Consider the following 57671-nt stretch of genomic DNA (forward strand, 5'->3'; position numbering starts at 1 on the left):
GAAGCCTAATCAGGTCAACACACGAAGCCTAATCAGGTCAACACACGAAGCCTAATCAGGTCAACACACGAAGCCTAATCAGGTCAACACACGAAGCCTAAGGGGAGTGACACTCCTTGCCTAAGGGAAGTGTCATTCACTGCCTAATGGGAGTAACACCAAACAACAAAAAAGATAAAATATTCGTATTGTGTAGAAAATTGTTAGTTTGTTGTATTGAGTATATAGTTCTCCATTAAAAAGTCTAAAGAAAACCCTAGTTTTAAATACATTTCTTTTGCCATTTCAGAGGCTTGTAACGTAGCTAAGGATAAGTTGTTGTCAATAGCTTTATTCAATGTGTGACGCATAATTTCGGTAGCAAAACCTTGTTTTCTCTTTTCAGGAATAATACCTAAACTGTGCAAGCCAGCAACAGTATTAGTAGTGTATAAAATTACGGTGCCTACAAGTTCTTGTTCAAAATAAACAAGATAGTAGGGAATGGTTTCTTTGGTTTTTAAAATGGTTGCTGTATTTATTTCGTAATTAAAGGCTTTAAAAAAAGCGTTGCTCCAAATGTTAGCTTCTTCTGTGTTTTCTACTCTTTTAAAATCGATCTGTCTTTGCGTTTCGAACTTTTCGTTTAGTTCTAAACTCATTCCATATTGTGTAGACTTTAACTGAATTTTAGCGTCAAGTTCCATATTATTTTCTTGATTTGGTAGTGTAAATAAAGAAAATGTAAAATGCTTACCATCTCCTAACATTTGTAGCTGTACTTCTTTTAGTTGATTTTCAGAAGGAGAGAGGTTGGTCCAAATTCTATTAGGCCATTGGGCATTTTCAATATAAGCGCTTTCAAAAGATGTTTCTTTATGATATCCTTGATATGGAGTCGCAGCAGTTTTCCACAAAGAAGTTAAATTATTAATATTTGATACTATTTTTTTCATTTTGAGTTGATTAAAAGAATACTAATTGCCATGAAAACAATTCCAATACATTTTTTGGTAGTTATAGGCTCAACAGGCAGGTTTAACCAACCAAATTTTCCTGCGAATAACGAAAAAATCAATTGACCGCATAAGCCAAAAGCAATCATTTTTGAAATTCCTAGTTTTGGTATGGTGTAAAAATAAAGAGAAATACCAATCATGCTAAAAAGTCCGCCAATAAACCATAAATACCAAGGTACTTGTTGTGCTATAGTTAATTGAATACTTTCTTCTTTGAATAGAAAGATGAATAAGCATCCAAAAACAGCACTCGCTATAGAGGTGGCTATAACAGCAATAACAGGTTGCTTTACAATAGCACCTAATTGTGTGTTAAATCCTGCTTGAACAGCTAGTGAAACCCCACCAATAAAGGCCAAAAAGTATAAAAAGAATATTTTCATACTGCAAAGATGGAAAGGAAACAACACCTTTTTCTTTACATATGTTGATTGCTATACAGTTTTTTTTATGCTCTTACGTATTCGGCTTAATTGAGTAGGAGTGATACCTAAGTGAGAGGCAATATAGTGTAACGGTATTCTATTTTCTATGTTTGGATTAGCGTTTACAAAATCAAGATACCGTTCTTTAGCTTCTTTTAAAACAATATCAATTTCTCGTTTCTCTTTATCAATCACCCAATTCTTTTCAAGATAAGCGATGTAAAAGTTTTGTAAATCTTGGTTTTCTCTAATAAGTTGTCTGTAGGTGTCATACGGAAAACTAATAATGGTTGAGTCTTCTATAACCTCTAAAGAAAACTGAGAAGGTGTATTAGTAAGTGACGATACTACAGAACCTACAAAACTCTCTGGTAAAAAAATGTTTTTGTGGTATACTGTACCATCTTTATGTAAAAAACACGAAACCACGGCTCCTTTATAAAGAACATGAACGTGTTTTGATATTTTACCAAAAGGTAATAGGGTAGTTCCTTTTTTTAAATCATGAATTTTTGCAGTTGAAAACAAAGAAGAAATGGAGTCGTCGCCCACAGTAGCATAACGATTAAAAACTCTTGTTAAAAAGGTTTTATATTCATTAGGTTGATTCATTGTTTCGTTTCGGTGTTTTTAATTTGAATAATTTGTGCCGCAATACTTACCGCTATTTCCTCAGGGGTTTCACTTTTTATAGAAAGCCCTATAGGTGCGTGAACTTTGTTTAATTCTTCTTGAGTAAATCCTTCATTTTGTAAAACTTCCCACATAGTTTGCAACTTTGCTTTGCTACCTAAAACTCCTAAAAATTGATAGTTATTTTTAAGGAGTTTACTCAATACCAATTTGTCATCAGTATATTTATTGGTCATAATAGCTACATAGCTTGAAGAAGATTCTTCTATATAGTTTTCAATATTGTTATAATCTATAACCTGTTTTTTATGAGCGGTTTGGTTGTTTTCTAAAGTGTTAAGGTTTTCTCGATTGTCAAAAATCACCACATAAAAATCAAGTTTTACAAAAAGTTCAGAAACAGCAACACCTACATGACCACCACCTACAATGTATAAGGTTTCTTTAAAACCAATATGTTCTTTAAAGTACCAATCTTCTTTCGAGTTAATGTTATACTCAAATTGATTTTCTAGAGTATGAGAAGTAAAATCAAATAGGGTAGGAGATAAATGTAATGTTCCTTTTTTACCCTGTTGTAAAGAAGAAATAATAGTTGAAATTATTGAAATATGCTTAACATCTAAGCAATGAAAGGCCACAGTTTGTTCACCAGAGCAAATCATACCCGAACCATCTTTGATATTTCCTTTATGGATTTGTTTTTTGATGAATGTTGGAGGATTCTCTTGTTGTAGTAATTGTTTGGCATCTTCAACGAGCGCAAATTCCATCACACCACCACCTACAGAACCGAAAATAAAACCATCTTCAGCAATTAGCATTTTAAAGCCTTTTCGGCCTGGAGAACTACCAAGGTTTTCAATTACCGTTAGGAGGTATACCTTCTGTTTGTTTTGAAGTTTTGTATATAACTGTTGCCAGAATTTCATAAAAGCTTAGTTAAAAATGGTTTCGCTTAGGGCATAATAAATAGCCATTAGTGCAGAAAAAATAGCACTGGCTAAAAAACGCCAATCGAGTTTTACTTTATTTTGAATGATAAAGTTAGCGATAAACGAAATAGGAACGTTCACTAAAAACGACCAACAAGCAACAATGAATAAGTTACTGGTTATTTGGTCAAAATTTCCAGAAAATAATTTGATAAACAGCAAATGTCTAAAAATCCAAAGAGGATTAAAGTAGGCAATCGCTAATATTGTTTTTGTTATAGTTCTTTTGAGTCCGCTATTGTTTGCTGTCTTTTTTTCTATCCAATTAAAATAATTAGGGATTTCAAAAGCATAAATAGTAGCACCAATAAGTACCATTCCGAGGAGTCTGTATATAGAAAACTCGTTTAGTAAAAGGGATGCAATGGTGTCTCCAATACTATAAATTAACGCCCCCCTAAATATATTCTGTTTGGTGTATTGTAGTTTGATATTGTCTATTTTTAATTAAACGAAATCTGATTTTAATAACGAGTAAATTTCGCTGTCTAAAAACTTCCCATTATAAAAGTAGTTCTCTCTAAAATAAGCTTCTTTTTGAAAACCTAATTTTAAAAGAATACTTCTTGAGTTTTGGTTTTTAGGGTTTATGTTAGCTTCTAAACTATGAAGGTTGAATGTGTGAAAAGCAAAGTGAATTAAGGTATTCATAGCTTCTTTCATATAGCCTTTTCCCCAATAATCAGGACTCAATACATAGCCTATTTCACCTCTAAAGTTTTGTTTGTCTAATCTCCATATTCCAAAATCACCAATAAGAGTATTGTTTTCTTTGAGCGTAATAGCCCAAGTAATTCCGTTTTTATCTTTAAAAGCTTGCTGAATGAGTACTATTCTTTTTTCAATGTCTTTGGGAGATTGCGGAACTTCAGAGTCTAAGTATTTAGAAACTTGAGGATGAGTTCTAACGTTAAACAGTTCAGAGGCATCAGCCATTGTGTATTCTCTAAATAAAAGTCTGTCACTCTCTAATTTAGGAAACATATCAAAAATACTTTCGTTTATTGCGTATGTCATTCTATTTTTCATACAATCCCATCAATACTTTTTCGGGTGTAAAAGGAGCGTGGAATTTTAATTTATAATTAGGGTTAAAGGTTTTTACCGCTTGCTGAATGGCAAAATAAGCCCCAATTCCATACATTAATGGAGGTTCACCAACCGCTTTCGATTTTTTAATAGCCATTTTATTTCCTTCCGTTTTTAACGGAATGGTTTCGACTGTTTTGGGAGCTGAAAAAATATCAGGAACCTTGTAGGTAGACAAAGCATTCGATAATAATCTTCCTTCATTGTTATAGGAGATTTCTTCTAGAGTCATCCAACCAATCCCTTGTGCTAAAGCACCTTCAACTTGTCCTAAATCAATACCCATATTCATGCTTTTACCAAAGTCATGTACAATTTTTACACTGTCAATTTCATAATTACCACGGATACAATCTACAGTAACTGTTGTTATTGCAGTACCGTATACATGGTAGGCAAACGGATGTCCTTTTTCTTTGGTTTTATCAAAATGAATAACTGGTGTAGCATAATGTGCATTTTCAGATAGCGCCACACGACGTAGCATCGCTTCAGCAATTAAAGCTTCCCATATTAGATCTGATTTTTTATCGCTTACAAAAACAGCATCTTCTTGAAAAGAGATGTTTTCTTTTTTGGTAGAGAGCATGTCAGCGGCAACTTCTGTTAGTCGTTCAACTAACGAATTACACGCCATTTCTGTTGCTTTTCCGTTAAGGTCGGCAGTTGAACTTGCTGCAGAAGGTGAGGTATTGGCAACACGTGTAGTGTTCGTGGTTTCTAGTTTTACTTTATCTGGCGAAATTCCTAAAACACTTTGTGCTACTTGTAATATTTTGGTGTTTACACTTTGTCCCATTTCTACAGCACCTGTGGAAACACCAACACTTCCATCTTGATAAATATGTACCAAAGCACGTGCATGGTTCATTGGGGTATTGGTAAACGAAATACCAAAAGCAATAGGCATTAATGAAATTCCTTTTTTGTAGCGGTCGTTTTTATTGTTGAAGTCAGCGATTTCTTGTTCTAGCTGTTCAAGTTGATATCGCTCTTTTGCACTAAACCACGAATTTTGTGCTTGTACTTCGGTTGCAATTTGCCCGTAAGAAAACTCATCGTTTTCAGCTAATAGATTTGCTTCTTGTATTTTTCTTTTGTTGATTCCGATTTTATCAGCGGCATCTGCAATAGCACTTTCAATAACAAACATACCTTGCGGACCACCAAAACCACGGAAAGCGGTATTAGGAGGTAGGTTGGTTTTACAGCTATACACGGTAGTATGTACATTTGGAACAAAATAGCTATTGGTAGCATGAAACAAAGTTCTCTCAGCAATAGCAGGAGATAAATCAGCTGCAGCACCTGAATTTTGTAAGAACTCTGCTTCAAAAGCTTTAATTTTTAGGTCTTTGGTGAGTCCTATTTTATAAAATGAGGAATAGGGATGGCGTTTTCCTGTCATACGTAAATCGTCATGTCTATTTAGCATATATTTTACCGGACGATTCAAATGTTGTACTGCCACAGCAGCCATCACTGCCCAAGGAGTTGCTTGATCTTCTTTACCACCAAAACCACCTCCTAAACGGATGACATCTACTTCAATTTTATGCATTGGGATACCCAACACTTTCGCCGCTGTTTTTTGTACAGCAGTAGGACCTTGCGTAGAGGAAGTAATTTTTATATTCCCGTTTTCTTGAGGAACCGCATAACAACCTTGTGTTTCGAGGTACAAATGCTCTTGTCCGTTCGAAAAAGTTTCGCCTTCAAATACATATTCACATTCGGTAAAAGCATTTTGGGTGTCTCCTAAGTTAAATGAACGAGGAGCATTGATAAAGCTTCCTTTTTCTTTGGCTTCTTTAGCTGTTGTGATTACAGGAAGTTCTTCAATATCTATAGTAATTAAGGCTCTAGCTTTTTTAGCGATGGCTTCACTTTTAGCAACAATAAAAGCAATGGGTTGTCCCCAAAAATGGACTTCATCTTCTGCCCATAAAGGTTCATCAGGAATGATGCCTCCAATTTGATTTTCTCCTAAGACATCTTTATAGGTGAATATTTTTATTACACCTTCTAGCGCTTCTGCTTTTGAATAATCTACCGATTTGATTTTTCCATGCGCTTTTGGCGAGTCAAAAACCAAGCCAAATAAGGTATCTTGACGTAGCATTAAATCGTCAACAAATAACGATTCTCCTCTAACATGAGTAAAACTGTCTATGTTTTTCATCGTTTTCATTAGGCAATCAATTTTTTAAGTTCTACTTGATTTGGGAATAGTTCTAAAAAGTGAGCAAAAAATAACTGTCTTGCTAACAAACGCTTATAGTCAGCAGTTCCACGAACATCACTAATGGGAGAGATTTCTGATTGTAAAACTGTTTCGGCTTCTTTTATAGTTTCAGAATTGATTGTTTTTCCTATTAAAAAGGAGTTGGTATTTGATAAATATTTTGGAATAGCGGCTACACCTCCTAAAGAAAAATGTGCATCTGTAATTGTATTATTTTTTAGTGTAATTCTTCCAGCGGAATTTACACTAGCAATGTCTAAATGTGTTCGTTTACTTACTTTCTCAAAATTAAAAAAGTCTTCTGCCTGCGGAACTTTAAATGTTATGGATTGTAAGATTTCATCTTCGTGTAAATCGTATGTTTTGTAGCTTTGATGAAACTCTTGAAACGGAATTTGTCGCGTATTTCCATCTTCTTTTTGAATGTTTACCATTGAATTTAACGCTAAAAAGAAAATAGACATGTCACCAATAGGAGAGGCGTTTACAAAGTTACCACCGATGGTTCCCATGTTTCTAATTTGTTCAGAAGAAACAAGTTTCAAAAATTGTTTTAGTTTAGGAAAGAGGGTTTGTAATTGTTTGCTTTCTGCTATTTCGGTCACTGTTGTATTAGCACCTAGTGTACAAAATCCTTCGGTAAAAGAAATTTCTTTTAAAGCGTTTTTATCGGTTAATAAATGTACATCTTCTTCCGCCATTTTATCAGCATGCTGTACATAAATATCGGTTCCGTTAGCTACTTTTATTCCCGTTTTTTCAAAGGTTTTTGGTTGTATTTGTGCTAATTTTTCAGGGATAGTTTCAAAATAATTAGGAATAAAACCTTCATTGATTAGCCAATCAATTTGATGGTTTTTGTCTTTTTGTTGCAGTTTTTGTTCTATTTCAAAACCAGCTTTTTCAATCGATTTATACCCTGTGCAACGACAAATGTTTCCGCTGACAGCATCGTTACAAGAAGTTGTTTGGTTGTTGTCAAGAGCATAACCAGTCATAGAAACCACAAATCCTGGAGTACAGAAACCACATTGTGTCGCATAATTATCGGCCATTGCTTTTTGAACGGTATTCAGTTCTTTTGGTAAATTGATACCTTCTACCGTAACAATATGCTTTCCGTTAGCATTTCCCAAAGGAGAAATACACGAAGTTATACTTTGATAGTTAAGGTTACCGTTTTTTTGTTCACCGATTAGAACGGTACAAGCGCCACAATCACCTTCACGACATCCTATTTTTGTACCTTTTAACTGTTGGTGTTCTCGAATAAAATCGAGTAGGGTAATACCAGCGTTTGCTGTAGTTTTTATTACCTGATTATTTAATATAAATTGTATCATAAGCAGAATGCAAGATACGAAATTGTAACGTTAGGTGAAAAGTGAGGAGCTTTGATTTTTAATTGTCACTAATTTTATCATCAAAATTGATAGCAATAAAAAAGCCTCCAAATTTTTGGAGACTTTTGTATATACTTTAAGAAAAATATTAAGCAAATAAGCTGTCTATTTTTTCTTTTTCTTCTTGTGCTAAAGCAGGATCTACTAAAATACGACCACTGTGCTCGTCAATTGTAATTTTCTTACGGTTAGCAATCTCTAATTGTACCTGTGGTGGAATAGTGAAGAAAGAACCTCCTGCAGCTCCACGCTCAATAGCAACAACAGCTAAACCGTTTCTTACTTTAGTTCTAATTCTTTTGTATGCCGTTAATAAGTGCTTGTCAATAGATTGAGAAAACTCTTCAGACTTTTCTTTTAATAATTGCTCTTCTTTCTCAGTTTCTTTTAAGATAGCATCTAATTCACCTTTTTTGTGAGCTAAATGTGCTTCTTGCTTAGCTAATTTTTCTTTGGTGTTATCAATAACCTCTTTCTTTTGAGCAATTTTAGCCTTGTATTCTTTAATTCTCTTTTCAGATAATTGAATTTCTAGCTCTTGGTACTCAATTTCTTTAGATAAAGAGTCGAATTCACGGTTATTACGAACATTTTTTTGTTGTTCTTCGTATTTAGTAATTAAGTTTTTAGATTCTTCAATCGCTAACTTTTTGTTACTAATGTCAGTTTCTAAATTTTTAACATCCTCAGCTAAATTAGAAAGTCTCTTGTTTAATCCGGCAACTTCATCTTCTAAATCTTCAACTTCTAAAGGTAATTCACCGCGAACGTTTCTAATCTCGTCAATTCTAGAATCGATTAACTGTAAATCGTATAACGCTCTTAATTTTTCTTCTACCGTTACTTCTTTTTTTGCCATCTGTTAAATATAGTGTATTGGATTTGTACTCTTTTCGCTTAAAATAATTGCAAAAGTACTAAATTTTTTGCTAAGATAATCAACTAAAAGGTTTTTTGTAAACTGCTCGCTTTCATAATGTCCTACATCTGCAAGTAAGATTCTTTTTTCAGCTTTAAAAAATTCATGGTATTTAAAATCAGCACTTATATAGGCATCTGCACCTGCTCGTATAGCATTTTTAATAGCAAAACTTCCTGAACCTCCTAGTACTGCAACTTTTTTAATAGGTTTGTCAAGTAATTCTGAATGTCGTACACAACCAGTTTTAAAGGTCTCTTTTACAAATAATAAAAAGCCTTTCTCATTCATCGCCGAAGGAAGTTCTCCAATCATTCCCATACCTACGTTTTGGTTTTGGTTATCCAGCGTAATAACTTCGTAGGCAACTTCTTCATAAGGATGGTTTTTAAAGAGAGCGGAAAGTATTTTTCCTTCTAAATAAGAATCGAATGTTACTGTAATGCAGGTTTCTTCTTCAAACATCAATTTACCCTTTTCACCAACAGTAGGGTTTGAGTTTTCATTGCCTTTATAACTTCCTTTTCCTTCTACATTAAAAGAACAGTTATCATAATTACCAATATTACCTGCACCAGCTTCAAATAATTTTTCACGAAGATTATTAGCTTCTGCAAAAGGAACATAAGTAGTTAGTTTTTTTATGATTCCTTTTTTAGGAATCAAAGTTTTCATGTTTTCTAAGCCTAAAACTTCTCCCATCTTAGCTGAAACACCATTGTTTACATTATCTAAGGCGGTATGTGTAGCATAAATAGCAATATTATTCTGAATAGCTTTCAGCACAACACGTTCTACATAATTGTTACCGTTAATCTTTTTTAATCCGCTAAACACAATTGGATGAAAACTTACAATAAGATTACAGTTATTAGCAATTGCTTCATCTACAGTTTCTTCAAGGGTATCTAGGGTAACTAAAATTCCTGTAACTTTAGTACTGTAATTACCTATTAATAAACCAACATTGTCAAAATCTTCAGCATACGAAAGCGGAGCTAATTGTTCAATGTAGTTGGTGACGTCTTTTATTTGCATTTGGGTAAGTTTCAAAGTATTAATATAGCAAAGTTACAAAGTAGAAAAATGAAAATAAAAGTATCCTGTAGATTAATGCTTAAATTATTACTTTTGATGTAATGAAGCTACTTCGATTTTTATTATTTCCGTTTGCTGTTTTGTATGATGTAATTACGAGGATTCGTAATTGGTTTTTTAACTTAGGTATTTTCAAAGCTACTTCTTTTGATATTCCTGTAATTGCTGTTGGTAATTTGAGTGTAGGCGGAACAGGAAAATCTCCTCAGATAGAATATTTAATACGTTTACTAAAAGATAATTATAGAATTGCAGTTTTAAGTCGAGGATATAAACGAAAAACGGAAGGATTTCAATTAGTAAATGACACACATACAGCGGAAGATGTTGGTGATGAACCTTTACAGTTTTACAAAAAGTTTAAAAAAGATGTTACTATAGCTGTGGATGCCGATAGAACAAATGGAATTCAGCAATTATTGCAACATGAGAATCCACCAGAGGTTGTATTGTTGGATGATGCTTATCAGCATAGAAAAGTAACGGCGAGCAGCTATATTTTACTCACAAAATATAACGATTTGTTTGTTGACGATTTTGTATTGCCCACAGGAAATTTACGAGAAAGTAGGAGAGGAGCTAAACGAGCAAAGTTAATTGTGGTTACAAAATGTCCTGAGAATTTATCGAAAGCGGAGCAAGAAAAAATAGAACGAAAACTCAATCCGAAGCCGTATCAAAAAGTGTTCTTTACAACAATAGCTTATGATAAGAATTTAAAAGGAACAAATGAGTTAACAATTGATGATTTGCAGGATAAAGAAGTGTTATTAGTAACAGGAATTGCGAATCCGACTCCTTTATTGAATTTTTTGAAAGAAAAGAAAGTAAGCTTCAAGCATCTAAACTTTTCTGACCATCATAATTTTACGAATCAAGATATTACAACTATCAAGAAAAAATTTGATGAATTGCAATCTCAAGAAAAAATCATACTAACTACCGAAAAAGATTATATGCGTTTAGAAGGAAAGATTGATCCTCTTAATTATGTTTCTATAAAAAGTCATTTTATAAGTGAAGAGAAAATTTTTAACTCTTTGGTGTTGAATGAAATAAAGAAAGCTAATTAAATCACTCGTTCGTCAGCTTTATAAGCACCTCGTCGATGTAGTATCCATTGCGCTTCGTCTAATGGATTCACTCCTTTAAAAGGTCTTGATTTTCCTTCTCCTTCAGGACATACATCATAGCCATGAAAAACCATTCGTAAACGTATACGACCACTGCAAATAGTATTTAATTTTATACTTAGGTCTAGAGAAGTGGCTACGGGAATTGTTCCTGTAAGGTGCATCATTTCATTTTGAAAAGTAGGAGAGTCGATTGTAGCTCTTCTAGTAGTAAGTTCAGAAATGATTTTACTTAAAAATTCTTCATTAGTTTTTATTTCAAAACGAACTAATGGTTCTAACAAATGTGTTCCACCAGCTTGCAAACCTTTCATGATACCCATTGGGGTAGCTAAATTAAAGTCACCAGGTCTTGAATGAACATTATGATCTTCTCCTTTAATCAATGTTATTTTTACATCGGTTACTTCCCAACCGAGTAAACCTTGTTCTAAAGCCTTCGGAATAGTCCTCGCTATTTCATTTTGATATTTATTATGAATATCGTTTTTAGAAACAATAGATTGATAGCTAACACCAGAATTTAAAGGAGCGGGTTCAATTAAAAAAGTCATAATTGCCCAACAAGGCTTAGGCATCCAATAACAAACATAACCTTCTGCAGCTTTGCTTATGGTTTCTTTGTAAACAATTTGAGGTTCTGTAAAAGTAGCAGGGATTGAAAATCGTTCTAATAAAACATGTGTAAGTACTTCAATTTGCATATCTCCCATTAGTAATAACAACAGTTCTTTTTCGGGTTTATGCCATTTGAATTGTAGCGTTGGATCTTCTCTGTCTATGATTTGTAAAGCCTGCGCTAAAGCATTGTAATCTTTATTGTTATCAGGTATCACTTGTACACTCAAGACGGGAGTATTTAATTCGGGGAGCTTAGGAATTCCTTCGGGGCTGCCAAGAATATCTCCTGTTTTTGTATCAACAACACCTGTAATAATTCCTATATCACCTGCTTTAATAGTAGTGTCTATGTGTTTGGTATGATGAAAAACCTTCGATTGGTTTATTTTAGTTTCTACGGCTTGGGTATGATTGTAAATAACAGACTTAGAAGATAACTCACCCGAAAAAACCTTTACATGTGCCATGACACCATGAGTTTTATGATGCTCTAACTTGTATACATAAGCAGAAGTTTCTTGTGTGGCAGTATTCTTATCTGGTTTAATGAAACTTGTTAAACCATCTAATAGCTCTTTTACACCAATGTTGTTTTTAGCAATTCCTGTAAATACAGGTGAAATTAAAGCTTTGGAAGTGTTTTTTACAATAGTTTTTATATAGACATCATCAGTAATGGTGTGACCATTTAAGTATTGTTCTAACAGGTTTTCATCGGTTTCAATTAACTCTTCTAAAATGGCTTCTTTTTGTTCTTTGGTAGCCGAACTATTATGAAAAATGGGATTAATACAAGCAGTGTCCAATCCTTCATGATGACTGGTATAGATAGACACAGTTTTAATTTGAAGCTCATCTTTTATTTGTTCTAAAACATTCTCTGTATCTGCTCCTTGTCGGTCAATTTTATTAATGAAAATTATTGTAGGAATTTTCAGTTTTTGCAAAGCATCTGCAATAGTTAAGGTATGAGCTTGTACACCTTCAACAGCTGAAATAACTAAAACAACAGCATCTACCACACATAATGTTCTTGCAACTTCACTAGAAAAATCTACGTGTCCAGGAGTATCTATCAGATTGACTTTGGTGTCATTCCAAATAAAAGAAGTGGTAGCTGCTTTTATGGAAATTCCACGTTCTTTTTCCAGTGCTAAACTGTCAGTAACAGTAGAACCTTTATCTACACTCCCTATATTTCTTATAGCTCCTGTATGGTATAATAAATGTTCGGTTAAGGTAGTTTTACCAGCATCAACATGTGCTAAAATTCCTATGTTAAGAGTGTTGGAATATTCCATTAATCAGTAATATCTTATAAAGATAGAGGTAGTTTGTTAAAATTGCTCTTTTGCTTCAGTTCGTAGTTGTTTAATGTCTTGTTCGTCTTTACGTGGACAAATAACTAATACATCATCTTTTTCTACAATAATAAAATCTTGTAATCCTTGAACTACTACTTTTTTACCATTTTTAGTACTAACCATATTCCCGTTGGCATCTTTAAAAATAGTTGTAGCTCCAACTGTTGCGTTTTGATGAGTGTCTTTATCAAGTTTGTTATATAAAGAACCCCAAGTACCTAAATCATCCCAACCAAAATCTACAGGGAGTACGTGTACCTTTTCAGAGCGTTCCATAATTCCGAAGTCGATAGAAATATTCTCGCACTTCTCATAGTTGCTTTTAATAAAATCATCTTCGAAATTAGTGTTGTACACGTTATCTTCGGTTTTTAAAATGTTTACCATTTCAGGAAGATGTTTTTTAAAGGAATGTAAAATGCTAGAAACAGACCAAACAAAAATACCAGCATTCCATAAATAGTCGCCACTCGCTAAAAACTGAGTAGCTTTTTCTAGATTAGGTTTTTCGGTAAACGTTTGTACCTTTTTTATTTCAGAAGCATTTTCTTCAAATTGAATATAGCCATACCCCGTATTTGGGTGATTCGGTTGTATTCCTAGAGTCATTAATATGTCTTCCTTTGAGCAAGCGTTAAAAGAAGTTTCTATGTTTTTAAGGAATTCGGTTTCGTTTTCTATCCAGTGATCTGATGGGGCTACTAACATCACAGCATTTTCATTTTGCTGACGGATTTTTAATGCAGCATATAAAATACAAGGAGCTGTGTTGCGCATTGTAGGTTCAAGAAGTAGTTGTTCTGAGCTAATCTCAGGAAGTTGTTTTAATATTAATTCTTTATAACGTTGATTCGTAGCAATTAAAATATTCTTAGAAGGAACTAATTGATTGATCCTGTAAAAGGTTTTTTGTAATAAAGATTCTCCAGTTCCTAATAAATCATGAAATTGTTTAGGATTGTTTTCTGTACTTACAGGCCAAAGACGAGAACCTACGCCACCAGCCATAATTACTGCGTAATAATTAGTATTCATACTTTATAGTTAGTTTTTTAGGTAAGTCCTGTATTTTGACTTACTAGCTTTTTTGCTAATTCAAAGTCCCAGCCTATTTTTTGTCTTTTGTGTTCTCCATTATGCCAAGAATCAAAAAAAACTTTATTACCAAATGATTCGATAAGTGATACTAAACTTTCTGTTCCTCCAAAAGGTAAACTAAAAGGGTCAAAATATAAAGTACCTTTATTTCCTTTTACAGATAAATCAATTAATTCATATTCCCCTTCTATTATTGTGTGAATAACAGATTCAAAATCCCAATCATTGGTTCTGTTAAACATAGGGTGATTAATTCTTATTTCTGGACTAGTTAAATCCCAAAGCTTATAATATACTTCATCCTCTTCTTTATTCGAACTAGAACTTAAATTTTTATAATAATTATAGGTTTTATCATCTAAAAATTGTTTCCATTCAATAATATCAACATTAGGTACAGTTTCAGAATCCCAGTATATTTCTTTTTCAACTTTCAATTTATTAAAAATTTTTATTAAAAAGCTATAACGTTCAAGAGTTTCTATACTAAAATTAATATAAAAGTATTTCTTATTCATTTTATTAAGATAGTTTAATATCTATTTTGAAGCTATTAGCTCCACTTCTGCATTTTGATTGAATAAATATACACGTTTGTTACTCAAATTTAAGCATTCATAACGAGTTCTTCGTTTATTTCCTCTCTTATATAAAATATTTTTAAATTTAAAAACACTCCCTACAGGAACTTCAAATATAAAATGCTTTCCATTTTCTGCTTTACCTCCTCGTAGAGCTAACGATAAGTTTGTATCGGTATCTGTACTGGCTTTTGGATTTTTTAAATAATTGGCTAAATATGGCAGAATATTTTTTGGATAAATTTCTGGCTGTAAAAAAGGTAACATTAAATGTTGAAAAACTGTTTTCCATTCTTTACCATGAGGTTGTACTCTTCCAAATTTTTGATACGTAACATGATGTGCAATTTCATGAATTAACGTCAGTAAAAATTGATAAGGGTTTAAGTTGTTATTTACTGTAATTTGCATGTGACCATTTGGTAAGCGACGAAAATCACCATGTTTGGTTTGGCGTTCACTTACTATTTTCAAATTGATTTTATGCTCAATAATTAAGTATTCAACTAATGGAATTGCTTCTTTGGGGATGTATTTAATTAGTGTTTTTTTCAAAAGTCAGTTCGAGCGGTTTTTATTTTGAAATAAAATGAAAAAATAAAAAATTGTATCGAGAATTAACTAATGCTTCTAGATACAATTTTCTTTTCAGTTATGTTAAACGAAAATCATTAAAAGTGATACACGTTATTTTATTATGGAGTAGAGCTTGAAACCTGTAGCACTTTTCCGTTATAATATTTATTACCAGTTAAAGCAAAATCAAAAATATAATTAGCCATTTCTTTAGCAGATAATGGAGCTTCATAACCAGGGAAAGCCTCTTCTAACATCTCTGTTTGTACAGCGCCTAAGGCTAATACATTAAAAGCTATTTGTTGTTCTTTGTATTCTTCTGCTAATAGTTCTGATAAGGTAATTACAGCACCTTTGGCAGAGCTATAGGCAGCTAATCCAGGAAATTTCATGCTTCCTTGAATTCCACCCATACTACTCACTGTTACCACATGACTCCCTTTTTGCATAAACGGTAGAAGGGTTTTAGTCAATTCAGCAACTGCAAAAACATTCACTTTATAAACCTCTTCAAAATCTTGCGTAGTTAGTTGTTCAAAAGGTTTGTTAACCAACTTTCCTGCATTATTGATAAGGATATCTACCTTTTTCCATTTAGTTGAAACAAATTCAACTGCTTTTTGTAAATCTCTTTCGTTCGATAAATTAACAGAGATAATAGTGATGTTTGGGTGGCTAACCAGTTCTAAAGGTTTTGTGTTTCTTGATAAGGCTAATACTTGATGTCCTTGATTAGCAAACTGCTGTACTAATTCAAAACCAATACCTCTACTAGTTCCTGTAATAACAACGTTCTTCATGTAATTGTCAAAATTTAAAAAGGCAAGCTACATAAAAATCACTACATTTATTGTTTAATCATTCTTAAATTATCATGAAAAAAAGACTTTTTTTAGCGGTTCTCCTAACAATGTCAATCACAACATTTGCTCAAAATACCTATATATTTTGTGGGAAATTAATTGATACAGAAAAAGGTAAAATAAAAGAACAACAAACTATAATTGTAAAAGGTAACAAGATTATTGATGTGTTAAAAGGATATGTGAACCCTGAAAACACTGATGATATAACGATAGATTTGAAAGATAAGGTGGTAATGCCTGGATTGATTGATATGCATGTGCATATTGAAAGTGAACATAGTCCGAAAACAAGATTGGAAAAATATATTTTGAATGATGCTGATAGAGCTTATAACTCAGTTAAGTTTGCCGAAACCACTTTGTTAAACGGCTTTACCACGGTAAGAGATTTGGGAGGAACAGGGGTTAATATTTCTTTAGCTAAAGCAATTAAAGCGGGAAAAATTGTAGGTCCGAGAGTGTTTACTGCGGGGAAATCTTTAGCAACGACAGGAGGGCATGCAGACCCAACAAATGGAAGCAGTAGAAAGCTAATAGGAAACCCTGGGCCAAAAGAAGGAGTGGTAAATTCGGTAGAAGATGCTCGAAAAGCGGTTAGACAGCGTTACAAAAATGGAGCAGATTGTATAAAAATTACAGCTACAGGAGGCGTATTAAGTGTGGCCAAAAGCGGAGACAATCCGCAGTTTACTATTGAGGAAATAAAAGCAATTTGTGAAACAGCTAAAGATTACGGAATGCATGTAGCGGCTCATGCTCATGGAGATGAAGGAATGCAACGTGCTATAATTGGAGGGGTAAAAACGATTGAACATGGAACTTATATGAGTGATGAAACAATGGAGTTGATGAAAAAATACGATGCATATTTGGTACCAACTATTACAGCTGGAAAAGAAGTAGAAGAGAAGGCTAAAGTAAAAGGCTTTTATCCAGAAATTGTAGTGCCTAAAGCATTGGCTGTTGGTCCACAAATACAAGGAACTTTTGGAAAAGCTTATAAAAAGGGTGTAAAAATAGCTTTTGGTACCGATGCAGGAGTTTTTAAACATGGTAAGAATGGAAAAGAGTTTGGGTACATGGTTGAAGCAGGAATGCCTGCTATAGAAACGATACAGTCTGCAACAGTGACTAATGCAGCATTATTAGGCATGAAAAATGAGTTAGGACAGATTAAAAAAGGGTTTGTAGCAGATATCATTGCAGTAGGAGAAGATCCTATTCAAAATATTCATACGATGAAAAAAGTAGTTTTTGTGATGAAAGGTGGGAGGGTTTATAAAGAAATTATGAATTGAAAAACAGTACGTTAAAAATAAAAAGGAATGCAAAGCATTCCTTTTTTTATAGATATATATCTATAGTATTGCCCCCCGACAAATATTTTGATGTTTAGTGATTTCTTTTTTTAAAAAGAGCTATTCAATTTTATTAATAAAGAATAGCTCTTAACTAACCAAACTTATTAATTTATTTTATTACTATGAATGAAACAAATACACTACAAATATATTTTAGATTCTATGCTCTTTTACTTTTAATTCGATGAATGGAGTGTTTTTTAGGTTGAGAAGAAGCCTACTACAGATAAGTTATGTAACGAAAAAAAACAAGTAACATGTTTTTTAATTTGAATTTATTTTTGGAAAGATTTTATAAAAAAGAACAAAAAAGGAATGCTCAGCATTCCTTTTATTTATAGATACGTATCTATAGTGTTGCCCCCCGACAAATATTTTGATGTTTAATGATTTCTTTTTTAAAAAAGAGCTATTCAATGTTTATTAATAAAGAATAGCTCTCAACTAACCAAACTAATTAATCTATTTTATTACTATGAATGAAACAAATACACTACAAATATATTTTAGATTCTATGTTCTATTACTTTTAATTCGATGAACGGAGTGTTTTTTAGGTTGAAAAGAAGTGTACTACAGGTAAGTTATGTAACGAAAAAAACAAGTAACATATTTTTTAACTTGAATTCGTTTTATAGCTTGTAAGCTATATATCGCTTGATAAATATTTTAATGTTTAATGACTCTTTTTGAAGAGTTAAAAATTAGTATGTTGGTAAGCTCCAATATCAGGGGAAGTGCTTCTGTCTACACCTAAAATATCATTAGAAACAGCAGAAGGTTTAGCTTTATTAATAGCATCACTATTTTCACCAATGATAAACTCATTTTTAGTAACATCTTTAAAGTTAGGCTCTCCGTTTAAAATGTTATTTTGATAATGTTCAGTATCATTAAAATTCAATTCAGTATTATCTGTGAATGAATTATTAAGGTCATTAAATTTTATTAAGCAATTTTCAACCGAGTAATTAAAGGTTGTACCATCAATTCTATCAAGAATAAATTCAACGTTGTTGTTTCCTTCAATAATACAGTTTATAAAGTTAGCGGTAACCAAATCATTAGTCTCTGTAACTTCTTGGTTATCATTATTAAGATAACTAATGTGGTTGTTGACTAAAACCGAAGGTAATTGACGAATACTATTGTTCCAAAAGTTAGCAAAAGTAGCATGGGCAAAGTTATATTTACCACCAAAAGTACAAGCTAATGCAGATTGTCCTGCGCTACCTATTACTAAGTTTTCTCCTTCAATATGTGTGTTTCTACCTAAAACACCATAGTTTGAACTGTTATATATTTCAGTATTTTTTATTGTTAGCGTGGGAGAGGAGGTATCTTGTCCGTCAACAAGAAGTCCAACAGTTCCATTTTTAATTTGAGTATAATTTAGTTCGTTGTTAAAACTACCTTCACGTATCCAGATAGCTCCCCATTGTCCTGGAATTTCGCTAAACTGATGTTCTAATCGGTCTCCTTCAAAAATTACTTTTTCATCTAAAGTTCCATTCACTTTAAAGTTTGCATCTTTATCAATAATTAAGCCTGAATTATTGTGAAAATGAATTTTAGCTCCGGCTTCAACTGTTAGTGTTTTACTTGATGGTACAGCAGCGTAACCGTAAATGACATAAGGTTTTTCATTAGTAAAGGTTAGTTCTTCGTCAGTTAAAAAGCGACCCTGAATTTCGGTTTCTTTACCATTAATAGTTAATGTTTCAATACCCGAACTGTTTTTAGAAGGAAAAATAAAATGAGCGTCTTGTACTAAAGTAACTAAATCTACATCTTGTTGGTTTTCTCCATTATCAAATAATATTTTATCAGTATATAAAGGATCGGTAATGGTGTTAACATTAATAGTAGTTTCTATAAAAATATAAATACTATCATTTGCCAAAATATCAATATTATTGAAACTGTCACCAGCTAATCCATCTACATTCAATCGATAATTTGAAGTATTTCCATTTTCCAATTTGATTTCTGGAATTGTAATAGTTTTACTACTCTTATTGTATACTTTTAAGTTATACGTAGCAGAACCTATATTGCTAAAAACAGTGTCTAGAAATACGGTGTCTTTTGAAAACTGTAACTTCCCATAACTAGGTACTGTATTGAAGTCTTTTCTACAAGATATTACAATAATGGATAGAATAAGTGCTAGTATGGGAAGGGTATTTTTCATGGTTTAGGATTATTGTTTGATTAATTCTATTTCAAATAATTTTCCCCAATGTTTTCCTGTAACAAATAAACGATTGTTTTCAGAATCATATGCAATTCCGTTTAGTACATCATCTTGAGTCTCCAAAGTTTGATCTTTAGCAACAATATCTCTCAATCCATTTAAGTTAGCTACACCTTCAACGACACCTGTTTCTGGATTGATAATAACTATTGAGTTTTGTTGCCATTTATTAGCATAAATTTTACCATTTATTAGCTCAATTTCATTTAAATTATCAACGGGATATTTGTTTGTGTATACTTGAACACTTCTTTTTTCTTGCTGATTATTGGCGTCTAAAAACCAAATTTTGTTACTTCCATCCGTTTTAATAAGCTCAGAACCGTTATGTGTTAATCCCCATCCTTGATTACTATTGGTGTAATTAAAGCTGCCAAGTTGTTTAAATGTTTCAAAATCGTATATAAATCCTTTTCGAGCGTGCCATGTTAACCAATAAATTTTATTATTAAAAATGGTCATTCCTTCACCAAAGTATTTTTCATCCAAATCTATCTTTTGTAAAACTTTTCCAGTTTCTAATTCAACTTTTCGTAAAGTAGATTCACCGTTTCGCCCCGTACTTTCATATAAATAACCGTTTTTATATTCTAGTCCTTGAGTATAGGCTCCTTTATCATGTGGGTAAATGTTTACAATTTTATAAGAGTATACAGCAGGAGCCTCTTTTGCTAAAATCTCAATAGAGTTGTTTAATTTTTTTGATTTATTAGGATAAAAAGCCAATGCGGTAACAGCATGTTTTCCTACACCAAAATCGGCAGTATTAATAGTAACACTTGTTTCGTTAGTATTTACACGTTTGTTGTTTACATAAAGGTGTACAGAATCTATCTGCTCCCCCTTCAATTGTTCAAACTTAATAGCAGCTTTTTCGCCTAGAGTGGTTTTTTTAGTAGTGTTTAATTTAAATTTGTAATTAGTTTCACTACAAGAAGTTATGAGTAAAGTAGTTAATCCTAATGATAAAAGTTTATAAAAACGCATATATAAAATGTTATTTTCTATAGTTTATAAAGATGTACTACAAATTAAAGCAAATTATTTGTTTGCAAATTAAAAAAAAGGGTTAAATTTGCACCCTCAAATAGCCATTGCAGGTTTTTGATATATGAAAGAACTATAAAGCTTTACCAACTTTATAATTTTTTCAACAAAAATAAAAGATTTTAAATTTACAAGAGATGAAAAAAGGTATACATCCAGAAAATTATAGAATGGTAGCGTTTAAAGACATGTCTAACGGAGATGTTTTTTTAACACGTTCAACTGCTAACACAAAAGAAACTTTAGAAGTAGAAGGAGTTGAGTATCCATTAATTAAATTAGAAATTTCAAGAACTTCACATCCTTTCTACACTGGTAAGTCTAAGTTAGTAGATACTGCAGGGCGTATTGATAAGTTCAAAAATAAGTACGCGAAATTCAAAAAATAATTTCAAGTATTCAAATATACAAGAAAGCTCTGGCTATATGTCAGAGCTTTTTTTATGCTAAAATTGTATTTTTGCAAAAAAATAAAAAAAATGAGAGATACTATCTTATCTGTTGTTATTGTAATAAATATTTTATGTGGTGTGTTAGTTTATTTCATGCCAGATATGGGAAATTACATTTTACTAACAGTAGCTACAGCAGTTACTCTGTTAGCAATATATGATGCTTTTATTCAAAAAAAGCATTCATTAATGAGAGCTTTTCCAGTAATTGCTCGTTTACGTTGGGTATTTGAAGAAGAAAGAGAAAAAATTCAACAGTATTTTATTGAAGACGATTTAAACGGAAAGCCTATTAATCGTGAAAAAAGAAGTATTGTTTACCAGCGTTCAAAAAGAGAAATTGAAACAGTACCTTTTGGTACCCAACATAATGTATATGCAAAGGGGTATGAGTTTGTAAAACATTCACTATTTCCTAAAGACCATCATCATATTAAAGGAGAAAGAGTACTTATTGGTTCAGATAAGTGTACACAAAAATATGACTCTTCTATAATCAATATTTCTGCAATGTCTTTTGGTTCGTTGAGTAAAAATGCAATTATGGCATTAAACCAAGGTGCTAAAATGGGTGGTTTTGCACATAATACAGGTGAAGGAGGAGTTTCTCCTTATCATTTACAAGGAGGAGATTTAATTTTTCAGGTAGGTACAGGGTATTTTGGAGCAGGGAAAAGTGTAAATGGTAAACGTGTTTTTGATGCTGAGGTTTTTAAGAAAAATGCTGTTAGAGAAGAGGTAAAGATGGTTGAAATAAAGCTTTCACAAGGAGCTAAACCAGGTCATGGTGGAATTCTTCCAGCAAAAAAGAACACAAAAGAAATTGCTGAAATTCGTTCTGTAGAGCCTTTTACACGAGTAGATTCACCACCGGCACATGATGCTTTTTCTAACTTTGATGAAATGGTTGCGTTTATTCAGCAAGTAAGAGAGTTATCAGGAGGGAAACCTATTGGAATTAAGTTTTGTGTTGGAGACAATGATGAAATTGAAGCGATGATTAAAGCTTTTGCTGATGCTAATAATTATCCTGATTATATAGCTGTTGATGGAGGAGAAGGAGGGACAGGTTCAGCACCTTTAGAGTTTTCAAACTACATTGGTACACCGTTATTAGAAGGACTATCTTTTGTAAATAAGATGTTGAAAAAATACGGACTAAAAGACCAAATAAAAATTATTGCAAGTGGTAAAGCTATTGATGCTTTTGATGTGATTAAATATCTAGCATTAGGAGCCGATGCAATTGGTATGGCTCGTAGCTTTATGTTAAGTTTAGGTTGTATTCAGGCACGTGAATGTAATTTAGATACTTGTCCTGTGGGTGTAGCAACACAAGAGAAGGACTTAGTAAAGGCTTTGGTAGTTAAGTATAAGAATATGCGTGTAAAGAATTACCATAATAAGACAATTAGTGCCATTAAAGAAATGGTTGCAGCTATGGGAAAAGATTCAATTGAAGATGTAGAGGCAAAACACATTTTTAGAAGAAAAAGAACAGGAGAAATAACTTCGTTAGATAAAGTTTACTACACTAAAGAAAAGGTTTTAGTTAGTTAAATAAAGAAAACTAGTTAAAATTGGATACTAGAGTAAAAATAAATTCAAAAACATATCAATTACAGCGTTACCCCAATACTTCCGATAAAAGTTTACGAGCTTGGAGTAACGCTGAACTCTTAGTGTTAGATTATATAACCGATAAGTATATAGAGGGTTTACACCTTTTTAATGACCGTTTTGGAGTGTGGAATTGCGCTTTACAGCATAAAAAAGTTACGACTGTTTGGACGTATGCTAGTCAGCAAAAAGCAATTCGTCAAAATTTAAAACTGAATAACATTTCTACGGAAGTCGATTTTAAAACTCCTTTAGACAACTTAGAGAGTGTTGATTTAGCATTGATTAAAATTCCAAAGTCATTAGAGTTGTTTGAGTTGTTTTTACAACAAATACATAAAGCTTCACATGAAAATACTGAAGTAGTTTGTGGGTTTATGACTAAATATTTTTCAGTTTCTTTTATAAAAGTTGCTGAACAATATTTTGAAGAGGTTACTCAGTCAAAAGCATGGAAAAAAGCACGTTTGTTGATTTTAAAAGTACCTAAAAAAGAAGTCAAGCAGAAGGATCTAATTAATACCATCCAGTGGAAAAGCAAAGTCTTACAGCAATATTACGGTGTGTTTTCTTCTGGAAGCATAGATATAGGAACGCAATTTTTCTTAGAAAATTTAGAAGTTAAAACAGAGGAGTTAAAAGTATTAGATGTAGCTTCTGGAAATGGAATTATAGCTTATGAAGTTGCTAATCAAAGTCCACAAACAGCAGTAACTTTAGTAGATGATTTTAACTTAGCTATTGAATCATCTAAAATTAACTTAGAAGGAAAAAAAGCAGAATTTTTATGTGATGATACTTTAGAGGGGGTAAAACAAAATTCTTTTGATTTAGTAGTATCGAACCCTCCTTTTCATTTTGAATATGAGAATAATATTGAAGTGGCACTAAACCTTTTTAAAGGAGTAGAAAATTGTTTGAAAAATAATGGAAGATTTTTGTTAGTTGCTAATTCACATTTGAATTATAGTACGCACTTAACAAAGCTTTTTACTTCGGTGAGTGTGTTAGAACAAAATAAAAAGTTTCAAATAATAGAATGTATAAAAAAACGCTAAGAATTTTCTTAGCGTTTCTTGTTTGATTTGTAAACTTTAATACTACCAATAATATGATAAACCGAACATTAAATCAGTTGAGTTTATATTAAAGTTGAAAGAACTCCAAGTTCTTTTTGATGGACTCCCGGACTTTTGTGTAGCATTATTGTATCCTAAAGTTCCTATGTTAGCCTCTAAAGCTAAATTTTTGTTTAAGAAATAAGTTATTCCTGGTCGAACACCAATAAAATACTCGTTTGTATGCCCTCCATTAGAATTTAAAACGTCATTTTTTTCATATTCTGAATAGCTATACCTAAATTCTCCTTGTAACGAAATAGTCAATTTCTTTCCAACAGGAAAATATTTTTTGATGTAAGGGAAAACTCTAAAATGATTAGTTGTGTTTACTTGATTATTTGTTGTGTTTCCTGACTCGCTTTCCGTGTATCCATACCCTAAGCCCAACCCTAGAATTAAGTTGTCGTTGAAAGTATAACCTATCTTAGGGGAGAAGTTAAAATTAAAATACTTAGAAGTATTAGGTGAATCTTCAAATTCGGAATTGGTGTGTCCTAAAGAAACATTCCCACCAACATACCACGTATCTTTTTCAATAGTTAATTTTTCATTTTCTTTTTTTTCTTGCCCATAAGCAAATGACAATGCAAGTAGCATTGTACTTAATAATAATTTCTTCATAATTAAATTTTCTTTTATAGCAATCAAAAGTACTTGTCTTAGATTAATAAAAGGTTAGCTTAATGAAAAATCATAGGAAAATTCCTCTTCAATAATTTGTTCTGTACAATTTTTTAAATCATTTACAAATTCATCAATTTGAGTTTTTGTTACGTTAGGCATACAAATAACATGAGAAATGTTCCCTTCAGTAGCTAACTGCCATTTATCTTTAATACTTTGTGGAGTTTTTGGTAATACAACAGTAATTGCATTAGGGTTTCTCCAAGCATTTACTCCAATTTTTTGTAATTCAGCTTCGCAGTATTCAGCTACAGCTAAACTATGCTGATAACGCTGTTGTAAACCTTCGACACCTAATTGCTTTAAAGCATACCACAAGAATAAAGGAGAATGTCCGTTACGAGAGCCTGTAATAGTAGTGTCAAAAGAGCCGATGTACGAAATACCTTTAGCAATTCTATCTCTATTTGATCTTTTAGCCATTAATACACCAGTTGGGATTGGTGAACCAATAAATTTATGTCCACTAATAGATATACTGTCTGCACCATCCATAAAGTCAAAAGGAAGGCGAGGTTGCATGAATGGTCCAAAAGAGCCAGCTAAAGCAGCATCACAATGAATATAATGATCTTGAATTGCTAGGTTGTGTAAAATTCCTTTAATTTTACCTATGTCGTCTTTAGCTTCTTTCATAGTAGTACCAAAAGTAGCTAATACTATTACAGGTTTATGACGATTCATACGAACAGTGTTTTCAAAATCCTCATAATCCATCTCACCATTTTCTTGCGATTTAATTACAATACTTGGAATATTTAATAAATGGATATTCTTACGTACACTATAATGAGTAGATTCAGAATAGTATACCATAGCTTTAGGAAATAATTCACGAGCAATGTATAAACCATACAGGTTACTCTCTGAACCACCGTTGGTAACATACCCCCAAAAATCTTTCGGATTTGCTCTAAATAGTTTTGCAAAAAATGCAATAACCTCACGTTCCATTTCATGAGTTCGTACACGATAAGTGCCTTGTTCGAAAGGATCACCAAGGTTGTTAATTGGATATTGAAAAAATTTATTTAATTCTGAATAATCGAAATCTTTTGATACAGGATATCCTAAAAAAGTATCGCGAGCAGAAGCTAGTTCTTCTTGTAATTTATCTAGTTTTTGTTGATTTTCTAATGATAATTTCCCTTCGTTAACCATAGTATTAAAATTTAAGCGGGCAAATGTAAACTAAGGAATGTTATTTATCAGGTATTAGTTTGGTGTTTAGATTATTTTTCTAATTTATTTTTTTTAGTAGATAAATAATCTGGTTAGGGTTCTTTTTTAAGTGTAAAAGGAGATATATTTTAAGAGTAATATTAAAGAAAATAAAAAGCCCATCTAATTTAGATGAGCTTTTAAACTTTATAATTTAAATTTGATTAGACCTTATTCTGCGGCTTTATCAACCACAACACGATTCTCACGATTCGCAACTTCCCAAGCTGTATGGAAAACCAAACGAGTTCTGTTCTCTAACATTTCATAATTGATTTTGTCAGGAGTGTCAGTTGGTCTGTGATAATCGGCATGTGTCCCATTAAAATAAAAAATAATAGGAATGTTGTGCTTAGCAAAATTATAGTGGTCAGAACGATAATAAAAACGATTAGGGTCGTTATCATCGTTATATTTATAATCTAAATCGATGTTAGTATATTTTTTATTCATCGCTTCAGAAATGTTATGTAATTCAGTACTTAACTTATCAGAACCGATTAAGTATACATAATTTGGATTTCCTTTATGGCGGTCATCAACTCTACCAATCATATCAATGTTCAAGTTGGTAACAGTATTAGCCAATGGGAAAATTGGATTTTCAGTATAATATTTAGATCCTAATAAACCTTTTTCTTCAGCTGTAACGTGTAAAAATAAAATAGAACGTTTAGGGCCTTTACCAGCATCGGCAGCTTGTTTAAAAGCTTCAGCAATTTCTAAAATAGCTACAGTTCCTGATCCATCATCATCGGCACCATTGTATATTTCTCCATTTTTAACTCCCTCGTGATCTAAGTGAGCTGAAATAACTACTATTTCATTTGGTTTTTCCGTTCCTTTGATAAAAGCAACAACATTTTCAGAATCTTTTAAAGTCATTCCTCTACGGTTGTTACTTAAGTATTCAGAAGGTACTTCTTGAAAGTAATCATCACCACCTAAAGGAGAAACTATTCCTTGACTAACATAAAAATCTTTTAAATACTTTACCGCTTTTTTTTGTCCAGGCTCCCCCGTGTTTCTTCCTTCAAATTCATCTGAAGCATAGATAAATAGATGTTTTCCTAAATCTTTTGCAGTAATAGTTTTGGCATATTTAGCTGCAAAATCAGTAGTATCATTATCAGTACTAGCTGTTTCTTTGCTAGAACCACATGCTACCAATGCAATTGCACTAGCCATAAAAAGTAATTTTTTCATCAATAGTTAAGGTTTGTTTAGTTCGATTAGTTTCAAAAGTAAGAAAATGTTACAATTGCTCAAATTTAATTTTTCTTGATAACGAATTGTTCTAATGTTTTGTTAAAACTTATTAATTCTTTTGGAAAAAGTTTTTCAAAAGCATTTTTACTAATTAAGTCTTGTGAAGTACCTGTATATAGTTGTTTTTCAGAAAGAAGTATGAATTCATCTGCAAGTTGAATGGCTAAATTCACTTCGTGGGTAGATATAATGATAGTTTTTCTTGTATTCTTTACGAGTTTTTTTAATAAAGAAAACACTTTGAATGTATGATGTATATCTAAATGAGCAGTAGGTTCATCTAAAATAATGATTTCAGTATCTTGAGCCAAAGCTCTAGCAATAAGTACTCGTTGTAGCTGACCATCGCTCAATTCATAAAATCGTTTATCTTTTAAATGGGAGATTTCTGTCTGTTCAATTGCCCAGAGAATTTTTTTTAGATGTTCTTGAGTTAGTTTGTCAATCCAGTTGGTGTAGGGTTGACGTCCTAAAGCAACGAGTTCAAAAACAGTTAGCTGGCTTAGGGGTAAACGTTCGGTTAATACTAAGCTTAGGGTAGTAGATAATTCTTGACTGGTGTAGGTTGAAAGTTCTTTTTGATTGATTTTTATAATTCCGTTCAAAGGTTTTTGAACCTTAGAAATGGTACGGAGTAAGGTTGATTTTCCAATTCCATTTTTACCTAACAAAGCAACAAATTTTCCTTTTTCGATAGCTAAATCAATAGCTGAAGCAATAACTGTTTCTTGCTTTTTTGATTTGTATCCTATTGAAAGATTTTCTGTTTGTAAGACGATATGTTTTTGTTGTTGCTTGATGTTTGCTAGTTTAACTGTTTATAATCTTAGTTTTACACATATATTTTCTTCTTCCTAATTAATAGCCATATAACTACAGGTGCTCCAAATAATGATGTTATTGCGTTAATAGGTAAAGTGAATTCGCTTGTGGGTAACTGCGCTATACTGTCACAAATTAACAGAATAATAGCTCCAATTAAAGCAACAGCAGGTAATAAAATTTTGTGGTTTGATGTAGAAAAAATCATTTTAGCAATATGGGGAACAGCTAGTCCAACAAAAGCAATAGGACCTGAAAATGCTGTAATTACACCTGTAAGAATACTTGTGATTAGTAAAATGATATTTCTACTTTTTTTAATATTAATTCCTAAGCTTTTTGCATAGTTTTCGCCTAGTAAAAAGCTGTTTAGAGGTTTTATGACAGAGAATGTTCCAAGAATTCCTACGAGATAAATAATTCCAAAAACAGAAAGTTCAGTCCAAGTTAGATTACCCAAACTTCCAAAGCTCCAAAATAAATATTGTTGTATTTGTTCAGCTTCACTAAAAAAAGCTAATACGCTAATAACGGCTGATGTTAACGAGCCAAACATTAATCCAATAATTAAAATAGACATCGTATTACGAACTCTATTTGCAGCTATAATAACTGCTGATAATACTAAGAAAGATCCTGCACTTGCAGCAATGGCCAATGCCCAGTTAGAGTAAATAGCTACAAGAAAAAATCCTCCAAAAACACTAGAACCTAAAATGAGTAATGCTACACCAAGGCTTGCACCAGAAGATATTCCTAATACAAAAGGGCCTGCAAGTGGATTTCTGAATAATGTTTGCATTAATAAACCACTTATAGCTAATCCTGACCCAACTAGCATTGCTGTAATTGCTTTTGGCAAGCGGTAATTAATGATAATGGTTTCCCAACTATCTTTTACAACAGGGTTACCAAATAAGGAGTTGAAAATTTCTTTTAAAGGAATAGATACTGAACCTAAACTAATGTTTAGTAGTAGAAAAATAATCAGTAAAACTGATAAAAGTAAAAAGTGAACTGTGTATGTTTTTGATAAATTCAATTAGCTAATTGATTTTAAAAAAGCGACTAATTGTTGAATAGCTAATCCTCTATGACTTATTTTGTTTTTTTCTTCTGAAGTCATTTCTGCAAATGATTTATTGTATCCTTCAGGCTGAAAAATGGGATCATATCCAAAACCTTGTTCACCTTGCTTAGATGTTAAAATGGTTCCTTTACAAACTCCATCAAATAAAAATTGTTTTCCATCTAAATTTAAACAAATAGAAGTTCTAAATTGAGCATTTCTATCAGTTTTATTGTTCAACGCTGTTAATAGTTTTTGCATGTTGTTTTCTGCATTAGCAGGTTCACCAGCATAGCGAGCAGAATATACTCCTGGTTCTCCATTTAAAGTTTCTACCTCTAAACCTGTATCGTCGGCAAAACAATTATATCCAAACTTTTCAGTAATATAATTTGCTTTAATTTTGGCGTTTCCTTCTAAAGTAGTTGCGGTTTCTTCAATATCATCAAAGCAATCGATGTCCTTCAAAGAAAGTAACTCAATAGAGTTAGGTAACATTTTTTGTACTTCAGCAAGTTTGTTTAGATTGTTAGTAGCAAAAACTAGTTTCATGTGTTGAAAATTAACAAAAGCAAATGTATTCAATTTTTATCATCTTTGCTGGTGTTTTTATTTTTATAAAAAAGGCCTTCGTCTTGAAAGTCTTGTAAATAAAGAGGTGTTGTGTGAAGGTAGGGTTAAGGGTTATTAAGTGCCCTAAAAAGGGTTCAAGGCCTCTTTTATTCAAATAACAAAGAAACCGATATAACTTTTAAAAAGAAAAATTAAAAGGTTTATCGTAAAATTTTCTCAATTTTACGACCTTTAGCTAATTCATCTACAAGCTTGTCTAAATAACGAACTTGCTTCGTTAACGGAGTTTCGATTTCTTCTATTCGATAACCACAAATAACTCCTGTAATTAAATGAGCATTTAGATTTAAGTCGGCTTCTTTGAAGAAGGATTCAAAAGTTACTTTTTGATCAATTAATTTGTTTAATTTTTGATTGTTAAAACCAGTAAGCCATTCAATTACTTGGTGTAACTCCTCTTTTGTTCTTCCTTTTTTCTCAACTTTAGTAACATAATGAGGGTAAACAGAAGCAAAAGTCATGCTCGCTATTCTTTCGTCGTGTTTGGGTGTTGTTTTCATGACTTAGGTTAATGTGAAACGATTTTGAGTCCTACAATCGAAGTAATTAATGTTGTGATAAAAAATAATCGCCAAAATGTAGCGGGTTCTTTAAAAACTAAAATTCCAATTAGTACTGTTCCTACAGCACCAATTCCTGTCCAAACTGCATAGGCAGTTCCAATAGGTAGCTCTTGGGTTGCTTTTATGAGAAGCAACATACTGATAGATAAACAGATTAAAAAGCCAATATACCAATATGTGGCTTCTATTCCAGTAGTTTCTTTAGCTTTTCCAAGACAAGCTGCAAAAGCTACTTCAAATAAACCAGCTATAATTAACAAAATCCAATTCATTTGTAATTGCTTTTTAGATACTAAAATACAATAACTTTATTCAATTACAAGCTAAGGTGTGCTATCTTTTCACTTGTTTTATTTTGAAGTTAAAATATTACTGCTATTGAGCTGAGTTAAAGGTTTTACAAATCTTCTTTAATAATTATTCCTCCCCACTCGTTAGAATATACATATTTGTTGTTTTCAAGATTGGTACAATAGTTCTCAAAGAAAACCTTAAAAGAAGGTGCTATATACTCTCTTACACTATCGTCGTGCCACATTCTTATTATCTGTCCTTTAGTTCCATTTTCTGTAGGATCCATATCTATACATAGATGATTTCCAGAACCATCATAAGTAATTGGAATCCATTTAGGGTTCCACCAAAAGTCTTTAATTTCTTCATCGGGTTCAGCTTCACTATCTTCAAAATCTCCACCCTCATATAAATCATACCAAATTTTCCATTCATCAATTATTCTATTAGAAGAAAGTAGCTCTTCAGCATCTATTAAGCCTTCGGCATTTCTGTTTTGACCGTTGTGTATACTTAAAAAGGCTATAAAGTCTTCAGGTAGTTCTGTTTGTATGGTTTGTTGTAATTGTTTTATTTCTTCTGGTTGAATTGCAGGCTGAAGCTCTTCAGATAAATGAGGAGCATTAGAAGAAACCCAATTTTTAAAACGGTTCCATAAATTTTCTATTTCAATTTTTTGATTTTTCATTGTAATTATTTTTTGTAATGTAATATTAATGCTTACTAGACTTCTTGTAAAAAAATAGATAGAGCTTTTCACAGAACTATTTAAATTTTTAAGCTAAAGTACTATGTGTGGAAAATGCTTAAGGAAGTTTTTTCGCTAATTTTTCGTTAAAAAAGAGTAGAGAAGACTAAAATTGTACTCCTAACTTAAAGTTCAACACTCTTCCTGTCATATAGTTAGGAATACCGTATTGGTTTTTACTGTAAGCATCACGTACCCATGTATTGGTGTTGGAGTTACGGATGTCGAAAATGTTAAATAATTCTAAACCAGCGGTAAGTTCTTTAAAGTTACGTAAGAATCCAGTTTTATGTTGTTTGTTAGCATCAGCAAAAACATAAGAAATTCCTACATCGGCACGTTTATAATCGTTCAAACGATTTTGAAATTGATATACATCAGCGTAAGCAGGAGCACCGCCAGGTAACCCAGTGTTATAAACAAGGTTTAGATAAGCTTTTAAGTCAGGTAAGTTAGGCACATAATCTTGAAATAATACACCAAATTTTAAACGTTGATCAGTTGGTCGAGCAATATAACCTCTATTGTTAATATTTTCTTCGGTTTTTAAATAACCAAAGCTAACCCAACTGTCGTTACCAGGTACAAACTCTCCGTTTAAACGAACATCTAAACCATAAGCATAGGCATTAGTAACATTGTCTGCGCGATAACGAATACGGACATTATCAACAGAGTAAGCATTTACATCTGATAAATCTTTGTAATAAAGTTCAGTAACTAACTTAAAAGGGCGTTCCCATACGTTAAAACTATATTCATTCCCAGCAACTATGTGAATTGACTTTTGCGCTTTTACTTTGGGGTGTACTTGTCCGTCATAATCACGTAATTCTTTATAAAATGGAGGTTGTGAATACCATCCGCCAGATATTCTAAATAGCATATCGCTCTCCCAATCAGGTTTAATAGCAAATTGTACTCTAGGACTAAAGGTTGTTTGAGAAAAATTATTAGTAAAAGCTGTTTTTATAGACCAATAATGAGAACGAACTCCAATATTCATCCAAACTTGGTGGTCATTCCACATTGCTTTTCTACTGAATTGTAAGAAACTAGTAATACGGTTAATGTCTGTTTCATTTTCTGCTCTCACATTTCTGTAAGGCTCAATAGGACCTGTAAAAGGTTCGTATGGTTGATTATTTCCGGTGTGGTGTGGTGGACGAACAGAAAAGCCTAATGAATCTATTACTTCCCATTCACGAATACGGTCTTTAATATTTTCTTTTTGGTATTTAATACCAGCTTTCCATTCATTATTACCATCTTTTAAAGTAGCTTTTAGTTGAATATTGCTGATTAAAGCATCCAAGTCGTTACGAGCATGATTAATTTGCGAACCAATTCCTTGAGAAAATTCAACTTCACCAAAATTTTCAGAACCAATATTACTATTTACTTCACCTATGGCGTAAGCGGCAGCAATATCAAAATATTCTTCTTCTTGTGTATTAAAAGAAGAAATAGTACCAGTAAGTTTTAGATTGTCGTTAACTTGATAGTCAGCAGAGAGCGCTCCAAATAAGGTTTGAAAACGATCTTTTTCTTGCCCTTGATAAAAAACGATTAATTCTAGTGGATTTGTTAAGGTTCCAAATCGGGTTTTACGAGTTAGTGGTTTGTAATTATAGTTGTTAAGAGAGAAATTTCCTAAGAAATTTAATGTAAGTTTTCTGGTTGCTTGGTAGCTTAAAAATGATTGGACATCTGTAAATTGAGGTCTAAAGTTAACCTCGGTTTGTTTACTATTTACAAATAAGCTATTATCACGGTAACGAACACCAACAATTGCACTTAGTTTATTATTAGCAAAAGTATTTTCAATAGTAAAACTTCCTCCTAACAAACTCAAATCTAATTGTATGCCAAAGTTAGTTGGTTTTCGATAGGTAATGTCTAGTACAGAAGATAGTTTGTCTCCATATTTTGCTTGAAATCCACCTGCAGAGAAATTGATATTCTGAATCATATGCGGATTGGTAAAACTTAAGCCTTCTTGTTGACCAGAGCGGATTAAAAATGGACGATACACTTCAATTCCGTTAACATATACTAGGTTTTCATCAAAATTACCACCCCGAACATTGTATTGAGTGCTTAATTCGTTGTTGTTACTAACTCCAGGGAGCGTCATTAATATATTTTCAACACCAGCATTAGCACCAAGTATGTTTTTTACTTTTTTAGTTTTTATTTTGGTAATTCCTTGGGCTTCTTTTTGTTGGCTTTTAACGATAACTTCTTCTAATTTTTCACTCTTAATTTGTAAAGTAGGAGAGAAGTTAAAGTTTCTTTTTCCTCTAGAAGTGAATTTTTTCACCAAAGTTTTATAAGAAACATGTGTGAATGTAACAGTAACAGTTTTACGGATGGGAATTGTAAATTGATACATTCCATTAGCATCGGTAGTAGTTCCTTTAGATAAATAGGAAATCGCAACTCCTTCAATTGGTGTATTGAATTTATTGGTAATGATTCCTTTTACTGTAGCTGTTTTTTGTGCAAAAACGAGTGAAGGGAACAGTAATAAAAGAATAAATTTTTTCAAGCTTGTTTAGTTTACTTTCTGAAAAATGTTGCTGAAACTGTTTCAGTATTACCCACATTATCAGAGACTACAAGTTTAAAAATATGTTTACTACCAACCAACTTTTTATCATTAAAATCGTATGTAAGTATTCTTTTTTTATGGTTATACTCCATTAAAATCCATTCACCATCAATAGTAGCGCGGTAATTTTTTATTCCCGTTTCTTTATCCCCAATTTTAACTTTCAGTGTTTTATTTTTAGAAATCCACTGATTGTTACTAAAATTGTATAGCTGAATAGTTGGTTTTCCTGTGTCAAAACGTAAAGCATAACTACCTAAGAGTTTAGTGGTAGTATATACTTTGTCAATTTTTTTTCTTGTAGATGTGTATCTTGGATATTTAGGGTTTGTAACATTAGCGATATATACATGTTGTTTTTGATCTTCTGTTAAAAAAGAAGTCTCAAAAGTTAGTGTATAACGTTTGTCTAAAGGAATTGTAGGGTCGTGAATTTTTGCAGTACCATTTTCAACTTTAAAATCAATGAAACAATCTTTATAAAAAGTGTTTTTAGGAAAAGCAGCTGTTACATTTTTTTGATGAAATTTATTAAAGTTAGTTGCTATAATTTTATAGTTAGTAGTATCTTTTCCCTTAAATACTAAATTGCTTGCAGTTCCTCTAACTGGTATCCTTACTTTAGAAGTGTTATGTTTGAAGTCTTTGGCTATAATCTCAATATTGTAATTAGCTCCGTTTTCAATATATATTTTTCCGTTGTTTATTAAATCTTCATATAAGCTAAGTCTATTTGCGTTTACCTTGTGTGTTCTTTGTACTCTATCTCTATATTTTTTATAATGCTTATAGTCAATTAATAAGTTAATATATTTACTCTCTGCGAAAGAAAAGGTTTCAACATCATGATAATACACACGTTTACCATTTACTTTCATTTCTAAACTATAAATTCCATTTTTATTTAAAGCACCATTTAATCGGTCAAACACGCTAATACCAAAACCAATAGTGCCACTGGCAGTAATTTTTTCGGCAACATAATTACCTTCACCATTATTTTTAAATGAAATAACAGATTTTAATGCCGAATTATTAATTCTAGCATCATCACTTAATGGATAGGCTACTAATTTTTGAACAGTAGGAGTTTTATCGTCTTCAGCTGTTAAACCAAAATGCATTGGGTTAATAATATATTCTGTTTTAGTATCTCGAATTTCATAATGTAAGTGCGGACCTCCAGAACTACCAGTATCACCAGTATAACCAATAAGTTGCCCTTTTTTTACAGGGAATTTATCTGATTTAAGAAAAAGGTTTCCTGTACTATATTTTTCTTTTTTGTACTGAATACTTTTTACATACTGTTGAATGCTTGGTTCAAAACGTTTTAAATGTGCATATACAGTTGTATAACCGTTAGGGTGCGTTATATATAAAGCCTTTCCAAAACCATATTGCTGCACTTTTATACGAGAAACATATCCATTAGCAGGAGCGTAAATAGGAATACCTTCTTTACCTTGAGTTTTAATATCTATTCCAGAATGAAAGTGGTTACTTCGTAATTCTCCAAAAGTACCAGACAATACAATAGGAATTTTTAAAGGGTTTGAAAAATAGTTTCGCGGATACTTATTTTGAGCTTGTCCGCTAATAAAAAAGATAAATAGAATAAGAGAAAAATAAAATTTCAAAATGCAACAGTTTTAAAGCAAAACTAATAAAATTCTATTAAAGCTGTTAAAGATTTAAAATCAGTAATTTAGTAAAAAACACTAAAAGAGTTGCTAATTATAAGTTATATTAATAACTTTGTAAATATAGTTTTATTCTCTAAAATAAATGAGTAACCCTTTAAAAGCAGTTCATTTACTGGAAGATAGATTGAAGGACTTACTTTCGAACTACGAGTTTTTGAAAGAAGAAAATAGAGTTTTACTTCAAAATAACGGAGAGTTACAAGTTTTATTACAGGAAAAAGAGAGGCAATTAGAAGAACAGCAAAAACAATTTAATTTGCTGAAAGTTGCAAAAACTATTGAGGGCAGTAACGAAAGTACAAGAGAAACAAAACTCAAAATAAATACTTTAATTCGAGAGATTGATAAGTGCATCACCCTTTTGAATACATAATATAAGTTTTTTTGCATGGCAAAAATAAAAGTTAATGTGGTAATTGCTGGGAGAACATATCCATTAAGTGTAAATAGTACAGATGAAGAAGAAGGATTACGAAAAGCAGCAAAAAGTATTAACGAATTAATAGCCAAGTTTGAACAAAATTATGCGGTAGCAGATAAGCAAGATGTTTTAGCAATGAGTGCTTTACAGTTTGCATCAAAAGCAGAAATAGTATCGTTAAAAAATACTAAAGAAAAAGCCGAAGTATTGCAAAAGATAAATGAATTGACTAACTTGCTAGAAGATCATTTATTATAACGTTCTTTAAAATATATTATTTAATATACTGCCTACATTAGTACATTGTTTGTTAAACTCAACGTTATTCAATTATAAAGGATGAGTCGTGATTAGTAAAGCAAGCCGATTTTACCTCGGATCCTTGATCAATCAGTTAATCCTAAACTTGTTATTTTGGAGTTTTTAAAACCCTATTAATGTGGGCTTTTTTTATACAATCAAATCAAAATTATGGAGGGAATATTATTTCCTGTTTTAGCAGGAATTATAGGTGTAGCAGTAGGTTTTTTTATTGCTAAAATGTTAGAAAAATCTAATGCAAATAAATTAATACAAGAAACAAAAAAAGAGGCTAATAGCATTCTTAAAGAAGCTAAAGTAGAGGCTGAAGCAATAAAAAAAGATAAAATATTACAAGCCAAAGAGAAGTTTATAGAATTAAAATCAGAGCATGAAAAAGTAATTTTATCTAGAGAAAAGAAAGTTTCTGATGTAGAAAAAAGAATTAGAGATAAAGAGAGTCAAGTATCATCAGAACTAGATAAGAACAGAAAACTTAATAAACAATTAGAAAAAAAAGAAGCTGATTTTGATTATAAATTAGAGTTCTTAGAAAAAAAAGAATCTGAGCTAGAAAAAATGCACAAGCGTCATGTAGACATGCTTGAGCAAATTTCAGGTTTATCTGCAGATGAAGCTAAGACAGAATTAGTTGCATCATTAAAAGATGAGGCAAAATCTGATGCAATGTCTTTCATACAAGATACCATTGAAGAAGCTAAAATGACAGCGCAACAAGAAGCTCGTAAGGTGGTTTTAAACACTATACAAAGAGTAGGAGTAGAGCAAGCTGTAGAAAATTGTGTGTCGGTATTTAATTTAGAATCAGATGACGTTAAAGGTAGAATTATTGGTAGAGAAGGACGTAATATTCGAGCTTTAGAATCTGCAACTGGAGTTGAGATTATTGTAGATGATACGCCAGAGGCAATTATTTTATCGTGTTTCGATCCTGTTCGTCGTGAAATTGCTCGTTTATCAATGCATAAATTAGTTACAGACGGAAGAATTCACCCAGCAAGAATTGAAGAGATCGTAAAGAAAACCGAAAAACAAATCACTCAGGAGATTATTGAAGTTGGTAAACGTACTGTTATTGATTTAGGAATTCATGGTTTACACCCCGAATTGATTAAAACTGTAGGACGTATGAAGTATCGTTCTTCTTATGGTCAAAATTTATTACAACACTCACGTGAAGTAGCAAATCTTTGTGGTATTATGGCAGCTGAAATGGGATTAAATGCTAAAGCAGCTAAACGTGCAGGTTTATTACACGATATAGGTAAAGTACCTGAAACAGAAAGCGAATTACCACACGCATTATTAGGGATGCAATGGGCTGAAAAGTACGGAGAGAAGCCAGATGTATGTAATGCAATTGGAGCTCACCACGATGAAATTGAGATGAAGAGTTTAATAGCTCCTATTGTTCAAGTTTGTGATGCAATTTCAGGAGCAAGACCTGGTGCACGTCGTCAAGTATTAGATTCTTATATTCAACGTTTAAAAGATTTAGAAGATATTGCTTTTGGATTTAACGGAGTTCAAAAAGCTTATGCAATTCAAGCGGGGCGTGAATTAAGAGTTATGGTAGAAAGTGCTAAAGTTAACGATACTAAAGCTGCTGAATTATCATTTAATATTTCTCAAAAAATTCAGAATGATATGACGTATCCAGGACAGGTTAAAGTTACTGTAATTAGAGAAACAAGAGCAGTAAATGTAGCGAAGTAATTATTAAATTATAAAATATAAAAATCCCTCATCAATTTTGATGAGGGATTTTTGTTTAATCATGGTTTCTTCTTGATTTACCTCTTTGTTCAGGCTTTCCTTTTCTATATTTATTGTTGTCGTTTTTGTAAATTTTATGTTTACGTCTTTTTATAACTTTACTACGCTTGCCAATTTTTGCATTAGGTAATGCTCTGTAGTAATAAAAGTTTTTATCTTCTCTAAACTGACGATAGTTTCTTCTAAAGTCTTTTCTGTAAAAATATACATCGTCATAATCAAAAATATCTCCTATGTTTATGTCGATATTTACATCAACTCCATCATCGTAATAATAATGATCATTTCCATAATAGTGATGTCCTCCTGATTTTACATGTCCTCTAAACCTTGGCTTTCCCCATCTATCATATTGAATATGTAGATTTCCAACCTTAAATAAGTTTCCGAATTTGTATCTCATAAATACACTACCAATTCTTTTTACATTTCCCCTGGCATCGTAATTTATATATACGTTTCCAACACTTCTAACACGTCCTCTTCTATCTCGTTTTATACGTACACCATAGTCAGAATATCTATCGTAGTGAGTGTTAAAATCGAAATCTCCATTTAAAAACACATGAAATTGGATTCCTCTTTCTACAAAGGTAACCGCTTCATTATAACGGTATGTAACCCCAATTTTGCTAGTTGATTTTTCAATGTTGTCGGCATTTACAGTTGTTAATGACATCATTGCTAATAATAAAAGTATCCCTGTTCTCATAATTGCTAATTTTAGGGTTATGCTTACTCTATATGCTTTTCGGCTTCCGCAGTTGTTATGTAATTTTCCAAAGAACGTGCCAAAAAATATTTTAAAGCTTTTTAAAAGTAATAATATAAAGTGATTTTTTACTTTAAACTACTGATATTTAGTGTCTTTTTTAGGATTTAAAAAATAATTTATTTCTCCCCGTAAAAAGTTCTATATTTATACGACTTACTTGAAAACTTATACTTACGAATGATAGCAGCTATTGATAAAAATTTACAAAGAGGGATTAAATTATTAGAAGCAATTAGTGATGAACAATATAGTGATACATCTATTCCGCCTTATTATTCGAGCATAGGGGCCAATATGAGACATATTTTAGACGTTTTTAACTGCATTTTTAATGGGCTAAGTAAAAACTGTGTTGATTTTTCTGATAGAGAACGTAATCATTTAGCAGAGCAAAAAACAGCTTCAGGAATAGCATATTTTAATGAAGTTATAGAGCAATTATATTGTTTGAAGACAGAAGATTTTGATAAAATTATTTCTGTTACTGACGATTTAGGAACAGGGAAAGTAACAGCAAATTATACTTTAAGCAGTGCTTTAATCCAGGCACATAGTCATGCAATACATCACTTTGCTAGTATAGGTTTTATTATAAATCAATTAGGAATAGAGTTACCTGATGCAGATTTTGGGTATAATCCTACAACACCTAAGAAAATATTAATAAAGTAGTAATTAATAATTAATAATTTATCGGTTAATATACACCCAACCTTTTTTCATAACGTTTAACTTATTGGGTGAGTTACCTAGTTCTAAATAATAAAAATACGTAGCAGTAGGAAGTTTGCTTTCTTTGTTTAGTGTAGCTCTACCGTTAGAGGTTCCATCCCAATTATTCTTGTAATTTAAAGTTTCATAAACTAGGTTTCCCCAACGATTATAAATTGTTAATTTATTATGTGTATAGTTATTAACTTCATCAAAGACCAAGAAGTCATTAAGACTATCTCCATTTGGAGATATTAGAATGTTATTGTTATTACTTATTTCATTATTTAACAAAGAACCAATAGTTATTACTTCGTAATTATTAGGTGTAAATGCCGCCGATGTAATTGTTCCTTCAGACAAGTCTCCGGTAACTTGCATTACATTTAAGTTTACCCATTGATTTTCTGCTTTGCTCCAGCCAACAACTATTAATTGAGAAATTTGATTAGCTATTGATGTAATATCACTACGGTTATTCCATGTTAATGTAATTTGAGTTTCATTATTTCCATCTAAATCCCAAAACTCAATATTACTTACGTTTTCGATAATAGCTTGTTTTTGATCTGTTAAAAAAACTGAAGTAAATGTTGAAGGAAAATTTGGGTTTTCGTAAAAATAAGCTCCTTTGAACACATAATATTTATCATGGTTTGGCAAACTCATAGGACGCAACATACTTCCATCTCCAATTGGGAATGTAAAATTTGTAGTATTTTTATTTCCTTGTTCTACTAAGGCATAACCATTAATATGTCTAGAGTTATCTTCCCCGGCATAAAAATCATAGTCTAAAAATTGAAGAGAAATAGAGTTGTCAAATCTAGGTGTGACAATTTGCCCGTTTATAAAGTCTAATTGATTACGAATTTTTAAAGAGTTGTAAAGTTCTATATTTTGTAAAGCATCAACTTCTACATTAAAAAAACTAACACTATTAGTACCGGAAATCGTTCTTACTTCATTATCAGCATAGAAACCAGCAAAACCTGTGTAATTATCTAATGTACCATTATTTACTACATTAGTATGAAAACCTATTTTGGCGTCGTTATGTAATTGCACATTTCCAACATTGTAAAATGCATTTTGAGCAAGTAATGAACTAGAAAATAATATGAAAAATAGATTTTTCATTTAAACTATTTATATGCTGTGTATAATACAACAAGGTTTTCGGAGCTAGCATTATTAGTTCTATTTACATTAATAGTAAAACCATTTGTATTAAAAGAGGTCATGGAAGCTGTAATTTTACCGAGATCATTACCATTTTGATCACTATATCTTAAACCTATACAGTTTGAAGAAGATGCAAACCTTGAAATATCATTTATAGAATTACCACTACCTCCAATATAAATAACTTGTTGTGTTATTGTTCCAGAGTCATTTCTAGCAAAACCGTTCATTGTACCAAAAGAATTAGCAATGCTTCTGTTGTTATCACCTATATTATTGTCTAGATCTAAGTTAAAAGATTCAACATTTGCGTGAGCTACAAAAGTTATTTGAGAAGGTTGAAAAGGTAGTGTATTTATAGTAACATTTCCGTTTGTATTAATTATAAAAGCACCAGTATATACAGTTGGTCCTAAATATACACCACCATTGGCTCCAGTAGAAATTTGATTATTACTTTCAGAGGCAATCAATTTTTTCTTTTCAACAACACCGTTTGTATTGGTTGTTAGTATATCATTATTTGTAGTAACAGTAGATATATCTCTAATACGTACTTTACCATTTACATCTAAACGTTCAGAAGGGATAGTGGTATTTATACCAACATTTTGATTAGATTGAAGAATTCTAACTGCTTCAGTATTGTTTGTTCTTAAAGATAAATCTTGAGCATCAGTAGTTCCAATAAAATTATTTGTAGGATTTGTGGCTGAGTTACCAGTAACTTTCCAATTATTGTTAATATTATTTAGAATATTACTAATACTTACCCATCTAGTTCCATCACTCTGTACCTTTAATGTAGTATTATTGTTTATCGTAGATGTATCTGTGTTTGATTCGTTTCTGTAAGTAGAAGAATTAATGTTTCCACCAGATACATTTTTAATTATGTAGATTCTTCCTTTACAGGTATTTGCTGTAGGAAAGTTAATTGTAACGTTAGCTGTAACAACTACTGTATGATGGTCTTCATTAAGTGTAGTGTTAGAGTTAATTTGTTCAATAGATTTAGAGACAGATCCCTCAATTTGTAAAGTCGAATTAGCTATTAATTTAGGGTTTGTAACACCTCCGTTTGAAGGTGCATTTATATTGTCTGTTACAGAATATTGATTCTGATTAATATTAATACCAAAACGTGTTTTAGCATTCTCAGTAGCATTAGATCCTTGAACTCTAAAAAACTCTTTATAGAACTCTCCATTTCTATAGTCAAACCTTTTGAAAACAATAGGTTCGTTTCCATCATCGGCAATAACAAACTCTAAACGACCGTCATTAGTAGGACCAGCGGAACCTATTTCAAAAAAATCAGTACCTCCAGAACTACCTTTTAACCTAAAACTTCCATTAGAAGTTGTATAAAACATAGGTTTATAAAAGCTAGCACCGTCAGCTCTAAATTGTAATGCAGATACACCATCAGAACCATTTAAATATACTAACGATTGGTTTGGGTTGTTATAATCAGTTCTAGTTGGTTCGTTTAAGCCTAATGTTTGTCTTCTACCAAACTCTAGCATAGAAACGTTATTAGAACGGATTTGCATTTTAACATCATCAATCGTTCCTAAAAAATTTGTATTCGTAGTTCCAGTATTACCTGTAATTAGCCAGTTATTCAAAGCAGGATTATCTATCCAATCTACACCGGTGCCTGTAGAGGTTAATATTTGACCAGAAGTTCCAGCAGAATTATTAATATCTAATAAGCTACTGTTAAATTCAGTAGGACTTTGTAAAATAATATTACTTGGGGCTGTTAACTGCATTGTTGAAGAAGCAGATAGTTGCATAGGGCCTCCTGTGGTACTTATTTGGGTACTGTTAATACCATTTATTTGTATAGTGTTACTAAATAGTTGTAGATAGTTTAAGTTTTGTAAAGTTAAACCAAAGCTATTGGTGCCGTTTAAAGTACGGTTTGAAGTTAAATCACCGTTGGCAGTATAGATATTTTGAGAAGCAATAGTAGAGCTAATTAACTTCCAACCGTCTACAGTGTCATATATTTTTATTTGACTATTGGTTGTATCGAACCAAACATCATTTTCAACAGGGTTGGTTGGTGCGGTTGTAGAAGTAGTAACGTTATTATTATTTACTTTTTGAATAGTTCCTTTATTATCTATAACCCTAACTTCTTGTGCATTGGCACTAAAAGAAGATAGTGCCAATGCAAAAGCTAGTATAAATCTTTTTATATGTTTAATGTTTTCAAGCATTAAGGTAAATTAAGATTTAATTATTTAGACCAATGAACTTCGATAATATCTTCGGTAGTTATTGACCAATCATATGGAGCTGTATTGGTAGGAGCTAATGAAACAGAGGCAGGGTCTGTAGCAGTTGCCCCAGCTATAATACTATAATCTCTATTAGCAATCAGTTTTGCACCATTTCTATATACACTAACATTTTTAAACTCTAATGTTTGAGGAGCGTTTGTAAGTACTAAAGTTAAGGTAGCAGGATTAGCTGTAGCAACAACTGCAGGTGTAGTAGTACTATCAAAAATATCATGACCACTTTGGATTAAATCACTTAACAGTAATTTTTTTACTTGACCAGTAGCTTGATCTCTTACTAAAAGAGTGTAACCAGTAGTAGAAATACCATCAGCTTGTCCTGCATCAGCAGTTGCAGCAGCACCGTTTTCAACAACTGTATTATTTAGGTTAAAATTAATACCATCAATAGTAAAGTTATGATCTGTAGTACCATCATTTAAAGTGATTGTAGTATCACTATTTAAAGTTCCTCCCAATTGAATAGTGGTGGTAGTGGTATTGTTAGTAGTATTAGTTAATGTAGTAATACCATTTTGAGTTTGGATGTATTTAATAGTACCTTTATTGTCTATAACTCTTATAGTTTTATTTACTCCAGTTTGAATGTCTTTATTTGCAGGAGCAATATCTACACCAGTGATTTGCGCACTAACAGTACCAATAGCCAATAAACTTAAGACAGCTAATGTTAATTTAAATTTGTTTGTAATTGTTTTCATGAATTGATAATTAAATTGTTTTTAAGATTTTTAATTAAGGATTGTTATTAATAAAGTTGAACTATTCGTATTTCATCACCTGCATAGCATGTTGCTTCAGGTTCTATGGTAATTGTTGTGGCATTATCAACAGTAAAGTCTATTCTAACTCCGTTTCTGTATACATTAATTTTATCAGTTGTATATAATGTAAGCCCCGTAAAAGTTACCTGACCATCAGTTGCTATAATTTTTATAACTTCTTCATTTAGTAGGTTAGAAGCAGCGGTTCTTTTTAAAACGCCAGTAGTTCTGTCTACTGTAACGATATCATCAGTAGTAGTGCTTCCATTTTCTAAACCACTAATAGCTAATGTATTTGTAGTACTAGTTTCAATAGTGGTAGGTTGAATTAATACACCACCTAATTGAATAGTATTACTAGCATTTATTAAAAGTCCGTTATTTGCAGATGGTGTTGTGTTAGATGTCACCCAAGTGGTACCATCATAAGCATAAATTATACCAGTGGTTGTATCTACATAAACATCTCCAGAACTTGGATTCGGGGCAGTACTATTATTAGGTGTTCCATTTCCTCTTCTAGGGTTGTTATCTATAGAAATCCAATTTGTTCCATCCCAAATACTGGTGGTATTATTTTGAGAGTCGTTAATCCAAAAATCACCTATTTCATTATCAATAGGAGGTGTGGAAGAAGTAGTTACGTCAATACTTTCTCTAGTTCCTGAAGAACATAAACTTCTCCATGAGCTACCATCGTACATGAAAACACAATTCTGGTCAATGTTGAAAACTAAAGCACCTCGCAAAGGTTGAATAGCATTCATTTGAGTGCTGGTCATTCTACTTATAACTAAAACTTTGTCAGAACTCTCTAGTTCTAGGATAGAGCTTAAATGAATTGAAGAGGGATTATCTCCAACTTTTACTTGAGAAAAGGTTGGGATAATAGCACAAACAAGAATCAAAGAAAAAAGTAATCTTCTTTCCATTCAGTTAAATAATTAATTGTTCTTAAGACTCGGGGGGATTCTTAAAAAATACATGGACATGTATTCGCTTACAAAGGTAAGAAAGATTTTTTATTTAGAAAGACGTTTAATTTTTTTTGTATATTTTTTTAGTAAAAAAATTTCATAAAGAAAACTTATCGAATTTTTATATGGAGTATTGAAATTCTTATGGTTCGTAATGGCGATATTAAAAAGAGATTTCCAATGTACCCTTATAGCTTTTAAGGCTTTTAGATAGGTATAATTTTGTGAATCGTAAATATGAGTAGGTTCTGCTATAATTCCGTTGATTTCTAGTATTTTAAAATTGACACCCTTTTCTAGCTCCTCAAAAGTATTGTACTTTAAATCAATTCGTCCATAATACCAACCGGGAATTGATTTACTTAGTTTATCAAAAGTGTCAGTTAGTTTATCATTTATCAAATGATTACCATTAATAAACTGAGTTCCCTTAGAATGATTACCTATAGCAGTAAGTTTAATAACCTCATTTTTAACAGGTATTTCTGTAAGTTTATTTTGATGAATTTTAAAAAATAAATCGACGTATAATTTAGCTCTTTTATCAGCTAAAATTAATTCTTTTAAAGTAGAGGTCCCGTCTCCTGTAACGGATAAAAAATGTTTTAGAGTTAATGAAGAAATTTTTCCAGAATCATCCTTTGGGTTTCTATGATAAAATATCCCACACTCATTTTTATAATCTAAAAACTCTTGAATAATAATGTCAATGGAGTATTTTTCAAGATAGTTTTTTAGTGTTTCTTTTGTAGTTATTTTTTCAACTAATAAACCTCTAAAGCCAACATCGGGTTTTGCTATTAAAGGAAAATTAATTTTTTGTTCTTTGATATTTTTACAAACAGTTTTAAAATCAGTTTTTGGTTTAATTAAAACTGTTTTAGGTCTATGTTGTTCAGGAACTAATAAAATTGTTTCGTACTTACTTTCAGTTCCATTTCCAGAGCTTTTTATACATGGATTAGTTGCACTAAAAAAAGCTAAATGTTTGGCTTTGAAGGCTAGATAAAAAGCGTAAGGAAGATTAGGAAGATAAAACATAGCGGATGGCCAATGCTCCCAGTCTGTTATTTTTTTTATGGAACTATTTTTAATCAAAAGTTATTTGCTAAAAAGGTGGTCTAATATAGTTTTAAAAGTTTTAAAGCCATAATATACGGTAAATAGTATTAGCAACACACCAACTGCGAGCAGACCATATGCAATAAAAACTTTTGGAGCATCTTTAAAAGCACGTAAGGCTTTAAAAGCAATACTTAATACTAATGGAGAAATAATTAACAACCCTAAAAAAACTAAGAGCTTTTTTATACCAGCTTCAAAAGTAGTAGGCTTATTCATTTGTATAGTTTTTTATTGCTTCACGAACATTTCCATATTTTTTTAATAGCTCGCTAGCAGTTTCTTGGTCGATATTTAATTCAGAAGCTAACATTTTTTCTCCTCTATCTACTAATTTGTTGTTAGACAATTGCATATCAACCATTTTATTTCCCTTAACTCTTCCTAATTGAATCATACTAGCTGTAGAAAGCATATTCAATACTAATTTTTGTGCTGTTCCAGCTTTCATTCTAGAACTTCCAGTCACAAACTCAGGGCCTACAACAACTTCAATAGGAAATTGAGCAGTTAATGCTAAGGGACTTCCTTGGTTACAGGTTATACAGCCTGTAATAATACCGTTATTGTTACATTCTTCTAAAGCAGAAATAACGTAAGGTGTAGTGCCAGACGCAGCAATACCTACTACAATATCTTTTGATGATATTTGATGCTCTTGTAAATCTTTCCATCCTTGATTCGTTGAATCTTCAGCGAATTCAACAGCTTTTCTAATAGCATAATCACCACCAGCGATTAATCCAACAACTAACTCGTGAGGAACGCCAAAAGTAGGAGGACATTCACTAGCATCTACAATTCCAAGCCTACCACTGGTACCAGCACCAATGTAAAACAATCGACCACCTTCTTTTAATTTTAATACAATATGTTTCGTTAGTTTTTCTATTTGAGGAAGTGCTTTTTCTACAGCGAAAGGAACTGATTTGTCTTCTTTATTGATGTTAAACAGTAATTCAGATACACTCATTTTTTCCAAATTATTATAGTTGGAATCTTGTTCGGTTGTTTTTGTAAACTTCATGCTTCAAATTTACTAATTAAAAGTTTTAAGAAATTAGATTGTTGTGATTATAATTTTATGGTGTCATAATTATAAGTCAAAACAAAGTAATGGGGTTGAATAATAATTCGGCGGACATTATTGTTTAATAATTTGTTTGGTTTACTTTTTTAATAGAAAAAGCAGGTGATTTATCACCTGCTTTTGAATTTTATATAACTAATTAATTATATGTTTTGTAAAATATTATTAAGAGTTTTACTTGGTTGCATTACTGCATTAGCTAAATCATCATTTGGTTCATAATATCCACCAATGTTTACAGCTTTACCTTGTACAGAATTTAATTCTTCTACAATTGTCGCTTCATTAGTAGCCATTTTTTCTGCTATAGGAGCAAATTGAGATTTTAAATCAGCATCTTTGTCTTGAGAAGCTAAAGCTTGTGCCCAGTACATAGCTAAATAAAAATGAGAACCTCTGTTGTCTAGCTCACCAGTTTTTCTTGAAGGTCCTTTTTTATTATCTAACAATTTGCTTGTCGCATCATCTAAGGTTTCTGCTAATATTTTAGCCTTGGTATTATCGTTAGTTTCCCCTAAGTGTTCTAAAGAAACTGCTAATGCTAAAAATTCTCCTAAAGAATCCCAACGTAAGTGATTTTCTTCTACTAATTGTTCAACATGTTTTGGAGCAGATCCACCAGCACCAGTTTCAAATAATCCACCACCGTTCATTAATGGAACGATAGATAACATTTTAGCTGAAGTTCCTAATTCTAAAATAGGGAATAAGTCAGTTAAATAATCACGTAAAACGTTTCCTGTAACAGAAATAGTATCTTTTCCTTCTTTAACTCTTTCTAAAGTATATTTGGTAGCCTCTATTGGAGATAAGATTTTAATTTCTAAACCTGTAGTATCGTGGTCTTGTAAATATTTTTCTACTTTTTTGATGATTTCTGCATCGTGTGCTCTTTCTTTTCCTAACCAGAAAACAGCAGGAGTTTGTGTAGCTCTTGCACGAGTAACAGCTAACTTTACCCAATCTTGAATAGGGGCATCTTTAGTTTGACACATTCTCCAAATATCACCCGTTTCAACAGTGTGTCCTAATAATACAGTTCCATTAGCATCGATAACTTCAACTTTTCCGTCAGTAGTGATTTCAAAAGTTTTATCATGAGAACCATATTCTTCAGCTTTTTGAGCCATTAAGCCTACATTAGGAACTGTACCCATAGTAGTTGGATCAAAAGCTCCATTTTTAATACAGAAATCGATAGTTTCTTGGTATAAACCAGCATAAGAACTATCAGGAATCACAGCTTTAGTATCTTGTTGTTTTCCTTCTTTATTCCACATTTGTCCAGAAGTACGAATCATTGCTGGCATAGAAGCATCAATAATTACATCAGAAGGAACGTGTAAGTTAGTAATTCCTTTGTCAGAATTAACCATTGCTACATCAGGGTTACTAGCATAAATAGCTTCAATATCTGCTAAAATCTCTGCTTTTTTATCAGCTGGTAATTCTTCTAGGTTACTCAACAAGTTACCAAATCCGTTGTTTACATCAACCCCAATTTTTTTAAATGTATCACCGTGTTTAGCAAATAAATCTTTAAAGAAAACACGAACAGCATGACCAAATATAATAGGGTCTGAAACCTTCATCATGGTTGCTTTCATGTGTAAAGAGAATAAAACTCCTTTATCATTAGCATCTTTAACTTGCTCTTCTAAGAAAGTTAATAATGCTTTTTTACTCATAACAGAAGCATCAATTACTTCTTTAGCTAGTAATGATACCTTTTCTTTTAAAACAGTTTTGTTTCCATTAGCATCAGTATGTACAATTTGTACATCTGTAGTATTTGGTACTGTAACTGATTTTTCACTGTGTGCAAAATCTCCTTCAGTCATTGTTGAAACATGAGTTTTAGAGTCTGTACTCCAAGCTCCCATTGAATGAGGATTCTTTTTTGCGTAATTTTTTACAGCTTTTGGAGCTCTACGGTCAGAGTTACCTTCACGTAAAACAGGGTTTACTGCAGAACCTTTTACTTTGTTATAACGTGCTAAAATAGCTTTTTCTTCATCGGTAGTAGCTTCTTCTGGGTAATCAGGTAGAGAGTACCCTAAAGCTTGTAGTTCCTTAATTGCGGCTTTTAATTGAGGTACAGAAGCAGAGATGTTAGGAAGTTTAATAATATTAGCTTCTGGCTTTTTTGCTAAATCTCCTAAAAAGGCTAAAGCATCTTCAACTTGTTGTTCTTTAGGTAAAAAGTCTGAAAAGTTAGCAAGAATACGACCAGCAAGAGAAATATCTTTGGTTTCTACTTCTATGTTAGATGATTTTGTAAAAGCTTTTACGATTGGTAAAAACGAACGAGTAGCTAATGCTGGAGCTTCATCCGTTTTTGTGTACATAATTTTAGCAGTCTTATTCATATGTATAAGTAATAAATTAAATTATATTTTGAAGTGACGCAAATTTAAGAATTACGGTTGAGTTTTTTGATGGTAAATTATTATTAATTAGTGTGTTTTGTTATGAATATGATAATTTAAAGAGGTGAAAAAGAGAATTTGTTATTAAAAATAAAAGCCATATCAAACAATTTCTTGTAATTGATATGGCTTTCTTGAAATAGTAAGAGGTACTGATTTGTATTACTACATTATCAAATAAACGGTGTTTATGCTTTTTCCTTAGATAAAGCTACGTTACTACCTCAAAAGAAACTTTACCTTATAAATTATGTCACCTATAAAATAAAAGTTTCGATGTTTTTAAACAGGTTAGTCCAGCTAAATTTAAACCAATAATACTTATAAACTTATAACTAGAAAACTATAAATTATTAATAACTTACAATTAATCAAAAATTATGATGATCGTATTTAGCTTTAATTACGTTTAAAAACAAAATATATAAAGAACGTTACTTTAATGGTTTACTTTTAGTGATTAATACAGTTAACTATAATTCTGACGTCACTTACTTTGTAAACTCTTTTCCAAATATAAGAAATAAATGGCTCTTTTTTAGTGTTTTAGGTGTTTTGTTATCAACAAGTTGGATGCGGTATTTTATTAACAAATGTGAATAAAAAAGCTCCCAATTTCTTGAGAGCTTTTAAGTAGTTAAATGATTTCTTTGATGTTTTCAGGTGGACGACCAATCACTGCTTTATTGCCATTAATAACTATTGGGCGTTCTATTAATTTAGGATTGTCAACCAAGGCTTTAATGATTTCAGCATCTGATAGTTCTCTTCCTTTATATTCTTCCTTCCAAATTTTTTCATTTTTACGAACTAAATCGATTGGAGAAATATTTAATAAACTAATAACTTCTTTTAACTCTTCAGTAGAAGGGGTAGTATCTAAATATTTTACAGTTTCAAACTCTTTACCAGAGTTTTCTATAATCTCTAAACCTTGTCTTGATTTAGAACAACGTGGATTGTGGTATATTTTAATCATTATTAATGAGTTTTATAGTATTAATCTTCTTTTTGCCCCATCATCATTAAATAGGCTTTTAAAAACGGATTGATATTTCCGTCCATAACAGCATCTACATTTCCTGTTTCATGGGCTGTACGGACATCTTTTACCAACTTATATGGGTGCATTACGTAGTTACGAATTTGACTTCCCCATTCATTTTTCATTTTGTTTGCTTCAATTTCGTCACGAGCAGCTAAACGTTTTTGTAATTCAATTTCGTACAATTGAGATTTCAGCATTTGCATTGCAGTAGCTCTATTATCGTGCTGCGAACGTGAGTTAGAACACTGAATTTGAATTCCTGTAGGTTTATGCAAGAGCTGAACTTTAGTTTCAACTTTGTTTACATTCTGTCCACCAGCACCACTTGAACGTGCTGTAGTAATTTCAATATCGGCTGGGTTTACTTCAATTTCGATAGAATCATCGGCTACAGGATACACATATACAGAAGCAAAGGAAGTATGACGTTTCGCATTACTATCAAAAGGAGAAATACGTACCAAGCGATGGACACCATTTTCACCTTTTAACCACCCAAAGGCATAATCGCCTTCAAATTCTAAAGTAACCGTTTTTATACCAGCAACATCACCTTCTTGGTAGTTTAAGGTCTTTATTTTAAAACCTTGTTTTTCTGCCCACATAGTGTACATTCGAGTTAACATTTCTGCCCAGTCACAACTTTCAGTTCCACCTGCACCTGCTGTAATTTGTATCGTTGCACTTAAACTATCACCTTCTTCAGAAAGCATGTTTTTAAACTCAATATCTTCTAAAAAAGTAGCAGCTTTATCAAATTGTTCTTCGACTTCGTTTTCATCAACATCACCTTCTTTATAAAAATCGTACAAAACTGTTAAATCGTCATTCATAGCTACAACAGTATTGTAATCTTCTACCCATTTCTTTTTAAACCGAAGTGATTTCATTACAGCTTCTGCTTCCTTCGGATTGTTCCAAAAATCAGGATTTGCTGTTTTTTCTTCTTCATTTGAAATTTCAATTAACTTCTTGTCAATTTCTAAATATCCTTTTAACTTGCCAATTCGTTCAGTGATATTTTTAAGCTGTTCGTGTGTAATCATAGATGCAAAAATACATTTTAAAAATCGTAGTTAGAAATGGAAATAAACTTAATAAGTGACACAGTAACAAAGCCAACTCAAGGAATGTTGGAAGCAATGATGAGTGCTAAGGTAGGAGATGATGTTTTTAAAGCAGATCCGACAGTGAATTTGTTACAAGAAAAAGTAGCGGATTTGTTTGGAATGGAAGCTGCGTTATTTTTTCCTTCGGGAACCATGGCAAATCAAACAGCGATAAAGATTCACACACAACCAGGGGATAGAATGTTTTGCGACAAATGGGCACATGTATATAATTATGAAGGTGGAGGAGCTGCGTTTAATGCAGGAGTTACTTCTTGTTTAATTGATGGGGGTAGAGGAATGTTTACAGCGAATCAGTTAGCAAGTGTGGTAGGAGGAAGAAATGATATTCATACACCTTATAGTAGATTAGTTTGTGTTGAAAATACAACAAACAAAGGAGGTGGTGCCTGCTGGGACTTTGAAGAATTACAAAAGATTCAAAAAGTAGCTAAAGCCAATGATTTGGCGTATCATTTGGATGGAGCACGTTTATTTAATGCTTTGGTGGCAAAAAAAGAAACCCCAAAACAATATGGAGAGTTATTTGATACGATTTCAATTTGTTTATCAAAAGGATTGGGAGCTCCTGTTGGATCTGTTTTGTTGGGAACTAAAGAATATATAGAAAAAGCGTTACGTGTACGAAAGTTGTTTGGTGGTGGAATGAGACAAGCTGGTTTTTTAGCAGCTGCTGGGATTTATGCTCTGGATAATCAAGTAGAGCGTTTAGCAGAAGATCATCAAAAAGCAAAAGAAATAGGTAAGGTATTAGAAAGTTGTTCGTATGTGAAAAAGGTAGAACTTATTGAAACGAATATTGTTATTTTTTATGTAGAAGATTCTATAAATCCAGATGATTTTATGAAAAAGATGGCAGACAGAGGTATATTACTAATTTCTATGGGGGAAGGAAAAATACGAATAGTAACTCATTTAGATTATACAAATGAGATGCATGAAAAATTATTACAAGAATTAAGAGAGTTTTTTTAAAAGAAAACTCTTACGATAGGAGAGAAAGCAGAAGCGTATACACTTTTGCTTTCTTCATACAAAACATCGTATTGTACGCCTAAAGAAACAACACCTATTCTGTAAGAAGCTCCAATATTTAAAGCAGGGTAATTATATTTTTTAGAAGTACCATTAATGTTTGTATTGACATACATTTGCTGTAAATCGGCAGAAAATTCAATTTCTCTAATAGGTCTATATAAAGTAATTATTTTAGGAGTGATTATATTAGAACTTAAACCTTCGTTTTTATTGTACACATAGCCAATTCCTAAGCCTATAGAAAAAGATTCATTAAAATCATAAACAGCAGCTGGAGATATAGCAAGCGTTGTGTTATTTGAACCAAAGCCAAAGCTAGCATCCCCTCCAAAACGAAGATTTTTCCAAAAACTATGTTCTTGAGTAAAAGCAAAAACAGAATAAAAAAGGAAAACAGCTATAATAAATACTTTTTTCATAAGTAATGAATTAATATGGCTAATATAGTGAATGCTAATTATATAACGTTAATAAAAGTTTATGAAAAAACAGTTCTTTTTAATTTAAGTCTTCAAGTTTAGCAAGCTCTTTATAGTTTTTATTTAACTTTCTTAGTAAAATTCCATACAATAGCTGATAAAAACACCATAAAACTATAAGCATAACTATCAACATTATTACTGTAACAATAATTGAAATTAAAACTTGCTTAGAGTTAAATTCTGGGTGAGCTTTTAGTGATGCAATTGCAACTATAATTCCAAAAGTAAATACATATAACAAGTTAAATATAACGTAGTACTTTACAGTTTTTCTTGTTTTAATAATTTTTGTCATTAAAGTTTTAGTAGAGTCTACAACAGAAATGCTTTTATAATTAAGGTAAAATTTAATCAAGAAATAGAGTAGTACAGGGTATATGATAAATTGAGAATAAATCATAAAGTTATATAACCCAAGTTTTTTATATTCCTCATAAGCTTCTTCCATGTCAAAAATAAAATAGAAAGAATTCAAGAAAATAAACTCTAAAATTCCAATAATAAAAATCCACTTTACTATTGATGATGACTTGGAATGCGCCATTCTATAAATGTCGATTTTAGAAACTTTATTTGTTTCTTCAGACTGGTTTCCCCAAGCTTTTTTATATTTATCTAAATCCATTTAAATTATGGGTTTAATATCTTTTTTAATTTATCTTTTGCTCTGTTCATTTTAACCCGAGCATTTACTTGACTAATACCTAAGGTTTCAGAAATTTCTTTATAGGGCTTGTCTTCTAGGTATAAAAAAATTAGCGCTTTATCAATATCATTTAGTTTACGAATAGCACCATATAAGGCTTTTAATTGTATTTCTTCAGTGTCATCATATTCTTCTGCTTTAATTTTAAAAGAATAGTCTGTAAAGTCTTGTGTTTTTATACTTCTTGTTGATTTTCTATATAAAGAAATAGCAGTATTTAATGCTACTCGATACATCCAAGTACTAAATTTTGCATCTCCTCTAAACTTACCATAGTTTTTCCATAACTGAATGGTGATTTCTTGAAACAAATCGTTATGTGCATTTTGGTTGGTTGTATAAATCCTACATACCTTATGCACAATGTTTTGATTGGCTTCGAAATCAGTTAAAAATCTATTTTCTAATTCTTTTTTCACTAAGTTTAGTAGAGTTGTTATGTTATAAGTAGCTCAAAAATACAAATTGTTACAACTCATCCTAAAAATAATACAATTCAGTGTGTTTTTATTTTAGAGATAAAGCATCTTATGAATATTTGTGTCATAATTAACCGTAAAAAATAAATAAAATGAAACTTGTAATCCATATTGTTATTACAGTCGTCTTGTTTACAATTGAAACAATTTCAGCTCAAGACAAAACAATTGCAGCGACAGTTGTAAATGTCACTTCAGATAAAGGAAAAATAAAATTTGCCTTATATACTAGAGAGAACTTTAGAAAAGAACCACTACAGGCAAAAGAATCAGTAATAATAAAGGGAAAAAGTACTGTAATTTTTAAAAAAGTACCAGAAGGAGAATATGCTATTATTTGTTTTCATGACGCAAGCAATAACAATAGAATGGATTTTGAGCCTAATGGAATGCCAATAGAAGACTATGGAGTATCAAACAATAAATTATCCCGTTATGGACCGCCTGTGTTTGACGAAGCAAAGTTTTTGGTTAAAGATAAAAATGTATCTTTCGATATTAAATTTTAGAATGAAGAGGGTAAACCTTTAAATATAATAAGCATAAAGAATGAAAACACCAGTAAAAAAAACATTTAATAATTTGAAGAATGATATTTGGATTTGCTTAAAGCTTACAATTATTTTTGGTGTTGTTTTTACTATAATAAATCAGGCTTTTACATTAAAAGAAGCTGGATTAGTGTTTTTGTTTTCAGGAATGTATTCTTTTGTTCTGGGGTTAGGTAATGGAATTATTAATGGTTATTTAAGTAAAAAGTGGGATTGGGTTTTGCAAACCAATCAAAGAGTTTGGGCAGGAATCATAGCAACAATAAGCTATACAACTGTAGCTGTATTATTAATCCATTACGTACAGTACTTTGTAATTTTTAATAATAATATAGATAACTTCTTTAATGGACAATTTTTATGGATGCATTTATTTGCAATCATATTATCGTTAGCGATAGCCGTGTTTTTTCATGCCAAAGATTTTATGGTAAACTGGAAAGCGTCTGTAAAAGAAGAAACAACACAGCATGAAATAGTAGCTAAAACAGAAACAGCAAAATTTGAAACATTAAAGAATCAAATAGACCCACATTTTTTGTTTAATAGTTTAAATGTACTAACCTCTTTAATAAGCGAAAATCCAAAACAAGCAGAGAAGTTTACAACAAAGTTATCTAAAGTGTATAGATATGTACTAGAACAACGTAATAAAGAATTGGTGCCTATACAAGAAGAATTACAATTTGCTAAGACGTATATGGAGTTATTACAAATGCGTTTTGAAGAAGCTATTCAATTTTATATTCCAGAAGAAGTAAGTAATTCAGATTTAAAAATAGTTCCTCTATCTCTTCAATTATTATTAGAAAATGCAGTAAAACACAATGTAGTTTCTTCAAATAAACCCTTAGAAATAAACATTTTTGAAGAAGAAGGTTTTTTAAAGATTCAAAACAACGTTAATCCGAAAGAGGCTATAGGAAAAAGTACAAAAGTAGGATTAAGAAATATAGCAGATCGTTACGGTTTAATAACCGATAGAAATATTCAAATAATTAATAATAATAAAATATTCACAGTGTGTTTACCGCTGTTAATTAATATAAAAGATAGTATCATGGATACAAAAAGTTTAGAAAACAGTAATTATGTAAAAGCAGTAGAAAAGGTAGAAAAACTAAAAGAGTTTTATCAAAACTTAGTTTCGTATTGTATAGTTATTCCTTTTTTAATTTTTATAAACCTCAAAACATATTCAAAGTTTCAATGGTTTTGGTTTCCTATGATAGGTTGGGGGATAGGATTAATTTTTCATTATTTAGAAGTAAATAATTATAATTTATTCTTAGGTAAAAATTGGGAAGAACGCAAGATTAAGGAGTTAATGAATGATGATAAAAAATTATAAATGAGATGGAAAAAGAATACACAACAGCTTACAAATATGCAAAAGCAAAAAAGAGAGTAGAGAAAATCAAAGGGTTTTACATTCATCTTATAGTCACTGTATTAATCATTCCAGTTTTAATTTTTATAAACTTAAAGTTTGTGCCAAGTTATCATTGGTTTTATTATCCAATAATAGGAATGTTAATTGGAGTTTTTTTTCATTGGTTGGGCATTTTTGGAATAGAAAAAATAGGCTTAGGAAAAGATTGGGAAGAACGTAAGATTAAAGAATTTTTAGAAAACAATAACAATGGAAGGTAATTATAGAGAAGAAAAAAAGTATTTAGAGGCTAAAAAGAAAGTAAAACAAGTAAAAGGGTTTTATGCTCATGCTTTAGTAAATATCATTTCAGTGATTATTATTGTTTTAGTGAATTTAAAATTCTCACCTTATTATCATTGGTTTTGGTTTCCTGTTATAGGAATAGTACTAGTGACTTTTATTCATTGGATGCTAGTTTTTGGTGTTAACATTTTAGGGCTTGGAAAAGATTGGGAGGAGAAGAAGATAAAGGAATACTTAAATAAAAAGGATTAGTATGGAAAATGATTATAAAGAAGAACATAAATATTTACTAGCCAAAAAAAGAGTAGAAAAAATAAAAGGATTTTATTGGCATTTAGCAGCATATATAATTGTGAATGTATTTATTTCAGTCGTAATTATTATGGGGTTGATGAATGAGGACAGGTTAACTTTTATCAAAGCAATAAGCAATTTTGGTGTATATGCTACTTGGGTTTTTTGGGGGATTGGAGTTTTTTTTCATTGGTTAGGAGTATTTGGAACTAATATATTTTTTAATAAAGATTGGGAACAACGCAAAATACAAGAGTATCTAGATGAACTAAAAAAGAGAGAAAATGGAAACTATAAATAGAGAACAACAATATATAAGAGCTCAAAAAAGAGTAGATGAAATTAAAAAGTTCTACAAACATTTAGTGTTTTACATACTAATAAACTTAATTTTTATAGGAAGAAGAATATATAAAGATATTGTTTATGGAGACGAATCAGTAATGGAAGCTTTTTTAGATGTAAATAACTATAATTTGTTCTTTTGGTGGGGAGTTATAGTATTTTTACACGGATTTAATGTTTTTTCAAAAGGAAAACTTTTTTCTAAAAAATGGGAAGAGCGAAAGATTAAAGAATACATGAACAAGTAATTGCTAAAAATAGACCAAACCAAACTATGAATGTTATAATTATTGAAGACGAAAAGCCAGCTGCAAGACGGTTAAGTAGAATGTTAGCTGAATTAGATATAGAAGTTCAACAAATGTTGCACTCAGTAGAAGAGTCGATTAACTGGTTTCAAAACAATTCTCATCCTGATTTAATTTTTTTAGATATTCAACTTTCAGATGGATTATCATTTGAAATTTTTGAAGAAGTTACTGTAAAATCAGCTATCATTTTTACAACGG

59 protein-coding genes and 1 other RNA gene (1 of these 60 running past the window's edge) are annotated in these 57671 nt (G+C 31.5%); 18 read left to right on the forward strand and 42 right to left on the reverse strand.

All coding sequences use genetic code 11. The features are described from left to right. Positions 1-203: 203 nt before the first annotated feature. From ABHQ57_RS11845 to ABHQ57_RS11890, 10 genes are all read right to left on the reverse strand, one after another. Complete coding sequence (locus tag ABHQ57_RS11845) at positions 204-935, reverse strand: GNAT family N-acetyltransferase (RefSeq protein ID WP_167714075.1); 732 nt, start codon at positions 933-935, stop codon at positions 204-206. Further along, positions 932-1381 (reverse strand): DMT family transporter, encoded by a 450-nt coding sequence (locus tag ABHQ57_RS11850; protein ID WP_073183324.1) that lies wholly within the window; start codon positions 1379-1381, stop codon positions 932-934. The genes ABHQ57_RS11845 and ABHQ57_RS11850 overlap by 4 nt, the downstream gene beginning before the upstream one ends. Before the next feature lie 51 nt (positions 1382-1432). Next, a complete protein-coding gene (locus tag ABHQ57_RS11855; protein ID WP_167714074.1) occupies positions 1433-2035 on the reverse strand; it encodes a Crp/Fnr family transcriptional regulator in 603 nt (200 codons plus the stop codon). Beyond that, complete coding sequence (locus ABHQ57_RS11860) at positions 2032-2988, reverse strand: XdhC family protein (RefSeq protein ID WP_167714073.1); 957 nt, start codon at positions 2986-2988, stop codon at positions 2032-2034. Before ABHQ57_RS11860 ends, ABHQ57_RS11855 begins: the two co-directional genes overlap by 4 nt. 6 nt (positions 2989-2994) lie before the next feature. Further along, the gene (locus tag ABHQ57_RS11865; RefSeq protein ID WP_196781636.1) at positions 2995-3369 is read right to left on the reverse strand and encodes a hypothetical protein; all 375 of its coding nucleotides are present in this window, start codon (positions 3367-3369) and stop codon (positions 2995-2997) included. A gap of 129 nt (positions 3370-3498) precedes the next feature. Further along, positions 3499-4068, reverse strand: coding sequence for a GNAT family N-acetyltransferase (locus ABHQ57_RS11870; protein WP_167714072.1), 570 nt, complete (start codon positions 4066-4068; stop codon positions 3499-3501). A 1-nt stretch (position 4069) separates the two neighbouring features. Continuing rightward, the gene (locus ABHQ57_RS11875; protein ID WP_167714071.1) at positions 4070-6322 is read right to left on the reverse strand and encodes a xanthine dehydrogenase molybdopterin binding subunit; all 2253 of its coding nucleotides are present in this window, start codon (positions 6320-6322) and stop codon (positions 4070-4072) included. 8 nt (positions 6323-6330) lie between these two features. After that, entirely contained in the window at positions 6331-7728 is a 1398-nt protein-coding gene (locus ABHQ57_RS11880) for an FAD binding domain-containing protein (protein WP_167714070.1), read from the reverse strand. Between the two features lie 148 nt (positions 7729-7876). Then, a complete protein-coding gene (locus tag ABHQ57_RS11885; protein WP_047789597.1) occupies positions 7877-8647 on the reverse strand; it encodes a zinc ribbon domain-containing protein in 771 nt (256 codons plus the stop codon). A 3-nt stretch (positions 8648-8650) separates the two neighbouring features. Further along, on the reverse strand, positions 8651-9745 hold the full coding sequence (locus ABHQ57_RS11890) for a Nif3-like dinuclear metal center hexameric protein (RefSeq protein WP_167714069.1): 1095 nt from the start codon (positions 9743-9745) through the stop codon (positions 8651-8653). A gap of 101 nt (positions 9746-9846) precedes the next feature. Between ABHQ57_RS11890 and lpxK the strand changes: the two genes are divergently transcribed. Further along, the gene (lpxK, locus tag ABHQ57_RS11895) at positions 9847-10878 is read left to right on the forward strand and encodes a tetraacyldisaccharide 4'-kinase (RefSeq protein ID WP_167714068.1); all 1032 of its coding nucleotides are present in this window, start codon (positions 9847-9849) and stop codon (positions 10876-10878) included. Here the strand turns inward: lpxK and ABHQ57_RS11900 are convergent. The 5 genes from ABHQ57_RS11900 to ABHQ57_RS11920 all read right to left on the reverse strand — a co-directional run bounded on the left by ABHQ57_RS11900 (position 10875) and on the right by ABHQ57_RS11920 (position 15978). Beyond that, positions 10875-12860, reverse strand: coding sequence for a translation factor GTPase family protein (locus ABHQ57_RS11900; protein WP_167714067.1), 1986 nt, complete (start codon positions 12858-12860; stop codon positions 10875-10877). The genes lpxK and ABHQ57_RS11900 overlap by 4 nt on opposite strands. 36 nt (positions 12861-12896) lie before the next feature. Further along, positions 12897-13958 (reverse strand): mannose-1-phosphate guanylyltransferase, encoded by a 1062-nt coding sequence (locus ABHQ57_RS11905; protein WP_167714066.1) that lies wholly within the window; start codon positions 13956-13958, stop codon positions 12897-12899. A 17-nt stretch (positions 13959-13975) separates the two neighbouring features. Then, positions 13976-14539 (reverse strand): hypothetical protein, encoded by a 564-nt coding sequence (locus ABHQ57_RS11910; protein ID WP_167714065.1) that lies wholly within the window; start codon positions 14537-14539, stop codon positions 13976-13978. Positions 14540-14560: 21 nt separating this feature from the next. After that, positions 14561-15157: a SprT-like domain-containing protein gene (locus tag ABHQ57_RS11915; protein ID WP_167714064.1), complete on the reverse strand. Its 597-nt coding sequence runs from the start codon at positions 15155-15157 to the stop codon at positions 14561-14563. A 140-nt stretch (positions 15158-15297) separates the two neighbouring features. Then, the gene (locus ABHQ57_RS11920) at positions 15298-15978 is read right to left on the reverse strand and encodes an SDR family oxidoreductase (protein ID WP_167714063.1); all 681 of its coding nucleotides are present in this window, start codon (positions 15976-15978) and stop codon (positions 15298-15300) included. Between the two features lie 74 nt (positions 15979-16052). Here ABHQ57_RS11920 and ABHQ57_RS11925 point away from each other — a divergent pair, with 74 nt between their 5' ends. Then, positions 16053-17342 (forward strand): amidohydrolase family protein, encoded by a 1290-nt coding sequence (locus ABHQ57_RS11925; RefSeq protein ID WP_167714062.1) that lies wholly within the window; start codon positions 16053-16055, stop codon positions 17340-17342. Positions 17343-18102: 760 nt separating this feature from the next. Here the strand turns inward: ABHQ57_RS11925 and ABHQ57_RS11930 are convergent. Together ABHQ57_RS11930 and ABHQ57_RS11935 are read right to left on the reverse strand one after the other, a co-directional pair. Continuing rightward, a complete protein-coding gene (locus ABHQ57_RS11930) occupies positions 18103-19599 on the reverse strand; it encodes a hypothetical protein (protein ID WP_167714061.1) in 1497 nt (498 codons plus the stop codon). Between the two features lie 9 nt (positions 19600-19608). Beyond that, positions 19609-20649 (reverse strand): glutaminyl-peptide cyclotransferase, encoded by a 1041-nt coding sequence (locus ABHQ57_RS11935; RefSeq protein ID WP_159490643.1) that lies wholly within the window; start codon positions 20647-20649, stop codon positions 19609-19611. A gap of 197 nt (positions 20650-20846) precedes the next feature. Between ABHQ57_RS11935 and ABHQ57_RS11940 the strand changes: the two genes are divergently transcribed. From ABHQ57_RS11940 to ABHQ57_RS11950, 3 genes are all read left to right on the forward strand, one after another. Further along, entirely contained in the window at positions 20847-21098 is a 252-nt protein-coding gene (locus ABHQ57_RS11940; RefSeq protein ID WP_047789607.1) for a type B 50S ribosomal protein L31, read from the forward strand. 90 nt (positions 21099-21188) lie between these two features. Further along, positions 21189-22721 (forward strand): FMN-binding glutamate synthase family protein, encoded by a 1533-nt coding sequence (locus tag ABHQ57_RS11945; protein ID WP_167714060.1) that lies wholly within the window; start codon positions 21189-21191, stop codon positions 22719-22721. 20 nt (positions 22722-22741) lie between these two features. Beyond that, positions 22742-23839 (forward strand): methyltransferase, encoded by a 1098-nt coding sequence (locus tag ABHQ57_RS11950; RefSeq protein WP_167714059.1) that lies wholly within the window; start codon positions 22742-22744, stop codon positions 23837-23839. Positions 23840-23881: 42 nt separating this feature from the next. Here the strand turns inward: ABHQ57_RS11950 and ABHQ57_RS11955 are convergent, their stop codons facing one another. The 11 genes from ABHQ57_RS11955 to ABHQ57_RS12005 form a co-directional block, all read right to left on the reverse strand. Further along, positions 23882-24523, reverse strand: a complete 642-nt coding sequence (locus ABHQ57_RS11955) for an outer membrane beta-barrel protein (protein WP_167714058.1) — start codon at positions 24521-24523, stop codon at positions 23882-23884. A 54-nt stretch (positions 24524-24577) separates the two neighbouring features. Then, positions 24578-25747, reverse strand: a complete 1170-nt coding sequence (locus tag ABHQ57_RS11960; RefSeq protein ID WP_099213805.1) for a histidine decarboxylase — start codon at positions 25745-25747, stop codon at positions 24578-24580. Between the two features lie 231 nt (positions 25748-25978). Further along, on the reverse strand, positions 25979-27013 hold the full coding sequence (locus ABHQ57_RS11965) for a M28 family metallopeptidase (protein ID WP_196781634.1): 1035 nt from the start codon (positions 27011-27013) through the stop codon (positions 25979-25981). A gap of 65 nt (positions 27014-27078) precedes the next feature. After that, a complete protein-coding gene (locus ABHQ57_RS11970) occupies positions 27079-27876 on the reverse strand; it encodes an ABC transporter ATP-binding protein (protein WP_159490708.1) in 798 nt (265 codons plus the stop codon). A 32-nt stretch (positions 27877-27908) separates the two neighbouring features. Then, positions 27909-28940: an iron ABC transporter permease gene (locus ABHQ57_RS11975; protein WP_047789612.1), complete on the reverse strand. Its 1032-nt coding sequence runs from the start codon at positions 28938-28940 to the stop codon at positions 27909-27911. Then, complete coding sequence (locus tag ABHQ57_RS11980) at positions 28941-29519, reverse strand: non-canonical purine NTP diphosphatase (protein ID WP_047789613.1); 579 nt, start codon at positions 29517-29519, stop codon at positions 28941-28943. Positions 29520-29740: 221 nt separating this feature from the next. Then, positions 29741-30100 (reverse strand): DUF2200 domain-containing protein, encoded by a 360-nt coding sequence (locus tag ABHQ57_RS11985; RefSeq protein WP_159490651.1) that lies wholly within the window; start codon positions 30098-30100, stop codon positions 29741-29743. Positions 30101-30108: 8 nt separating this feature from the next. Continuing rightward, positions 30109-30435, reverse strand: coding sequence for a multidrug efflux SMR transporter (locus tag ABHQ57_RS11990; RefSeq protein WP_159490652.1), 327 nt, complete (start codon positions 30433-30435; stop codon positions 30109-30111). A 125-nt stretch (positions 30436-30560) separates the two neighbouring features. Beyond that, positions 30561-31145 (reverse strand): SMI1/KNR4 family protein, encoded by a 585-nt coding sequence (locus tag ABHQ57_RS11995; protein WP_159490654.1) that lies wholly within the window; start codon positions 31143-31145, stop codon positions 30561-30563. A 166-nt stretch (positions 31146-31311) separates the two neighbouring features. Then, positions 31312-33756, reverse strand: a complete 2445-nt coding sequence (locus ABHQ57_RS12000; protein WP_167714057.1) for a carboxypeptidase-like regulatory domain-containing protein — start codon at positions 33754-33756, stop codon at positions 31312-31314. Between the two features lie 11 nt (positions 33757-33767). Beyond that, positions 33768-35459, reverse strand: a complete 1692-nt coding sequence (locus ABHQ57_RS12005) for a M23 family metallopeptidase (RefSeq protein WP_231128421.1) — start codon at positions 35457-35459, stop codon at positions 33768-33770. A gap of 148 nt (positions 35460-35607) precedes the next feature. Here ABHQ57_RS12005 and ABHQ57_RS12010 point away from each other — a divergent pair, with 148 nt between their 5' ends. The 4 genes from ABHQ57_RS12010 to rny all read left to right on the forward strand — a co-directional run bounded on the left by ABHQ57_RS12010 (position 35608) and on the right by rny (position 37983). After that, positions 35608-35898 carry a hypothetical protein gene (locus ABHQ57_RS12010; RefSeq protein ID WP_047789618.1) on the forward strand — a complete coding sequence of 97 codons (291 nt, stop codon included), beginning with the start codon at positions 35608-35610 and terminating at the stop codon, positions 35896-35898. A gap of 15 nt (positions 35899-35913) precedes the next feature. After that, positions 35914-36204, forward strand: a complete 291-nt coding sequence (locus ABHQ57_RS12015; RefSeq protein ID WP_047789619.1) for a cell division protein ZapA — start codon at positions 35914-35916, stop codon at positions 36202-36204. Between the two features lie 56 nt (positions 36205-36260). Next, a non-coding RNA gene (ssrS, locus tag ABHQ57_RS12020) (6S RNA) lies at positions 36261-36369 on the forward strand. Positions 36370-36417: 48 nt separating this feature from the next. Next, entirely contained in the window at positions 36418-37983 is a 1566-nt protein-coding gene (rny, locus tag ABHQ57_RS12025) for a ribonuclease Y (RefSeq protein ID WP_047789620.1), read from the forward strand. A gap of 55 nt (positions 37984-38038) precedes the next feature. Here the strand turns inward: rny and ABHQ57_RS12030 are convergent, their stop codons facing one another. Then, positions 38039-38755 (reverse strand): hypothetical protein, encoded by a 717-nt coding sequence (locus tag ABHQ57_RS12030; protein WP_167714056.1) that lies wholly within the window; start codon positions 38753-38755, stop codon positions 38039-38041. A gap of 240 nt (positions 38756-38995) precedes the next feature. Between ABHQ57_RS12030 and ABHQ57_RS12035 the strand changes: the two genes are divergently transcribed. After that, the gene (locus ABHQ57_RS12035) at positions 38996-39490 is read left to right on the forward strand and encodes a DinB family protein (RefSeq protein WP_167714055.1); all 495 of its coding nucleotides are present in this window, start codon (positions 38996-38998) and stop codon (positions 39488-39490) included. Positions 39491-39508: 18 nt separating this feature from the next. Here the strand turns inward: ABHQ57_RS12035 and ABHQ57_RS12040 are convergent, their stop codons facing one another. From ABHQ57_RS12040 to prfB, 10 genes are all read right to left on the reverse strand, one after another. Beyond that, on the reverse strand, positions 39509-40669 hold the full coding sequence (locus tag ABHQ57_RS12040; RefSeq protein WP_167714054.1) for a gliding motility-associated C-terminal domain-containing protein: 1161 nt from the start codon (positions 40667-40669) through the stop codon (positions 39509-39511). Between the two features lie 5 nt (positions 40670-40674). Continuing rightward, a complete protein-coding gene (locus ABHQ57_RS12045; RefSeq protein ID WP_073183257.1) occupies positions 40675-42945 on the reverse strand; it encodes a hypothetical protein in 2271 nt (756 codons plus the stop codon). A 20-nt stretch (positions 42946-42965) separates the two neighbouring features. Next, a complete protein-coding gene (locus ABHQ57_RS12050; RefSeq protein ID WP_047789624.1) occupies positions 42966-43730 on the reverse strand; it encodes a hypothetical protein in 765 nt (254 codons plus the stop codon). Between the two features lie 47 nt (positions 43731-43777). After that, on the reverse strand, positions 43778-44725 hold the full coding sequence (locus ABHQ57_RS12055) for a hypothetical protein (protein ID WP_073183252.1): 948 nt from the start codon (positions 44723-44725) through the stop codon (positions 43778-43780). A gap of 90 nt (positions 44726-44815) precedes the next feature. Beyond that, positions 44816-45868 carry a hypothetical protein gene (locus tag ABHQ57_RS12060; protein ID WP_159490664.1) on the reverse strand — a complete coding sequence of 351 codons (1053 nt, stop codon included), beginning with the start codon at positions 45866-45868 and terminating at the stop codon, positions 44816-44818. Positions 45869-45871: 3 nt separating this feature from the next. Then, the gene (locus ABHQ57_RS12065; RefSeq protein ID WP_047789626.1) at positions 45872-46111 is read right to left on the reverse strand and encodes a DUF6095 family protein; all 240 of its coding nucleotides are present in this window, start codon (positions 46109-46111) and stop codon (positions 45872-45874) included. Then, positions 46104-46919: an N-acetylmuramic acid 6-phosphate etherase gene (gene murQ, locus ABHQ57_RS12070; protein WP_159490666.1), complete on the reverse strand. Its 816-nt coding sequence runs from the start codon at positions 46917-46919 to the stop codon at positions 46104-46106. The genes ABHQ57_RS12065 and murQ overlap by 8 nt, the downstream gene beginning before the upstream one ends. 206 nt (positions 46920-47125) lie before the next feature. Beyond that, complete coding sequence (locus ABHQ57_RS12075) at positions 47126-49351, reverse strand: NADP-dependent isocitrate dehydrogenase (protein WP_167714053.1); 2226 nt, start codon at positions 49349-49351, stop codon at positions 47126-47128. Between the two features lie 697 nt (positions 49352-50048). Beyond that, positions 50049-50390 carry an arsenate reductase (glutaredoxin) gene (gene arsC / locus ABHQ57_RS12080; RefSeq protein WP_167714052.1) on the reverse strand — a complete coding sequence of 114 codons (342 nt, stop codon included), beginning with the start codon at positions 50388-50390 and terminating at the stop codon, positions 50049-50051. A 20-nt stretch (positions 50391-50410) separates the two neighbouring features. After that, positions 50411-51505 (reverse strand): peptide chain release factor 2, encoded by a 1095-nt coding sequence (prfB, locus tag ABHQ57_RS12085; RefSeq protein WP_167714051.1) that lies wholly within the window; start codon positions 51503-51505, stop codon positions 50411-50413. 36 nt (positions 51506-51541) lie between these two features. On the opposite strand from prfB, the gene ABHQ57_RS12090 reads away from it, so the two are divergent. Further along, positions 51542-52564 carry a threonine aldolase family protein gene (locus tag ABHQ57_RS12090; RefSeq protein WP_389863789.1) on the forward strand — a complete coding sequence of 341 codons (1023 nt, stop codon included), beginning with the start codon at positions 51542-51544 and terminating at the stop codon, positions 52562-52564. Here the strand turns inward: ABHQ57_RS12090 and ABHQ57_RS12095 are convergent. The 3 genes from ABHQ57_RS12095 to ABHQ57_RS12105 all read right to left on the reverse strand — a co-directional run bounded on the left by ABHQ57_RS12095 (position 52561) and on the right by ABHQ57_RS12105 (position 54234). Next, positions 52561-53046, reverse strand: a complete 486-nt coding sequence (locus tag ABHQ57_RS12095) for a hypothetical protein (protein ID WP_073183242.1) — start codon at positions 53044-53046, stop codon at positions 52561-52563. The genes ABHQ57_RS12090 and ABHQ57_RS12095 overlap by 4 nt on opposite strands. Positions 53047-53125: 79 nt before the next feature. Next, the gene (locus tag ABHQ57_RS12100) at positions 53126-53734 is read right to left on the reverse strand and encodes a hypothetical protein (protein ID WP_047789633.1); all 609 of its coding nucleotides are present in this window, start codon (positions 53732-53734) and stop codon (positions 53126-53128) included. Positions 53735-53739: 5 nt separating this feature from the next. Then, the gene (locus tag ABHQ57_RS12105) at positions 53740-54234 is read right to left on the reverse strand and encodes an RNA polymerase sigma factor (RefSeq protein ID WP_073183239.1); all 495 of its coding nucleotides are present in this window, start codon (positions 54232-54234) and stop codon (positions 53740-53742) included. A 152-nt stretch (positions 54235-54386) separates the two neighbouring features. Here ABHQ57_RS12105 and ABHQ57_RS12110 point away from each other — a divergent pair, with 152 nt between their 5' ends. The 7 genes in view from ABHQ57_RS12110 to ABHQ57_RS12140 are tightly spaced (at most 40 nt apart) and all read left to right on the forward strand, a layout consistent with a single transcriptional unit that may run on beyond the window. Beyond that, positions 54387-54803, forward strand: coding sequence for a DUF2141 domain-containing protein (locus tag ABHQ57_RS12110; protein ID WP_389863792.1), 417 nt, complete (start codon positions 54387-54389; stop codon positions 54801-54803). A 40-nt stretch (positions 54804-54843) separates the two neighbouring features. Further along, complete coding sequence (locus ABHQ57_RS12115) at positions 54844-56196, forward strand: 2TM domain-containing protein (protein ID WP_173360851.1); 1353 nt, start codon at positions 54844-54846, stop codon at positions 56194-56196. Between the two features lie 5 nt (positions 56197-56201). After that, complete coding sequence (locus tag ABHQ57_RS12120) at positions 56202-56498, forward strand: 2TM domain-containing protein (protein ID WP_047789637.1); 297 nt, start codon at positions 56202-56204, stop codon at positions 56496-56498. Next, positions 56488-56775: a 2TM domain-containing protein gene (locus tag ABHQ57_RS12125; RefSeq protein ID WP_047789638.1), complete on the forward strand. Its 288-nt coding sequence runs from the start codon at positions 56488-56490 to the stop codon at positions 56773-56775. The genes ABHQ57_RS12120 and ABHQ57_RS12125 overlap by 11 nt, the downstream gene beginning before the upstream one ends. A 1-nt stretch (position 56776) precedes the next feature. Beyond that, positions 56777-57118 carry a 2TM domain-containing protein gene (locus tag ABHQ57_RS12130; RefSeq protein WP_159615492.1) on the forward strand — a complete coding sequence of 114 codons (342 nt, stop codon included), beginning with the start codon at positions 56777-56779 and terminating at the stop codon, positions 57116-57118. Next, the gene (locus tag ABHQ57_RS12135; protein ID WP_047789640.1) at positions 57102-57410 is read left to right on the forward strand and encodes a 2TM domain-containing protein; all 309 of its coding nucleotides are present in this window, start codon (positions 57102-57104) and stop codon (positions 57408-57410) included. The genes ABHQ57_RS12130 and ABHQ57_RS12135 overlap by 17 nt, the downstream gene beginning before the upstream one ends. A gap of 26 nt (positions 57411-57436) precedes the next feature. After that, positions 57437-57671 carry the 5' end (the start) of a LytR/AlgR family response regulator transcription factor gene (locus ABHQ57_RS12140; RefSeq protein ID WP_389863796.1) on the forward strand. The gene runs 521 nt beyond the window's last position, so only the first 235 of its 756 coding nucleotides appear in the window; it begins with the start codon at positions 57437-57439; its stop codon lies off the right edge, out of view.

Origin of the sequence: Tenacibaculum sp. ZH5_bin.1 (genome assembly GCF_042865525.1) — a bacterium.
In the GTDB taxonomy this organism is placed as follows: Bacteria; Bacteroidota; Bacteroidia; order Flavobacteriales; family Flavobacteriaceae; genus Polaribacter; species Polaribacter mesophilus.

Excerpts from the sequence above, each read along its gene's own strand:
- ABHQ57_RS12040 (WP_167714054.1), bottom strand. The coding sequence starts at position 40,669 with ATGAAAAATCTATTTTTCATATTATTTTCTAGTTCATTACTTGCTCAA.
- ABHQ57_RS12045 (WP_073183257.1), bottom strand. The coding sequence starts at position 42,945 with ATGCTTGAAAACATTAAACATATAAAAAGATTTATACTAGCTTTTGCA.
- ABHQ57_RS12010 (WP_047789618.1), top strand. The coding sequence starts at position 35,608 with ATGAGTAACCCTTTAAAAGCAGTTCATTTACTGGAAGATAGATTGAAG.
- ABHQ57_RS11965 (WP_196781634.1), bottom strand. The coding sequence starts at position 27,013 with ATGAAAAAATTACTTTTTATGGCTAGTGCAATTGCATTGGTAGCATGT.
- ABHQ57_RS11935 (WP_159490643.1), bottom strand. The coding sequence starts at position 20,649 with ATGCGTTTTTATAAACTTTTATCATTAGGATTAACTACTTTACTCATA.
- ABHQ57_RS11850 (WP_073183324.1), bottom strand. The coding sequence starts at position 1,381 with ATGAAAATATTCTTTTTATACTTTTTGGCCTTTATTGGTGGGGTTTCA.
- ABHQ57_RS11905 (WP_167714066.1), bottom strand. The coding sequence starts at position 13,958 with ATGAATACTAATTATTACGCAGTAATTATGGCTGGTGGCGTAGGTTCT.
- ABHQ57_RS11920 (WP_167714063.1), bottom strand. The coding sequence starts at position 15,978 with ATGAAGAACGTTGTTATTACAGGAACTAGTAGAGGTATTGGTTTTGAA.
- ABHQ57_RS11875 (WP_167714071.1), bottom strand. The coding sequence starts at position 6,322 with ATGAAAAACATAGACAGTTTTACTCATGTTAGAGGAGAATCGTTATTT.
- ABHQ57_RS12065 (WP_047789626.1), bottom strand. The coding sequence starts at position 46,111 with ATGAATAAGCCTACTACTTTTGAAGCTGGTATAAAAAAGCTCTTAGTT.
- lpxK (WP_167714068.1), top strand. The coding sequence starts at position 9,847 with ATGAAGCTACTTCGATTTTTATTATTTCCGTTTGCTGTTTTGTATGAT.
- ABHQ57_RS11860 (WP_167714073.1), bottom strand. The coding sequence starts at position 2,988 with ATGAAATTCTGGCAACAGTTATATACAAAACTTCAAAACAAACAGAAG.
- ABHQ57_RS12095 (WP_073183242.1), bottom strand. The coding sequence starts at position 53,046 with ATGAAAAAAGTATTTATTATAGCTGTTTTCCTTTTTTATTCTGTTTTT.
- ABHQ57_RS12130 (WP_159615492.1), top strand. The coding sequence starts at position 56,777 with ATGGAAAATGATTATAAAGAAGAACATAAATATTTACTAGCCAAAAAA.
- ABHQ57_RS11930 (WP_167714061.1), bottom strand. The coding sequence starts at position 19,599 with ATGAAAAATACCCTTCCCATACTAGCACTTATTCTATCCATTATTGTA.
- ABHQ57_RS12075 (WP_167714053.1), bottom strand. The coding sequence starts at position 49,351 with ATGAATAAGACTGCTAAAATTATGTACACAAAAACGGATGAAGCTCCA.
- rny (WP_047789620.1), top strand. The coding sequence starts at position 36,418 with ATGGAGGGAATATTATTTCCTGTTTTAGCAGGAATTATAGGTGTAGCA.
- ABHQ57_RS11990 (WP_159490652.1), bottom strand. The coding sequence starts at position 30,435 with ATGAATTGGATTTTGTTAATTATAGCTGGTTTATTTGAAGTAGCTTTT.
- ABHQ57_RS11940 (WP_047789607.1), top strand. The coding sequence starts at position 20,847 with ATGAAAAAAGGTATACATCCAGAAAATTATAGAATGGTAGCGTTTAAA.
- ABHQ57_RS11885 (WP_047789597.1), bottom strand. The coding sequence starts at position 8,647 with ATGGCAAAAAAAGAAGTAACGGTAGAAGAAAAATTAAGAGCGTTATAC.
- ABHQ57_RS11870 (WP_167714072.1), bottom strand. The coding sequence starts at position 4,068 with ATGACATACGCAATAAACGAAAGTATTTTTGATATGTTTCCTAAATTA.
- ABHQ57_RS11955 (WP_167714058.1), bottom strand. The coding sequence starts at position 24,523 with ATGAAGAAATTATTATTAAGTACAATGCTACTTGCATTGTCATTTGCT.
- ABHQ57_RS11995 (WP_159490654.1), bottom strand. The coding sequence starts at position 31,145 with ATGAAAAATCAAAAAATTGAAATAGAAAATTTATGGAACCGTTTTAAA.
- ABHQ57_RS11900 (WP_167714067.1), bottom strand. The coding sequence starts at position 12,860 with ATGGAATATTCCAACACTCTTAACATAGGAATTTTAGCACATGTTGAT.
- arsC (WP_167714052.1), bottom strand. The coding sequence starts at position 50,390 with ATGATTAAAATATACCACAATCCACGTTGTTCTAAATCAAGACAAGGT.
- ABHQ57_RS12125 (WP_047789638.1), top strand. The coding sequence starts at position 56,488 with ATGGAAGGTAATTATAGAGAAGAAAAAAAGTATTTAGAGGCTAAAAAG.
- ABHQ57_RS12100 (WP_047789633.1), bottom strand. The coding sequence starts at position 53,734 with ATGGATTTAGATAAATATAAAAAAGCTTGGGGAAACCAGTCTGAAGAA.
- ABHQ57_RS12120 (WP_047789637.1), top strand. The coding sequence starts at position 56,202 with ATGGAAAAAGAATACACAACAGCTTACAAATATGCAAAAGCAAAAAAG.
- ABHQ57_RS12050 (WP_047789624.1), bottom strand. The coding sequence starts at position 43,730 with ATGAAAACAATTACAAACAAATTTAAATTAACATTAGCTGTCTTAAGT.
- ABHQ57_RS11845 (WP_167714075.1), bottom strand. The coding sequence starts at position 935 with ATGAAAAAAATAGTATCAAATATTAATAATTTAACTTCTTTGTGGAAA.
- ABHQ57_RS12110 (WP_389863792.1), top strand. The coding sequence starts at position 54,387 with ATGAAACTTGTAATCCATATTGTTATTACAGTCGTCTTGTTTACAATT.
- ABHQ57_RS12015 (WP_047789619.1), top strand. The coding sequence starts at position 35,914 with ATGGCAAAAATAAAAGTTAATGTGGTAATTGCTGGGAGAACATATCCA.
- murQ (WP_159490666.1), bottom strand. The coding sequence starts at position 46,919 with ATGAAGTTTACAAAAACAACCGAACAAGATTCCAACTATAATAATTTG.
- ABHQ57_RS11925 (WP_167714062.1), top strand. The coding sequence starts at position 16,053 with ATGAAAAAAAGACTTTTTTTAGCGGTTCTCCTAACAATGTCAATCACA.
- ABHQ57_RS11880 (WP_167714070.1), bottom strand. The coding sequence starts at position 7,728 with ATGATACAATTTATATTAAATAATCAGGTAATAAAAACTACAGCAAAC.
- ABHQ57_RS11865 (WP_196781636.1), bottom strand. The coding sequence starts at position 3,369 with ATGGTACTTATTGGTGCTACTATTTATGCTTTTGAAATCCCTAATTAT.
- ABHQ57_RS11910 (WP_167714065.1), bottom strand. The coding sequence starts at position 14,539 with ATGAATAAGAAATACTTTTATATTAATTTTAGTATAGAAACTCTTGAA.
- ABHQ57_RS11945 (WP_167714060.1), top strand. The coding sequence starts at position 21,189 with ATGAGAGATACTATCTTATCTGTTGTTATTGTAATAAATATTTTATGT.
- ABHQ57_RS12035 (WP_167714055.1), top strand. The coding sequence starts at position 38,996 with ATGATAGCAGCTATTGATAAAAATTTACAAAGAGGGATTAAATTATTA.
- ABHQ57_RS12055 (WP_073183252.1), bottom strand. The coding sequence starts at position 44,725 with ATGGAAAGAAGATTACTTTTTTCTTTGATTCTTGTTTGTGCTATTATC.
- ABHQ57_RS12030 (WP_167714056.1), bottom strand. The coding sequence starts at position 38,755 with ATGAGAACAGGGATACTTTTATTATTAGCAATGATGTCATTAACAACT.
- ABHQ57_RS12135 (WP_047789640.1), top strand. The coding sequence starts at position 57,102 with ATGGAAACTATAAATAGAGAACAACAATATATAAGAGCTCAAAAAAGA.
- ABHQ57_RS11985 (WP_159490651.1), bottom strand. The coding sequence starts at position 30,100 with ATGAAAACAACACCCAAACACGACGAAAGAATAGCGAGCATGACTTTT.
- ABHQ57_RS12090 (WP_389863789.1), top strand. The coding sequence starts at position 51,542 with ATGGAAATAAACTTAATAAGTGACACAGTAACAAAGCCAACTCAAGGA.
- ABHQ57_RS11960 (WP_099213805.1), bottom strand. The coding sequence starts at position 25,747 with ATGGTTAACGAAGGGAAATTATCATTAGAAAATCAACAAAAACTAGAT.
- ABHQ57_RS11855 (WP_167714074.1), bottom strand. The coding sequence starts at position 2,035 with ATGAATCAACCTAATGAATATAAAACCTTTTTAACAAGAGTTTTTAAT.
- prfB (WP_167714051.1), bottom strand. The coding sequence starts at position 51,505 with ATGATTACACACGAACAGCTTAAAAATATCACTGAACGAATTGGCAAG.
- ABHQ57_RS11890 (WP_167714069.1), bottom strand. The coding sequence starts at position 9,745 with ATGCAAATAAAAGACGTCACCAACTACATTGAACAATTAGCTCCGCTT.
- ABHQ57_RS11980 (WP_047789613.1), bottom strand. The coding sequence starts at position 29,519 with ATGAAACTAGTTTTTGCTACTAACAATCTAAACAAACTTGCTGAAGTA.
- ABHQ57_RS12115 (WP_173360851.1), top strand. The coding sequence starts at position 54,844 with ATGAAAACACCAGTAAAAAAAACATTTAATAATTTGAAGAATGATATT.